This is a genomic window from Xanthomonas sp. F14, assembly GCF_014199865.1.
The window spans coordinates 1,107,088-1,163,184 of record NZ_JACHOM010000001.1; the positions used below are offsets into that span (position 1 = coordinate 1,107,088).

General features: G+C 64.9%; 53 protein-coding genes and 2 pseudogenes (2 of these 55 cut by a window edge). 5 read left to right on the forward strand and 50 right to left on the reverse strand.

Annotation, left to right across the window (positions count from 1 at the left end; all coding sequences use genetic code 11):
- The 16 genes from GGR73_RS04810 to GGR73_RS04885 form a co-directional block, all read right to left on the reverse strand.
- Positions 1–1,048 carry the 5' end (the start) of a diguanylate cyclase gene (locus GGR73_RS04810; protein WP_184455853.1) on the reverse strand. The gene continues 1,904 nt to the left of window position 1, outside the view, so only the first 1,048 of its 2,952 coding nucleotides appear in the window; the start codon lies at positions 1,046–1,048; the stop codon falls past the left edge of the window.
- Positions 1,049–1,166: 118 nt separating this feature from the next.
- On the reverse strand, positions 1,167–1,958 hold the full coding sequence (gene fliR / locus GGR73_RS04815; protein ID WP_024937668.1) for a flagellar biosynthetic protein FliR: 792 nt from the start codon (positions 1,956–1,958) through the stop codon (positions 1,167–1,169).
- Between the two features lie 13 nt (positions 1,959–1,971).
- On the reverse strand, positions 1,972–2,241 hold the full coding sequence (locus GGR73_RS04820) for a flagellar biosynthetic protein FliQ (RefSeq protein ID WP_005917968.1): 270 nt from the start codon (positions 2,239–2,241) through the stop codon (positions 1,972–1,974).
- Positions 2,242–2,598: 357 nt separating this feature from the next.
- Positions 2,599–3,444, reverse strand: a complete 846-nt coding sequence (gene fliP, locus GGR73_RS04825; RefSeq protein ID WP_046342548.1) for a flagellar type III secretion system pore protein FliP — start codon at positions 3,442–3,444, stop codon at positions 2,599–2,601.
- 1 nt (position 3,445) lies between these two features.
- Positions 3,446–3,853 (reverse strand): flagellar biosynthetic protein FliO, encoded by a 408-nt coding sequence (fliO, locus tag GGR73_RS04830; RefSeq protein ID WP_024937666.1) that lies wholly within the window; start codon positions 3,851–3,853, stop codon positions 3,446–3,448.
- Positions 3,850–4,188 carry a flagellar motor switch protein FliN gene (gene fliN / locus GGR73_RS04835; protein ID WP_016904992.1) on the reverse strand — a complete coding sequence of 113 codons (339 nt, stop codon included), beginning with the start codon at positions 4,186–4,188 and terminating at the stop codon, positions 3,850–3,852. The genes fliO and fliN overlap by 4 nt, the downstream gene beginning before the upstream one ends.
- Positions 4,185–5,198 carry a flagellar motor switch protein FliM gene (gene fliM, locus GGR73_RS04840; protein ID WP_016904991.1) on the reverse strand — a complete coding sequence of 338 codons (1,014 nt, stop codon included), beginning with the start codon at positions 5,196–5,198 and terminating at the stop codon, positions 4,185–4,187. Before fliM ends, fliN begins: the two co-directional genes overlap by 4 nt.
- A 10-nt stretch (positions 5,199–5,208) precedes the next feature.
- The gene (locus GGR73_RS04845; RefSeq protein ID WP_016904990.1) at positions 5,209–5,733 is read right to left on the reverse strand and encodes a flagellar basal body-associated FliL family protein; all 525 of its coding nucleotides are present in this window, start codon (positions 5,731–5,733) and stop codon (positions 5,209–5,211) included.
- A gap of 190 nt (positions 5,734–5,923) precedes the next feature.
- Positions 5,924–7,216, reverse strand: coding sequence for a flagellar hook-length control protein FliK (locus GGR73_RS04850; RefSeq protein WP_184455856.1), 1,293 nt, complete (start codon positions 7,214–7,216; stop codon positions 5,924–5,926).
- On the reverse strand, positions 7,213–7,668 hold the full coding sequence (gene fliJ / locus GGR73_RS04855) for a flagellar export protein FliJ (RefSeq protein ID WP_104622651.1): 456 nt from the start codon (positions 7,666–7,668) through the stop codon (positions 7,213–7,215). Before fliJ ends, GGR73_RS04850 begins: the two co-directional genes overlap by 4 nt.
- Positions 7,669–7,671: 3 nt before the next feature.
- Positions 7,672–9,048 carry a flagellar protein export ATPase FliI gene (gene fliI / locus GGR73_RS04860; protein ID WP_046342558.1) on the reverse strand — a complete coding sequence of 459 codons (1,377 nt, stop codon included), beginning with the start codon at positions 9,046–9,048 and terminating at the stop codon, positions 7,672–7,674.
- A complete protein-coding gene (locus GGR73_RS04865) occupies positions 9,045–9,665 on the reverse strand; it encodes a FliH/SctL family protein (RefSeq protein WP_024939589.1) in 621 nt (206 codons plus the stop codon). The genes fliI and GGR73_RS04865 overlap by 4 nt, the downstream gene beginning before the upstream one ends.
- A complete protein-coding gene (gene fliG / locus GGR73_RS04870) occupies positions 9,662–10,651 on the reverse strand; it encodes a flagellar motor switch protein FliG (RefSeq protein WP_024939590.1) in 990 nt (329 codons plus the stop codon). The genes GGR73_RS04865 and fliG overlap by 4 nt, the downstream gene beginning before the upstream one ends.
- A gap of 10 nt (positions 10,652–10,661) precedes the next feature.
- Positions 10,662–12,392: a flagellar basal-body MS-ring/collar protein FliF gene (gene fliF, locus GGR73_RS04875; protein ID WP_016904679.1), complete on the reverse strand. Its 1,731-nt coding sequence runs from the start codon at positions 12,390–12,392 to the stop codon at positions 10,662–10,664.
- Between the two features lie 13 nt (positions 12,393–12,405).
- Positions 12,406–12,777, reverse strand: coding sequence for a flagellar hook-basal body complex protein FliE (gene fliE / locus GGR73_RS04880; RefSeq protein ID WP_006449786.1), 372 nt, complete (start codon positions 12,775–12,777; stop codon positions 12,406–12,408).
- Between the two features lie 323 nt (positions 12,778–13,100).
- Positions 13,101–16,610, reverse strand: a complete 3,510-nt coding sequence (locus GGR73_RS04885; RefSeq protein ID WP_184456496.1) for a glycosyltransferase — start codon at positions 16,608–16,610, stop codon at positions 13,101–13,103.
- 375 nt (positions 16,611–16,985) lie between these two features.
- Between GGR73_RS04885 and GGR73_RS04890 the strand changes: the two genes are divergently transcribed.
- Positions 16,986–18,296 carry an FkbM family methyltransferase gene (locus GGR73_RS04890; protein ID WP_184455858.1) on the forward strand — a complete coding sequence of 437 codons (1,311 nt, stop codon included), beginning with the start codon at positions 16,986–16,988 and terminating at the stop codon, positions 18,294–18,296.
- Positions 18,297–18,475: 179 nt separating this feature from the next.
- Here the strand turns inward: GGR73_RS04890 and GGR73_RS20190 are convergent.
- The 32 genes and pseudogenes from GGR73_RS20190 to GGR73_RS05060 all read right to left on the reverse strand — a co-directional run bounded on the left by GGR73_RS20190 (position 18,476) and on the right by GGR73_RS05060 (position 49,149).
- Positions 18,476–20,001 (reverse strand): annotated as a pseudogene (locus tag GGR73_RS20190) (FkbM family methyltransferase).
- A pseudogene (locus tag GGR73_RS04905) lies at positions 19,998–20,207 on the reverse strand (UDP-3-O-(3-hydroxymyristoyl)glucosamine N-acyltransferase); the annotation flags it as partial. The pseudogenes GGR73_RS04905 and GGR73_RS20190, both read right to left, overlap by 4 nt.
- Positions 20,208–20,324: 117 nt before the next feature.
- Positions 20,325–21,266, reverse strand: coding sequence for a hypothetical protein (locus GGR73_RS04910; RefSeq protein ID WP_435004067.1), 942 nt, complete (start codon positions 21,264–21,266; stop codon positions 20,325–20,327).
- 31 nt (positions 21,267–21,297) lie between these two features.
- Entirely contained in the window at positions 21,298–21,921 is a 624-nt protein-coding gene (locus tag GGR73_RS04920; RefSeq protein ID WP_184455862.1) for a UDP-3-O-(3-hydroxymyristoyl)glucosamine N-acyltransferase, read from the reverse strand.
- Positions 21,911–23,056, reverse strand: coding sequence for a Rieske 2Fe-2S domain-containing protein (locus GGR73_RS04925; protein ID WP_184455864.1), 1,146 nt, complete (start codon positions 23,054–23,056; stop codon positions 21,911–21,913). The genes GGR73_RS04920 and GGR73_RS04925 overlap by 11 nt, the downstream gene beginning before the upstream one ends.
- A 3-nt stretch (positions 23,057–23,059) precedes the next feature.
- Positions 23,060–23,710 (reverse strand): acetyltransferase, encoded by a 651-nt coding sequence (locus GGR73_RS04930; RefSeq protein WP_184455866.1) that lies wholly within the window; start codon positions 23,708–23,710, stop codon positions 23,060–23,062.
- Complete coding sequence (locus tag GGR73_RS04935; RefSeq protein ID WP_039515090.1) at positions 23,710–24,462, reverse strand: SDR family NAD(P)-dependent oxidoreductase; 753 nt, start codon at positions 24,460–24,462, stop codon at positions 23,710–23,712. The genes GGR73_RS04930 and GGR73_RS04935 overlap by 1 nt, the downstream gene beginning before the upstream one ends.
- Positions 24,459–25,232, reverse strand: a complete 774-nt coding sequence (locus GGR73_RS04940) for an SDR family NAD(P)-dependent oxidoreductase (RefSeq protein WP_102254468.1) — start codon at positions 25,230–25,232, stop codon at positions 24,459–24,461. The genes GGR73_RS04935 and GGR73_RS04940 overlap by 4 nt, the downstream gene beginning before the upstream one ends.
- Positions 25,229–26,269 (reverse strand): ketoacyl-ACP synthase III, encoded by a 1,041-nt coding sequence (locus GGR73_RS04945; protein ID WP_154831966.1) that lies wholly within the window; start codon positions 26,267–26,269, stop codon positions 25,229–25,231. Before GGR73_RS04945 ends, GGR73_RS04940 begins: the two co-directional genes overlap by 4 nt.
- 1 nt (position 26,270) lies before the next feature.
- Positions 26,271–26,495 (reverse strand): acyl carrier protein, encoded by a 225-nt coding sequence (locus tag GGR73_RS04950; RefSeq protein ID WP_016904814.1) that lies wholly within the window; start codon positions 26,493–26,495, stop codon positions 26,271–26,273.
- 64 nt (positions 26,496–26,559) lie between these two features.
- The gene (locus GGR73_RS04955) at positions 26,560–27,669 is read right to left on the reverse strand and encodes a DegT/DnrJ/EryC1/StrS aminotransferase family protein (protein WP_184455868.1); all 1,110 of its coding nucleotides are present in this window, start codon (positions 27,667–27,669) and stop codon (positions 26,560–26,562) included.
- Positions 27,670–27,787: 118 nt separating this feature from the next.
- On the reverse strand, positions 27,788–29,272 hold the full coding sequence (locus GGR73_RS04960) for a sigma-54 dependent transcriptional regulator (protein ID WP_046342581.1): 1,485 nt from the start codon (positions 29,270–29,272) through the stop codon (positions 27,788–27,790).
- A complete protein-coding gene (locus tag GGR73_RS04965) occupies positions 29,265–29,648 on the reverse strand; it encodes a response regulator (protein ID WP_016904817.1) in 384 nt (127 codons plus the stop codon). Before GGR73_RS04965 ends, GGR73_RS04960 begins: the two co-directional genes overlap by 8 nt.
- A gap of 8 nt (positions 29,649–29,656) precedes the next feature.
- Positions 29,657–31,057, reverse strand: coding sequence for an RNA polymerase factor sigma-54 (gene rpoN, locus GGR73_RS04970; RefSeq protein WP_054591182.1), 1,401 nt, complete (start codon positions 31,055–31,057; stop codon positions 29,657–29,659).
- Positions 31,058–31,277: 220 nt separating this feature from the next.
- Positions 31,278–31,910 carry a response regulator transcription factor gene (locus GGR73_RS04975; protein ID WP_003482986.1) on the reverse strand — a complete coding sequence of 211 codons (633 nt, stop codon included), beginning with the start codon at positions 31,908–31,910 and terminating at the stop codon, positions 31,278–31,280.
- Between the two features lie 70 nt (positions 31,911–31,980).
- Complete coding sequence (locus GGR73_RS04980; RefSeq protein WP_039407720.1) at positions 31,981–32,547, reverse strand: PilZ domain-containing protein; 567 nt, start codon at positions 32,545–32,547, stop codon at positions 31,981–31,983.
- Positions 32,547–32,840: a hypothetical protein gene (locus tag GGR73_RS04985; protein WP_039407718.1), complete on the reverse strand. Its 294-nt coding sequence runs from the start codon at positions 32,838–32,840 to the stop codon at positions 32,547–32,549. The genes GGR73_RS04980 and GGR73_RS04985 overlap by 1 nt, the downstream gene beginning before the upstream one ends.
- Before the next feature lie 8 nt (positions 32,841–32,848).
- The gene (fliS, locus tag GGR73_RS04990; RefSeq protein ID WP_104563967.1) at positions 32,849–33,262 is read right to left on the reverse strand and encodes a flagellar export chaperone FliS; all 414 of its coding nucleotides are present in this window, start codon (positions 33,260–33,262) and stop codon (positions 32,849–32,851) included.
- Positions 33,263–33,412: 150 nt separating this feature from the next.
- Positions 33,413–34,738 carry a flagellar filament capping protein FliD gene (fliD, locus tag GGR73_RS04995; RefSeq protein WP_024939607.1) on the reverse strand — a complete coding sequence of 442 codons (1,326 nt, stop codon included), beginning with the start codon at positions 34,736–34,738 and terminating at the stop codon, positions 33,413–33,415.
- 271 nt (positions 34,739–35,009) lie between these two features.
- Positions 35,010–36,209, reverse strand: coding sequence for a flagellin (locus GGR73_RS05000; RefSeq protein WP_024939608.1), 1,200 nt, complete (start codon positions 36,207–36,209; stop codon positions 35,010–35,012).
- A gap of 317 nt (positions 36,210–36,526) precedes the next feature.
- A complete protein-coding gene (gene flgL, locus GGR73_RS05005) occupies positions 36,527–37,732 on the reverse strand; it encodes a flagellar hook-associated protein FlgL (RefSeq protein WP_024939609.1) in 1,206 nt (401 codons plus the stop codon).
- Positions 37,732–39,606 (reverse strand): flagellar hook-associated protein FlgK, encoded by a 1,875-nt coding sequence (gene flgK, locus GGR73_RS05010; protein ID WP_047128676.1) that lies wholly within the window; start codon positions 39,604–39,606, stop codon positions 37,732–37,734. The genes flgL and flgK overlap by 1 nt, the downstream gene beginning before the upstream one ends.
- 11 nt (positions 39,607–39,617) lie before the next feature.
- Positions 39,618–40,796: a flagellar assembly peptidoglycan hydrolase FlgJ gene (gene flgJ, locus GGR73_RS05015; protein ID WP_102252098.1), complete on the reverse strand. Its 1,179-nt coding sequence runs from the start codon at positions 40,794–40,796 to the stop codon at positions 39,618–39,620.
- Position 40,797: 1 nt separating this feature from the next.
- Positions 40,798–41,916: a flagellar basal body P-ring protein FlgI gene (locus tag GGR73_RS05020; RefSeq protein WP_184455870.1), complete on the reverse strand. Its 1,119-nt coding sequence runs from the start codon at positions 41,914–41,916 to the stop codon at positions 40,798–40,800.
- Between the two features lie 10 nt (positions 41,917–41,926).
- Positions 41,927–42,619, reverse strand: a complete 693-nt coding sequence (flgH, locus tag GGR73_RS05025; RefSeq protein WP_016901722.1) for a flagellar basal body L-ring protein FlgH — start codon at positions 42,617–42,619, stop codon at positions 41,927–41,929.
- 38 nt (positions 42,620–42,657) lie between these two features.
- Positions 42,658–43,443, reverse strand: coding sequence for a flagellar basal-body rod protein FlgG (flgG, locus tag GGR73_RS05030; RefSeq protein ID WP_016901723.1), 786 nt, complete (start codon positions 43,441–43,443; stop codon positions 42,658–42,660).
- Between the two features lie 741 nt (positions 43,444–44,184).
- The gene (gene flgF, locus GGR73_RS05035) at positions 44,185–44,940 is read right to left on the reverse strand and encodes a flagellar basal-body rod protein FlgF (protein ID WP_005921307.1); all 756 of its coding nucleotides are present in this window, start codon (positions 44,938–44,940) and stop codon (positions 44,185–44,187) included.
- Positions 44,941–45,078: 138 nt separating this feature from the next.
- A complete protein-coding gene (flgE, locus tag GGR73_RS05040) occupies positions 45,079–46,302 on the reverse strand; it encodes a flagellar hook protein FlgE (RefSeq protein WP_016901724.1) in 1,224 nt (407 codons plus the stop codon).
- A 31-nt stretch (positions 46,303–46,333) separates the two neighbouring features.
- Positions 46,334–47,005, reverse strand: a complete 672-nt coding sequence (locus tag GGR73_RS05045) for a flagellar hook assembly protein FlgD (protein WP_016901725.1) — start codon at positions 47,003–47,005, stop codon at positions 46,334–46,336.
- A gap of 37 nt (positions 47,006–47,042) precedes the next feature.
- Positions 47,043–47,450 carry a flagellar basal body rod protein FlgC gene (flgC, locus tag GGR73_RS05050; RefSeq protein ID WP_005914451.1) on the reverse strand — a complete coding sequence of 136 codons (408 nt, stop codon included), beginning with the start codon at positions 47,448–47,450 and terminating at the stop codon, positions 47,043–47,045.
- A gap of 3 nt (positions 47,451–47,453) precedes the next feature.
- A complete protein-coding gene (gene flgB, locus GGR73_RS05055) occupies positions 47,454–47,855 on the reverse strand; it encodes a flagellar basal body rod protein FlgB (protein WP_024939612.1) in 402 nt (133 codons plus the stop codon).
- Positions 47,856–48,204: 349 nt separating this feature from the next.
- Entirely contained in the window at positions 48,205–49,149 is a 945-nt protein-coding gene (locus GGR73_RS05060; protein ID WP_016901727.1) for a chemotaxis protein CheV, read from the reverse strand.
- A 364-nt stretch (positions 49,150–49,513) separates the two neighbouring features.
- On the opposite strand from GGR73_RS05060, the gene flgA reads away from it, so the two are divergent.
- The 4 genes from flgA to GGR73_RS05080 all read left to right on the forward strand — a co-directional run bounded on the left by flgA (position 49,514) and on the right by GGR73_RS05080 (position 52,263).
- Positions 49,514–50,158: a flagellar basal body P-ring formation chaperone FlgA gene (flgA, locus tag GGR73_RS05065; protein ID WP_024939613.1), complete on the forward strand. Its 645-nt coding sequence runs from the start codon at positions 49,514–49,516 to the stop codon at positions 50,156–50,158.
- A gap of 66 nt (positions 50,159–50,224) precedes the next feature.
- Complete coding sequence (flgM, locus tag GGR73_RS05070; RefSeq protein ID WP_016901729.1) at positions 50,225–50,536, forward strand: flagellar biosynthesis anti-sigma factor FlgM; 312 nt, start codon at positions 50,225–50,227, stop codon at positions 50,534–50,536.
- A gap of 15 nt (positions 50,537–50,551) precedes the next feature.
- Positions 50,552–50,884, forward strand: coding sequence for a hypothetical protein (locus GGR73_RS05075; RefSeq protein WP_024939614.1), 333 nt, complete (start codon positions 50,552–50,554; stop codon positions 50,882–50,884).
- Between the two features lie 152 nt (positions 50,885–51,036).
- Positions 51,037–52,263, forward strand: a complete 1,227-nt coding sequence (locus GGR73_RS05080; RefSeq protein ID WP_039527359.1) for an ATP-binding protein — start codon at positions 51,037–51,039, stop codon at positions 52,261–52,263.
- Positions 52,264–52,409: 146 nt separating this feature from the next.
- Here GGR73_RS05080 and GGR73_RS05085 read toward each other — a convergent pair whose 3' ends face one another.
- Together GGR73_RS05085 and GGR73_RS05090 are read right to left on the reverse strand one after the other, a co-directional pair.
- Positions 52,410–54,131 (reverse strand): EAL domain-containing protein, encoded by a 1,722-nt coding sequence (locus tag GGR73_RS05085; RefSeq protein WP_184455872.1) that lies wholly within the window; start codon positions 54,129–54,131, stop codon positions 52,410–52,412.
- A gap of 3 nt (positions 54,132–54,134) precedes the next feature.
- Positions 54,135–56,097 carry the 3' portion of a sensor histidine kinase gene (locus GGR73_RS05090; protein ID WP_081008513.1) on the reverse strand. The gene runs 170 nt beyond the window's last position, so 1,963 of the gene's 2,133 nt are visible here — the last part of the coding sequence; the start codon falls outside the window, past its right edge; its stop codon occupies positions 54,135–54,137.

A 56,097-nucleotide genomic window follows, 5' to 3' on the forward strand; every position in this document is an offset into this window, starting at 1 on the left:
TCTCGTCCCAGTGTTCGATGTTGCCGTAGCCCAGCCAGCGCTGCACGCCCAGGCCACGGGTACCGATCCACAGCTGGCCGGTGCGCTGCATCAGCAACGGGCCGACCATCGGGCTGATCGGCAGCCCCTGGTCGTGGCCGAAGTAGCGCCAGTGATCGCCTTCCCAGCGCACCAGGCCGCGATCGGAGCGGGTCAGCAGGCGGCCCTGTGCATCTTCGGACAGGGTGGTGGCGGCCGAGAGCGTGTCGAAGCTGGTGCCTGCCGGCGCCGCATGGTTGCGGAATACACGCTCGCCCGGCGCGCGCGACAGCACCAGGCCGCCGCCGCGCAGCCACAGGGTGTTCTGGTGGTCGCGAAAGATCGCCCGCCACTGCCGCTCCGGCACTCCGTCGGCTTCGCCGAGCAACTCGGTGCGTCCGTTCTCGTCGATCCGGCAGACGTGCGGCCCGCAGCTGCTCCAGAGTGCCGTGCCATCGGCAAGTAACGCCTTGCCGGCCGGCAGAGTGGTGCCATTGGCCAACTGCAACGGCAGCGGGTGCACCGACCAGCCGCCCGTGTGGTCCGGCGACAGGCGCAGCAAGGCGTTCTCGCTGACCACCACTATGCCGCCGGCATAGGCAGCCAGCACATTGCCGCTGTCGGCGCGGATCGGTTTGCCGTCGCGCAGCAACTGCACGAACGCACCGCCGTCGCGTACGAACACGCCGTTGGCACTGGCTACCCATAACCGTCCTGCGGCATCCAGCGCCAGGGCGCGGATATAGCGCGCATCCAGGCCACTCTCCTGGCCAACCGGGGTGAAGCTCTCGCGCTCGAAGCGGTGCAGGGCCAGCTCGGTGCCCACCCAGACCACGCCCTGGCGGTCTTCGAGCAGGCTGTTGACGGTCATGCCCTGCAGGCCATCGGCCTGGGCGTAGTCGCGGAAGCTGTAGGTCTGCGCCCGCGCGTGGCCGCACGCCAGCAGCACGGCAATCCAAAGACAGCCCCAGGCCCACCAGTGGCCGCGTCGTGACGCAATCGGAGCGAACAGCGCAGACACGTTGGGCATCGGTTCCCGCCGACTTTGGCGTGGGTGAGTGATGGCGATTGGCGGTATCAATCGTCCTGTGGCGTTGACGGCTGACCAGCGAAAAACTTGAGGCAGTTCACAGTTATGGATGTGTCCGCTAGGCAGTCAAATCCCTGGCGGCGTCGAAGGCGGTATCGAACATGCGTTGCACGGGCGGCGCGAATTCGCTGGCGAAGCTGGACAGCAGGAACAGCCCCAGCAACACCGTCAGCGGCAGGCCCAGCTGCATCGGATTCAGCGCCGGCGCGGCCTTGGCCAGCGCGCCGAAGGCCAGGTTGACCGCCAGCATCGCCACCATCATCGGCAGTGCCAGGGTGAGCCCGCCGCGCAGGATCTGCAGGAACAGGGTCGGCGCCACCTCGGCGAAGGCAGCGGCGTCGGGAAGCGCGGTGCCGATCGGCAGGGCCTTGTAGCTGTCCACCAACAATGCGATCACCGCCAGATGTCCGTTGGCCGCGAAGAACAGCAAGCCGAACCCGAGATAGAACCACTGCGCGATCACCCCCGAGGTGACCCCGCGCAGCGGGTCGGACATCTGCGCAAACGACAGGCCGGTGGACTGCGACACCAGTTCGCCGGCCATCGCGCCGGCCTCGAAGATCAGCTTGAGCATGAAGCCCATGCTGGCGCCCACCGCCAGCTCGCGGGCGACGCTGAGCACCGCCTGCGCGGTGAAACCGTCCCAGTCCGGCACCGGCGGCAGCAGCGGCGCCAGCACCATCGACAAGGTCCCGGCCAGCATCACCCGCACCCGTCCCGGCACCGCGCGGGTGCCGATCAACGGCATCGCGGTCAGCAGCGCACCGGTGCGCAGCATGGTCCACATGATCGCCCCGACCATCGCAAACGCGCGCTGGCCGTCGATCACCATCTGGGTGGCAGCATCCATCCGGCCGGGTCCGCTAACCGATCAGGTGCGGTATGCGCTGGAACAGCGCAATGGTGAACTCCACCAGATGCCCCAGCAGCATGCTGCCGGTGGCAAACAGGGTGGCCGTCAACGCCACCGCCTTGGCCACGAAGGCGATGGTCGGCTCGTTCAACTGGGTGGCGGCCTGCACCACACCGATCACGACACCGACGACCAGCACCGCCAGCAACATCGGGCCGGCAATCCACAGGACGGTGACCAGGCCACCACGCAATTCGGTCAGGGCGATTTCAGGGCTCATGGGTGTGGTGATGCAAGTGGGGTGCCAAAGGATGGGATTGGGGAATCGGGATTGGGGAATCGGGAATTGGGAATCGGGGGGGGGGGGCTGAAGCTGGTGCGACGGTGTAGGGGCTGACCAAGGTGCGGTCTGCAGAAGCTCGCCCCTCTCCAGCGGGAGAGGGGTACGAGGCGAAGCCACGCGTGTTGGGTGGCTCCGCTGGGGCACTGCGCAGCCGTGGGCTTCGGCCGCTATCGGCTGCACTGGCTGGCGCGCTTGCTGTCTGCTCTGCGTCTGTTGCTCGACTTCAGGACCCCATGCCGAAGCGGCAGGCCGGGTCGACACGCCGGCAGGGCGGCGCGCATGCCGACTTTGCGGCTACGACGCGTTGAAGCTCGCGGCCAATGTGCCCACCACCAGCACCCAGCCATCCACCAGGATGAACAGCAGGATCTTGAACGGCGCCGAGATCAACATCGGCGACAGCATCATCATGCCCATCGACATCAGCACGCTGGCGACCACCAGATCGATGATCACGAACGGGATGAAGATCAGAAAGCCGATCTCGAACGCCGTCTTCAGCTCGCTGGTCACGAACGAGGCCACCAGCACCGGGAACGGCACCGCGTCCGGGCCGGCGTACTTGCCGTCGCCGGCCATGCCGGCGAAGGTCATCAGGTCGGTCTCGCGGATCTGCGCCAGCATGAAGGCGCGCAGCGGCTGGGTGGTCAGCGTCCAGGCGGTCTGGAAATCGATCTGGTTGTTGAGGTACGGCGAGAGCCCGGCGCCCCACATCTTCTGCCACACCGGCATCATCACCAGCGCGGTCAGGAACATCGACAGCCCCAGCAGTACCTGGTTGGACGGGGTCTGGCCGGTGCCCAGCGCCTGGCGCAGCAGGCCCAGCACGATGGTGATGCGGGTGAAGGCGGTCAGCACCAGCAGCATCGACGGCAGCAGGGTGATCGCCGTCATCAGCAGCAAGGTCTGCAGCGGCAGGCTCACCGGCTGGTCGCCGATGCGGCCGACGCTGACATTGGGCAACGACGGCAACTGATTGGCGCCGGCCGGCGCGCTCGCAGGCGTGGCGGCGGGAGCGGCGGCCTGGGCCATGGCCGGCAATGCGGCGGGCGTGGCAGCGGCCAGCAGCGGGCAGCTCATCACCAGCAGGATCAGCACCAGGCGGAGGCTGCGCCCCCAGCGATTCCAACGACTCAACATGTCACGGGTCCTTGCGCAGCTTCTGTGCCAGCAGCTGGGCGAAATTGGGAAGTTGCTTGAAGTTGGGCAGGGTGGGAGCGGGCGCGGACGGCAGCGGTTCGGACAGGGTGTGCAAGGTGTTGATGCCGCCGGCGGTGACGCCGAGCAACAACTGCTGGCCGTTGACCTCCACCACCACCACGCGTTCCTTGGCACCCACCGCCAGGCTGGTCACCACCCGCAGGCCCTCGGTACTGCGGAAACCGCTGCCGGGCATGCGCTTGAGCAACCAGCCCAGGCCGACGATCAGCGCCAGCACCAGCAGCAATGCAAACACCGCGCCAAACAGGCTGGGCGAGGACGGCGCCTGCGCGCCGACCTGGGTGGCCTTGGCCGCGACCGGCGCGGCAGCGGCCAGCAGGCCGATCACCGCAGCCTCCGGATCCGTTCGCTGGGGCTGACCACGTCGGTCAGGCGGATGCCGAAGCGGTCGTTGATGACCACCACTTCGCCATGCGCGATCAAGGTGCCGTTGACGTACACGTCCAGCGGCTCGCCGGCGCCGCGCTCCAGTTCCACCACCGAACCCTGGTTGAGCTGCAGCAGGTTACGGATCGGGATGCGCGCGCGGCCCACTTCCAGCGACAGCGTCACCGGCACGTCCAGGATGACGTCCAGGTTGAGGTCGGTGGCATTCTGGTCGTGCTCGGCCTGCAGGCTGTCGAAGGTGGCAGGCGCGGCGTCGAGGATGTCGGAGTTGATCATTTGCTGGAGTCCTGGGAGGGAACGGCGCGTGGGGCTTGCACGCCGGGCGGGCGTACGGCGGTGATCTTGACGGCGTTGTTGCCATTGGAAACGCCGAATTCGCCGGTGAACAACGGAATGTCTTCCACGCACAGCGGCACCTGTGCGGGCAGATCGATCGGCAGGATGTCGCCGATCTTCAGGCCGGTGAGCTGGCGCAGGCTCATGCGCTTGCTGGCCAGCACGCTGGACAGGGTCACCTCGGCGGTATCCAGCTGCTCGCGCAGCATCACGTTCCAGGAGTCGTCGCGGTCGTTGCGGTCGCTCTGGATGCCGGCATCGAGCAGTTCGCGGATCGGCTCCAGCATCGAATACGGCAGGGTGATGTGGATCTCGCCGCCGCCGCCTTCCAGTTCGACATGGAAGCGGCACACCACCACGTACTCGCGCGGGGTGACGATGTTGGCGAAATGCGGGTTGATCTCCGAGTTGATGTACTCGAAGTCCACTTCCATCACCGGCGCCCAGGCTTCCTTGAGGTCGGCGAAGGTCTGCTTGAGCATCAACTGCACCACGCGCATCTCGGTGGCGGTGAATTCGCGACCTTCGATACGGGTGTGGTAACGGCCGTCGCCACCGAAGAAGTTGTCCACCACGGTGAACACCAGCGTGGGTTCGAACACGATCAGGCCGGTGCCGCGCAGCGGCTTGAAGCGGATCAGGTTGAGGTTGGTGGGCACATACAGCGAGTGCATGTACTCGTTGAACTTGACCAGGTCGATGCCGCGCACCGACAGGTCGGCCGAACGCCGGATCAGGTTGAACAGGCCGATGCGCCACAGCCGCGCGAAGCGCTCGTTGACCATCTCCAGGGTCGGCATGCGGCCACGGATGATGCGGTCCTGGCTGGACAGGTCGTACTGGCGCGCCTCGCCGGGCAGCGGCTCCGGCTCGGTGTTGACCGCACCCGAATCCACACCATGCAGCAGGGCATCGATTTCGTCCTGGGAAAGCAGATCGCTGACGCTCATGGGGCAGGCCTTACTGGGTGACGAAACTGGTGAACAGCAGTTCTTCGACGCACTTCTTGCCGGTCTCGCTGGTCATGACCTTCTGCGCTTCGGCCAGGGCGGCCTTCTGCAGCTTCTGCTTGCCGACCAGGTCGGCCACATCGGTGGCCTTGACCTGCGACAGCAGCATCAGCAGATGCGCGCGGATGGCCGGGGCGTTTTCGGTGATCAGCTTGAGGTCTTCCGGGTCGCGGGTGACCAGCTGGACTTCGACCTGCAGGTACTGCGGGCCGTCGCCGGGGTCGGCCAGGTTGACCACGATCGCCGGATCCATCGGGAAGTACTGCGCCGGCTTGGGCACCTCGGCCACCTTGGGCGCGGCGTGCTTGCCGTCTTTCTCCTCGCCCTTGTGGCCGAAGAAAAACCAGGCGCCGCCGCCGGCAGCGGCCAGCACCACGACCCCGACGGCGATCAGCAGAAGTTTCTTGCCGCCCTTCTTCTTGTCGCCCTTGTCGTCTTTGTCTTCGGTCTTCTTGGGTTTTTCCGCGGCTGCCACAGTCTGCTCCAGGGGGAATGCTCACCCAGTGGATGCAATTGGCATGCCAATCCGGCGACGGTTTCCTGGCGCGCGTGCAGCTTCAACGGCAAAACCCCCGCAGGCCTTGCGCTGCGAGGGGCGTGGGGTGCCGCACGAGCTTGCCGGCACCCAGGTTTCGGCCGCGCCGGGGCGCGCCCGGCGCGCACGCTCAGGCGTAGGCGTCCAGCAATCCACGCTGGCGTAACACCACCGACGGAATTCCGACGGGCGGGCTGTCGTCCAGGCTGAGGCCAGTGCCGTCGCTGCCGCCGCCGTTGCGGTTGCCGGACTGGTTCTGCTGTTGCTGGCCGACATCGGCCTGGCCGAGCTGGAAGCCGTTCTGGCCGAGCATGTCGCGCAGGCGCGGCAGGCTCTGCTCCAGCGCCTGGCGCACGTCGGCATTGGCGGAGCTGAAGCTGGCATTGACCTTGTCGCCGTCCAGATGCAGCCGCACCTCGACCGGGCCCATCTCGTTCGGGGTCACCTTGATGTGGGCATGGCCGATCTTCTGGTCGGCCAGCCAGCTCAGGCGCGCGCCGATGGCGTCGTCGAAGGTGTCGCTGCCCATCTCCGGGGTCGGCGTGGGCGAGGCGCTGAACACAGGCGCCGGGTCCTGCAGGCGGCCGAGCGCGGCCGCCGTGGTGGTCGGCAGCACGAACGCCGGGGCGTCCGGCGCGGCCGGGCCGGCGCTGTCGTCGGTGCCCGGGTCCAGCGCCTTGGTCGCCATGCTCATCAGCGCGGCCGCCTGGGCGTCGCCGCTCAAGGCGGTGACGGAGGTGGGCTTGGCGCCTGCGGCGGCAGCCGGTGCCAACGCGCCCAACGAGGGCAGGGCGGTGCCGGCGGTCGCGGGTGCGGTGGGTGTGGCCGCGTCGGTCGGCAGCGCGGTTGCGGCCGGCGTGGCGCCGGCCGCAGCGGTCACGCCGGCAGCCAGTGCCGCAGCCGCGGCCGCCAGCACATCGCCGCCGGGCAGCGCCTGCGCCAGCAGGCCCATGCCGAAGCCGCCCAGGCCCGGCGGTGGCCAGCCGGTGTCGGTGGCGGTGGCTGCGTCGGCCGGTGCGTCTTCGCCGTTGCTCGCGGTCTTGCTGCCCTTGCCGGTCTTGGCGGTGCCGGTGGCACTGCTGCCGTCGGCGGCAGCCGGTTCCTTGGCGGTGCCGGACTTGGCGGCCTTGGCATCGCCGTCCTGCGCGCGCGGGCGTGCGGTGGCATCGCCCGGCGCATCGTCGCCGTGGTCGTCGTCGCTGCGCTGCCTGTCGGACTGGTTGGGCTTGGGCGCAGCCTGCTTGGCCGGCACGCGCTCGGGCGCCTGCGGCGGGGCCTGGTTCGGCGTGTTGGCCGGGTTGAGCATGCGCGCGAACTGGTCCTGGCCAGCGTCCGGCTCGGACGAGGGATCGCTGTAGCTGGATTTCTTGCCGGTGCCGGCGAGTGCGCCGAGGCCGGCGGCAAAAGCGGACAAGGGGTTCATGCGGATTCTCCGTGGGTATCTTCGCTGCGGGCCAGGCGCGAACGACGCGCGCCGAGGTCGTCCATCTCACGCTGGTCGCGGCGTTCGATCACCTTGTTCTCCTGCGCGCGGTAGCTGGCGGCCAGTTGCTCCAATACCTGCTTCTCGCGGCTGGCCAGCAGCAGCCGGGTGCGCTCGGCTTCCACCTTGTTGCGGTTGGTTTCCACGGTCTGGGCCTGCTGCAGCACGGCGCTGTCGAGCCGGTCCAGGAAGGCGCGGCGGTTGCTCAGCGCCACGGCGCTGGTGCCGGCCATGTGGCTGTTGGCGTATTCCTCGGCGTAGCGGCGCAGTTCGTCCAGGCGTGACTGGTGGGTGTCCAGGGCGCGCTGACGCTCGGCCAGGTCGCGCGCGACCTTGTCTTCCTGTTCCTGGGCGCGGCGCAGCAGGGGGTCGATCCGTTTGGATTGCATCATGGATTAATTCTCCGGTTCCACCAGCTGCTGCAGCGCGGACAGGCTGTCGCTCAGAACCGACGCCTTGTGCACATCCTGGCCAAGGAATTCGACGATCTCCGGCCAGCGCGCCAGGGCTTCGTCGGTGGCCGGGTCGCTGCCGCGCTGGTAGGCGCCGATGGCGATCAGGTCGCGGTTGGCGGTGTAGGCGGACAGCAACCGCTTGAGCTTGCGGATACGCAGGCGCCAGGTGTCGTCGGCGATGTCCTGCACCACGCGGCTGACCGAGGATTCCAGGTCGATGGCCGGATACAGGCCGCTGTCGGCAACCCGACGCGACAGCAGGATATGGCCGTCCAGGATGGCGCGTGCGGCGTCGGCGATGGGGTCCTGCGGGTCGTCGCCCTCAGTCAGCACGGTGTAGAAGGCGGTGATCGAGCCGCGCCCCTTGGCGCCGTTGCCGGCGCGTTCCACCAGCGCCGGCAATTTGGCGAACACCGACGGCGGGTAGCCGCGGGTGGTCGGCGGCTCGCCGACCGACAGGCCGATCTCGCGCTGCGCCTGGGCGAAGCGGGTCAGCGAATCCATCAGCAACAACACGTTCAGGCCCTGGTCGCGGAACCATTCGGCGATGGCGGTGGCGCGGTAGGCGCCATGCAGACGCGCCAACGGCGGGCGGTCGGCCGGGGCGGCCACCACCACGGCGCGACGCAGGCCTTCCTCGCCCAGCGTGGTTTCGACGAAGTCGCGTACTTCGCGGCCACGTTCGCCGATCAGCCCGACCACGATGACGTCGGCCGAGGTGAAGCGGGTCATCATGCCGAGCAGCGTCGATTTGCCGACGCCGGAGCCGGCGAACAGGCCCACACGCTGGCCGCGGCCGATCGGCAGCATGGCGTTGATGGCGCGCACGCCCACGTCCAGCGAGGTGGTGATGGGCTCGCGCGCCAGCGGGTTGATCGACACGCCGGCCATGCTGACGCTGCCTTCGCCGCGGATCGGGCCCTTGCCGTCGAGCGGGGTGCCGTCGCTGTCGATGACGCGGCCGAGCAGGCCTTCGCCCACCTCCACGCCGCCACGGCGCCGCGAGGGCACCACGCGGGCATTCGGTAGCAGGCCATGCAGCTCGGCGCTGGGCATCAGGTAGGTGCGTTCGCCGGCAAAGCCGACCACTTCGGCATCGACCCAGCCGCCGTCGACTTCGACCTTGCAGGTGGCGCCCATCGGCGCCTCGCAGCCGGTGGCTTCCAGGGTCAGGCCGACCGCGCGGCGCAGGATGCCTTCGCGGATCAGGGTGCGGCCGGCGCTCGGTTCCAGCCCGAGCCCGCTCAGGCGGGTGGCCAGGCGCAGGTTGCGCGCGTCCAGCCAGTCGGCCGGGGTGGCGCCCAGCAGGGCGCTCACAGGCCCGCTCCGGATTTGCGCATGACTGTCTCCAGCGCGGCCCGCAGGCGCGCGTCCAAGGTGCCGTCCACGCGCACGCTCTCGGCATGCACGCGCAGGTCGCCGCGGCTCAGGCTCAGGTCCGGGGCCACGCGGGTGGTGCTGCTGGGCGCCAGATGCGGCAGCAGCGCGGTGATGTCGTCCGGGTGCAGGCGCACTTCCACCTCGCGGCCGGCGCCGCCGACCGCATCGATGGCCTCCTGCACCAGCTCGGCCAGCAGCTGCGGGTCGGCCTGGTAGGCACGCCCGACCAGCGAGCCGGCGATGCGCACGGCCAGCTCGCCGAGCGCGCCGACCACTTCGTTCTCCAGCCGCGCCAGTGGGCGGGTGAAGTTGTCCAGGATGCCGTCGATCTGCGCGGTCAGGCGGCGCACTTCGGACTGGCCCTGGGCAAAGCCTTCGGCATGGCCGCGGGCGAAGCCTTCCTGCTGGGCGGCGTCTTCGATCGCCTGGATCTCTTCCAGGGTCGGCGGACGCAGCACCGGCTCGAGCACGGCCGGCTCGTCGTACTCCGGCGCCGGCGGGGCCGGCTCCAGGTGCAGGTCGGGGGCCAGCCAGCGGGTGACGATGTCGTTCATACCATCGCCTCCGCACCGGCGCCGCCGAGGCTGATGGCGCCTTCGTCAGCCAGGCGGCGGACGATGGTGAGGATTTCCTTCTGCGCCGCTTCCACGTCGGCCAGGCGCACCGGGCCGCGCGCTTCCATGTCCTCGAGCAGGATCTCGGCGGCGCGCTGGGACATGTTGCGGGTGATCTTCTCGCGCACCTTGACGTCGGCACCGCGCAGGGCCAGGCCCAGGCGCTCGCCGGAGACCTCGCGCAACAGCGTCTGCAGGCCGCGGTCGTCCAGGTCCACCAGGTTGTCGAACACGAACATCAGGTCCTGGATCTTGCCGGCCAGGTCGGCGTCGATCTTGCCGATCTCGCCCAGCACGCCCTGGTCGGCGCCGGTGTCCAGGAAGTTGAGGATGTTGGCGGCCACCTTGATGCCACCCACATTGGACGACTTGAGGTTCTGGTTGCCGGAAAACTGGCGCTCCATGATGTCGTTGAGCTCGCTTAGCGCATTGGGCGGGATGCCGTCCAGGGTGGCGATGCGCAGCAGCACGTCGGCGCGGGTGCGCTCGGGCAGCAGCTTCAGGGCCTCTGCAGCCTGGTCGCTGTCCAGATGCGCCATGACGATGGCGATGATCTGCGGGTGCTCGTTGCGCACCAGGTCGGCCACCGCGCGCGGGTCCATCCACTTCAGGGTGTCCAGGCCGGTGGTGTTGCGGCCGAGCAGGATGCGGTCGATCAGGCCACCGGCCTTGTCGGCGCCCAGCGCCTGGATCAGTACGTTGCGGATGTAGTCGTCGGCGCCCACGCCCAGCGAGGTCTTGCCGGCCAGTTCGCCGTTGAAGTCGTCCATCACCTTCTCGACCTGATCGCGCGAGATGCCGGTCATGGTGGCCATGGCGATGCCGATCTTCTGCACCTCCTTGGGGTCCATGTGCTTGAGCACTTCGGCGGCGTCGCTTTCCCCAAGCGACAGCAGCAGCACGGCGGCGCGCTGTACGCCGGTCATCGGTGGTGTATCAGGCTTCACTGGCGACCCATCCCTTCACGACTTGTGCGACACGTTTTGAATCGGCTTTGACTGCTTCGCGTGCAAGACGCATGCGTTCTTCGTAGGCGTCCGGCAGCGCGATCGGGTTCTTGCGGTCCTGACCGAGCTGGGCGGTGTCCTCTTCCAGGCGCGGCATCAGGTCGTCATCGTCGACCATCCGCACGTCGGCGCTCTGCGGAGTGCCATCGTTGCCGCCCTTGGCCTGCTTTTCCTTGATTGCGGTCACGCCGGTGAGCTGGCGCAGGGTGGGGCGCACCACGCCGAACAGCAGCGCCAGCACCACCACCGCACCGACCAGCAGGCGCAGACCGTTCTGCACGCGCGGGTCTTCCCACCACTTCGGACCTTCCTCGCCGGCCACCGCTTCGCGCACGAACGGGGCGTTCATCACCGACACCGTGTCGCCACGGGCCGCGTCGAAGCCCACCGCCTGCTTGACCAGGCCCTCGATGCGGGTGAGCTCGGCGGCCGTCAGCGGCTGCTCGACCATCTTGCCCTTGGCACCGGGGCGCGGGACGTTGTCCAGCAGTACCGCCACCGACACCCGTTTGATGCGGCCGGCCGGCTGGCGGGTGTGTTGCAAGGTCCGGTCCAATTCGTAATTGCGGGTGGCGCTCTTGGAACTTTCGGTCGGCGCGGCCGGTGCGGCGGCCTGGCCGTTGGCAGCGGCCGGGGTGCCCGGTGCGCCGGCAGTGGCGTTTGCGGCTGGCGCCGGCGGCTGGCCGGGACTGTTGCTGGTGGCGCCCGGGGGGCCCTGCGGGCCGGTGGCGCTGGTGCTGGTGTCGCTGACCTGTTCGCTGCGCAGCTTGGCCGGTTCGCCGTTGTAGAGCTCGCGGGCTTCCTCGACCACCGAGAAGTCCATGTCCACGCTGACTTCCGGGTTGACCCGGCCCGGGCCGGTCATCGGCTCGAGCAGCTCGCGGATACGCTGGTTGTAGGAGCTTTCCTGGCGACGCACCTGTTCGAACTGGGCGGCATGCTGGGCAGCGTCGCTGTTGGGATCGGCGATGGAGAGCATGCGGCCGCTCTGGTCGACCACGGTGACGCGCTCGGGGGTCATGTCCGGGATGCTGGAGGCGACCAGGTTGACGATGGCATCGACCTGGTTGCGCTCCAGGCCCTGGCCGCCGCGTAGCTCCAGCACCACCGAGGCGCTGGCCACGTCACGCTGGCGGGTGAAGGCGCTGGGCTTGGGAATGGCCAGATGCACACGCGCCTCGCGCACCGGGCGCAGGGTGCCGATGGTGCGCGACAGCTCGGTTTCCAGGGCGTGCTGGTAGCGGGCGTTTTCGACGAACTGGCTGACGCCGAAGCCGGGGTCCTTTTCCATCAGCTCGAAGCCGCCGCCGGTTTCCTTGCCGGTCAGGCCGGAGCCGGCCAGCTTCAGGCGGGCGTCGTACAGACGGTCCTGCGGCACCGAGATGGCGCCGGTGTCCTGGTCGATCTTGAACGGGATCTGCGCGGTGCGCAGCAGGTCGGCCGCTTCGGCATTGCCCTTGTCGTCCAGGCCGGTGTACAGCGACTGGTAACCGGGCTTCTGCGACCAGAAGAACACCGCCAGACCGGCCGCCACCGCCACGGCGATCATCGCCATCATGGTCAGCTTGCGGGTGATCTGCAGGCTGCGGACACGGTCGAACCATTGCCCCGCCTTTTCGGCGTTCTGGTTCATGTTTTCTTTGGTGATCGCGAGAGCCATGTGTCGTCAACCCTTACAGCGGCATGTTCATGACGTCCTGGTAAGCCTGGACGAGACGGTTGCGGACTTCCACGGTGGCGCGGAAGGCCACCTGGGACTGCTGGGAGGCGACCATGACCCGTGCCAGATCGGCACTGGGGTCGCCCATTTCAAAGGCCTTGGCCAGCGCGCCGGACTTCTGCTGGGCCTCGTTGACGCCGCCGATGGCGCCGCGCAAGGTCTCGCTGAAGCTCGGTGCCTGGGTGGCCGGTGTTCCCTGCGTGCCGGCCAGCCCCTGGATCTGATTGCCGCGCGCCGCATCGCCCACCGCGCCCATCGGGCCTTGGCCCATCTGCGTCTGGTAGCTGCGGATCTGCGAGAGGATGGAGGTAACGGAGTCGCTCATGGGTGCGGTCAGCCAGGGAGGCATCCACACCAATGCAAGCGGCGTGCCGAAACTGCGCCGGGATTCCGGCGCCGGGGGCGGGGAGGGGCTTTAAGTCAGCCGCGGATGGGTCCGGCGCTGGGCGATGGCCCAGGAGTATTGGGTGCAGAGCGTCGGATCTGCGGCTTGGCTGCAGAGCCCTTGGCCCGCCCACCATCGCAGGACACGCCGCAAGTACGTCCGTGTAGGCGCTTACGCGGCATCCCTGCCGCGTAAGGTCCCGCGACGGTAGGCGGACAAGGACCAGGCGAGACGGCAGTGCATGCACCCGCGGCCTCGATCGACTAATCCGGCAACCACGCCTCACGCCAGCGATCAAGATTGCGTCCGGTGAGCATCCAGTCGCGGCGCACCACGTCACGCAACGCCGCGCCCTTTGCCGCCGAAGCGGCCGGGTCGGCCAGATGCTCGCGGATCGCGCCGATCCAGTCGCGGTAGCGGTTTTTCACCAGGGTCACCGGCAGGTTGCCCTGGTAGCAGCGCACATCGCTGGCGATCACCGGGTAGCCGCAGGCGCCGTATTCGAGCAGGCGCAGATTGCTCTTGCACTCGTTGAACAGGTTCTGTTCCACCGGCGCCAGCGCCAGATCCAGATCCAGCGCCGCCAGTGCGGCCGGGTAATGATCGATCGGCACGCCAGGCTGGAACTGATGGATGTGCTGGCGCAACGCGAACGGGTACATCCCCATGAACACCCATTCGACCTCGTCGGCCAGCTCGCGCACCACATCGGCGATCAGTTCCAGGTCGCCGGTGTGACTGACGCCGCCGGCCCAGCCGATGCGCGGCTTGCCGCCCTGGCGCTGCTTGCGTTCGCTGCCTGCGGGCAGGTGCTCCCACCAATGCGGCGGCAGGCGGTTTTCGGCCACGCGGATGTCGCCATGCAACCCGGCGAACGCCTCGGCCAGGGCCGGGGTGGACACCACGAAGCGGTCTACCATGCCCAGCCCGCGCCGCACGGTCTTGAGGATGTCCTTGGGCATGTGCTCGCGATGCGCGTTCTTCAGCGGCAGGTTGGGCAGGTAGTCGTCCAGCTCGTAGACCTTGAACGCGCGCGACAGCGCCTGCATGCGCCGCATCGCTTCCAGTCGCGGCTCGCCGACCTGGCGTTGCAGGATCACCACGTCGGGATCCTGGCGCGCCAGCTCGCTGATCTCCAGATAGCCGTTGAACAGCACGCCTTCGACCATGCCGGCTTCGCGCAGGGCGCGCAGCGGCTGGATTACCCGGTAGTGGCCGCAGCCTTCGATATCGGCGGGCAGGGCGATCATCGTCGGTAGCGGTCGCCACGACTGCAGCGGCCGCCAACTGGCGCGCGGGTCGGCCAGTTGGAAGCCGGCGCCGGGGTCCAGCGAGAAGCCGGGGTTATAGGCCGGGTCGTTGGCCATCACCGGCAGCCAGCGCGCATACATCGCTTCTTCGTCGAGTGCAGTGGCGGGCGTCGCGTCGGGCGGGTCGATCAACAGCTGCGCGCGCGCGGCGTAGACATTGAGATAACCGGCCTGCTGCAGGCGCAGACACAGGTCGACGTCGCTCCATTGCGCCAATGCCGGTTCCTGCGCAAAGCCGCCGGCGTCCAGGAACAGCTGGCGCGGCAGCATCAGGCATTCGCCACTGAGCGCGCTGTAGTTCTGATCCAGTTGCAGGCGCTGCAGATAGCCCGATTCGTCGAACGCCGCACCTGCGAAGGCGCGTGCTGCCGGTGCGCCCAGGCCCAGCAGCAGGCCGGCGTGATGCACGGTGCCGTCGCCGCGCAGCAGCTTGCCGGCCACCGCGCCGACCTCCGGGCGCAGCGCGTGGTTGAGCAGCTGCGCCAACCAATCAGCCTTGATCGCTGCGGCACCGGCCGCCAACCACAGCAACACCTCCCCACGTGCCTGTTCGGCTGCCGCATTGCAGGCTGCCTCGCGCGAGGGCGCACCGTCGAAGCGCAGCACGCGGATCTGCTGCAGGCCGAGGTTGTCGATGCCCGCCAGCCAGTCGCGCAACCCCGGCTCGGCGCTGTCGCCGCGATCCAGCAACAGCAGCTCGTAGTGCGGGTAGCCGGTGTTGGCGAGCACGCTTTCCAGGCAGCGTTGCACCTGCGCCAGGCGTCCATCCACCAGCACCAGGATGCTGACCAATGGTTGCTGTGCATGCCGGTAATCCACCGCGTGCCGGCCGGGGCCGTTGCTGCTCACCACTGCGTCCAGGTACCCGCGCGCGGCAAGATGGCGGCTGATGGCGCGCTGCTCGTCTTCGTCGCCATGCCGCGTGGTGGCCGATGCCACCAGCAAGGGTTCGGCGATGTGCTGGATGCAGGCCAGGCCGTAGCGTTCGACCAGCCCAAGCTGGTAATCCAGTTCGAAGGCGTCGCTCGTTTCGGTTGCAAAGCCGCCATCGGCCACTAGTGTCTGGTGCCGGAACAGCCAATGCCGCGACATCGTCGACGGTGAACTGAGCAACATGTCCAGATACAGCGCCGGCCGCATCGCCAGCCCCAGCTGACCGCCGTCCAGCGCGACCACTTCATCGGCGTAGATGGCCTGACACGTGTCCGGCAGCGCGAGCATCTCCAGCGCCAGCATCAGCAGGCCGCTGGCGGTGAACAGGCTGCCGGCCTGGACCAGCAGCACCCAGTCGGTGGACTGTTGCGTGGCGATGGTCCGATTGAGTGCGGGCACCAAGCCGTCCGGACCGATCAGCACGCCGTACTCGCCGTGCTCGGCGGCCTGCTGCGGCGAGCTGCTGATCACCCAGGTCTGCTGGTTCCGATAACACGCCACCGCCGCCAGGCTGGCCTGGGTTGCGGCCACCGCCGCCGCATCGCCGTCGCTGTCGACCACCATCACTGCGATCCGCGGGCCGCCCGCATGCGCCTGCAAACGTGCATCGATCAAGGCGCGCTGCACGGTGCTGGGATGACGCACCCCCAACCAGGTGGCCGGCGACACGCGCTCGGCCATTCCTGCGCTCTGCATCAAGGCGTTGACCAGATCCACCGACTTGAACACCCGCGCCTTGTGCGGGCTAAGCGGGGCGACACGCACCTGGCGGTTGTCGCCGCCCTCGCGCCGCCAGCCGAGTTGGCGGATGCCCTGGCGCAGGTCGTCGTGACCTTGATCGCCGATACCGGGCTGATCGCGGCCGGCCTGACTGAACTGCGCGCTGGACACGCGGAACTGCGTGAGCGGGCTGGACAGAAAGGCCAGGTTGCCGTGACGCAGCAACTTGACGTAGATCGCCAGATCTCCAACCCAGTGGATGGCCTTGCCGTTCAACATCATCAGCTCGCCACCCAGCGCCACCAGGTCGTCGCGCCGTGCAAGCACGCAACTCGGCTCGCCGATGAAGTTGATGGCGTGGTCAGCCAGGAACGACACCAGCTCCGGCCCGTCGATCAGCACGTCCTCGGCAAACGGGAAGCTGGTGGCCAGGATGTCCGGCAACGGCGCACCGTCATCGTCGATCCGCAGCCGGCGCGAGGACGCCAGCGCGGTGCCGGGGTTGCGCTCCATTGCGCCGACCAGCTGCGCGACGCAGTCCGGCTGCAGCACATCGTCGTCATGCAGGAACTTGACGTACTCGCCCTGTGCCAGCCCAATGCCTTTGATGGTGCTGAGCAGTTCCCCGAGCCGCGGCTGGTTGCGCACGTAGCGGATCGGAAACGGCGCATCGACCAGCCTGGGCGTCAACAAGGCCTCAATAGCGCCATCGGCGTTGTCGTCGCAGATCACTAGCTCCAACGCGGTGTAGGTCTGCGCCAGCACGCTGTCCAGGGTCTGCACGAAATAGCGCGGCTTGTAGGTCGGCATGACGATGCTGACGAGGGAAGGGGAAGCCATGCAGAGTTCACCGTGTTCAAAGTTGGTGGGTGCCTGAGCAACAGACGATACCGATTTGGCTTGAGATGCAAAATGCATGCCTCGCGCGGCTTTCTGGTGGAGATCATTCCCGCAGCAAGAATCGCTTCACGTGTGGATGAGTTCGGTGGACTAAAGTACTTGGCGAGTAAACTCTTCGGTGATAGAGGGACATTCGATGCGCCCTGAAGCTTCAGTCTGAAGAATTCCTGTTTGCACTGGCCTTGGCGCACGTTGCGTGGCGTGTAATTTACGCATGGAAAATTTTGACGTTAAAGTAAGCTTCGTGTTAAGTTCATTTTTAACATCAGCTGAGTTACGGATCACATGTATCCATTTTTTTCTCGCCAGCAGCTCGTTAGAGAAATTTTTGAATTGCGGGATTCACTCGCGAAGCCGAACGGAATTTTTCCTACTTGGTTCGATAAAGAGCCGAGAGATTTTCTCGAGAATCAAAGGTTTATCATATGCGGGTCGGGATGTAGGTCTGAAATTCGCGTTTTGGCTAGACATGCCAACGTCGTTGCGATTGTCGACGACTTATTGCATGAGCGTCAGGAGCAAATATTCGGGATACCCATCATCAGCTCTGATGCCTGGGTGGGGTTGGCTGCGGGTCGGTCGGATGTCGTTTCTTGCATCCTTACACCTGGCGCGACGGGCTTTCAGCACTTCACTAAAATCGCTGATCAATGGGGCTTGCATACACTTCTTCCTCTGCAATTTCTGCAATTGCTCGAATCGTGCAATATTGACCGGCATGGTGAAGGTGGCAGATTCTTTTGGTACGGCTACGAATTCTTCAGCGCTGCCATCAAGGACCTTGATCGTCTTGTAGACGTTTCAAATCAACTGGTTGATGAATACTCGCGCTCGACATGGTTATGCATATTGCTTTATCGATTGACTTTGAATCCATTTTATCTCGAAGCGTGTGCGGTAGGTTATGGCGGAAATGGATTCAGCCTAAATTCCTACTCCACTAATCGTCAATTTCTTAGCTTCAGTGATCAAGAGGTCTACGTGGATGGTGGCGCTTTTAACGGCGATACCATAGAGGGCTTCTTGCGCGCATGTAAAGGCCAGTTTAAGCGGATCCATTCTTTTGAGCCATCCGTTAGCAATAACAAGTTGATTCGGACACGCCTTAATCTGTTGCAGGATCAATATTTAAAGCCTTTGGCCGCTTCTGTTGTTCTTCATGAAAAAGGGTTGTGGGATTGCAATGCAACTCTCAGGTTTAATCCAGGGCAGATTAGTCCTGGCTTCGAAATTTCTGAACCTACTCATCCGCAAACCGCTCATTTATTGGATTCCAATATCATTGAGCACATGTATGGAAAATCACTTGAAGATGATGTGTCGGTAACCGTGCCTGTCACGACTATTGACGATGCTACTGAAAGAACGGCAACATTTATCAAGTTGGAGATAGAGGGTTCTGAACTCAAGGCGTTGCATGGTGCGCGAGAAACAATTGAGAAAAATCGACCAAAAATGGCAATTTCCATTTATCATAAGCCTGAAGATCTGCTGACATTGACGGATTTTGTTAACGAAACGGATAAGGGTTATAATCTTGGCTTTCGCCAGCATAATCGTCTATGTCCCGATGCAATGGTCCTATATTGTTTTTAGGAGAGATCTAAAAAATTTGCCGGACTTCGATTCCAGTCTGCTGGGGGGCGTTATGACGGCGCTATGCTTTTCAGGAAGTTCAATATTTTCCCGGGTTCAGGAACGGCCGACTTGAAAAGAACATTGTTGCGGGCGTCTGTCACTGCTCTATCTTTTCCAAGTCGTGAATTCTCCTGGGCTTACGCCACCCAGGGCGGTGGTGCGGCACCGGCGACGGGCGATGCATACAAAACGAGGTCGTAGTAGTGGGCGGGGCAGTGCTGGCGTAGGCGGAAGTGATAGCCATCCACCAATTTGTCCAGTTGTTCCACGATATCCAGTAAATCCTGGGCGTAGTGGTACACACAGATGGCCATGCGGGGGCGCTGGGTGCGGATGAGGTGAGATGCGCCTTCTAGTGCCCTGGCTTCAAACCCTTCGATGTCCAACTTCAGTAGCGTCAGCTTTTCCAATTCGTCGTCCAGACGTGTAGTAGCCACGGAGATTCCGCCATCCGGCGATACATGGCTGGAAACGGTGCCGGTTTCCTCGAAGCGCAGCGTCTTATGTTCGTTGGAGATGGCTTTTTTGATGGCCTTGAAATTGTGCGGGGGAAGGGGGAGGGCGCTGGCGATGCCCTCCAGTTTCTGGAAGTTGATGCTATCGGGTTCAAAGGCGGTGATGCTTTCGTAGCGATAGCGGGATGCTTCCAGAAACTTGTGGACGATGGGGCCTTGGAAGGCACCGCCATCGCAGAAATGTTCACGCGTGCCCAGCTGGAACGTGCTGGTATCGGCGTATTCTGAAAAGTACTCGTTGATCGGCGTCGCCCAGCAGCCCAGCAGGAGGCTGGAATCGTAGGTCAGGCGGAACAACAGGTTGCTATAAAGCGTAAAGATGCTGAATTCGTCGTCCAGTCGATCCGCAAAGCGCAGAAATTCTTCCAGGCGCAGAAGCGTCCGCTGACCGTATACCTGGGCAGGCTCGTATACGGCGAGCAGCCCACAGTGGGCAACGGCCAGGCAGGCATCTACCCTTTCAATTCCTGCTTGCTCGCAGAGCTCGCGGGCCAAGCCCGATTCCCTCGGGCTATAAGAAAAGTCGATGGCCAATGCCTGGGGATGCTGGGCCGCTTGTTCGATGAACTGGCGAGAACTCCAGCGCGGCACCCCATGAACGGTGTCGCTGTCGCTTGGCTGGTCATCAACGGCGGCTATTACATGGCTGGAGTGCTGGACGATCTTTGAGCCATAAATGTTGCCAATGCCCGAGCGCGGATGGAGCAGAAAGAGGGGGCGCTGCTCGAAGTGTGGCATCAGTGGATTCAGGGAAGGCGCAACGCTCAGTTGCTCAATGCCCCAACTGGTGCAGAGGTGATTTGCAAACGCCCGTCCGCGCGGGGCTGCAAGAGAAAATCGATAGCGATTGCATCGGCATACTGCCCCGCCTTGGCAAGAAATTCCTGACTGCTCCAGCGGGGCGCGCCGTGAATGCGGTCAAGGTGAATGCTTTGGTCATCAATTGCCGCAACAACATGGTGCAGGCCGGCAACGACCCTGGGACCATGCGCCATGCCAAGATAGGACTCGGGAGCGAAGAGGAATACAGGGCGGTTAACAATCGCGGGTAGGTACGCAATGACGTCCTTGAGTGCTGGGCTTTCCTGCTCCGCAATACGTAGAATTCGTTGGCGAAGCTGCTCATTTCTCGAGTTCACAAACGTCATCTCTCGTAGGTGAATGTGCTGTCGTAGCGGGCGTCGAAATAGATCTTGGCAGGCACGTCACCGCTGTAGACGCCTGGCCAGCGAAATTCGCAGCTTCGTCCCACCTTGATGCCCCCGCGCACGATGGTGCCGGTCCGCAGGATGCTATTGCCCTCGATCTCGACGCCCGCGCCGGCATGGATAACGGTGTTGTAGTCGATCTTGCACCCGCTTTCTTCTTGCGCGTGGGTGAATCAATAGATTTCAAGGTCGGTTCTGTCCGGGGCCATGGGTCGGAAATCTCGCCCTGAGGGCCGCGGTAATCTCTGTAAGACGGATCGCTGTTAGCGCAGGTGCCGGCGTAAGTCGTCCCAGTCCAGCAGGTCGGTGGCCACACCGCGCGCGGCCAGTAGGTCTGAGTACTGCTGTAAATCGTAGGACAACGCTGTCCGCAGCGAATCGAACTTCGGTGCGTTGAAGTCGGGGTCCTGCTCATCGAAGGGCAGGTCGCGGCTTGAAAAGCCAAACTTTACGTCATCCGTCTCGGGTACCTCGCCGATCAGCCTCGACAGGAACTTCGCGCGGTTCGCCTTCTCTTTCAGCTTATCGAGCGAGACCAGGATCAGGTCTTCCGGGCGGTACCGATCGAGGAAGCTTTTAATGCCGATGTAGTAAAAGCTCGACACCAGGACAGACATGAAGGGGAAGCTCCGGCGAGTCATCAGGAACGCTGCTTCGTAGTCCAGCCGGCCTGCGAAGTCTCCTTGTCGGAGTCTGTCGATCTCGGCATCGAAATGATGCTCGACGTAACCAGAGGAAACCCGAGGGAACATGCGTATGTGAAGGTTCTTCTGTTCCTGGTAGATAGTGGATGCGGTGATCGTTGGCGCTCGCGTTCCATCCCGGGTCGTGGTGGTTCCAGAGGCCTTCAGGTAACTGTCGGAAAGCGCCAGCGACTCGCTCTCCTGGAGGGCGTTGATCTTCTTCATGCGGTAGGAACTCCAGGTCCGCTCAAAGGGATTGCGCAGGCACAGCACGATCCGGGTGCCATGCTCGGGCAGCCGCGAGATCGCATAGGGGCTGTGGGAGTAGCCGACGCTGGCATCCAGCCACGGCAGCTGTGCCGGTGCGGGCAATTGCGGCTGCGTGCCGGGAATCAGGTAGCCATGCGGTTCTTTGATGTCCTCGACCAGATATTGTGCGATCCCGTTTCTAGTCAGCCAGCCGGCCAGGGGAGTGGTCCCGCATTTCTCCATGCCGGAGAGGAATATGTAGTTGGTTTTCATGGTGCGACAGCCGTGCGGCCCGTCTCCTCCGTTACTGTCCGTAGACCAGGATGGGTTCGTCATAGCGGCTGTCGTACACCGTGCGGCTGGGCACGTCACGGTTGTACAGTCGTGGCCAGCCCAGTTCGCAGTGGCGGCCGATCCGGACACCAGGGCTGACCACCGTTCCCATACGCAGGATGGCGTGCGCGCCGATCTCGCTGCCCTGGCCGATACTTACGCCGATGTCGCACCAAACTGAGGCGCGCAGATGTGTACCAGCTCCGATCTTGACACCGCTATGCAGTACGGTGTTGTAATCGACACGGCTGCCCGCGCCAATCACCACGCCATCGCCGATGAAGCAGTTGCGGCCGATTACTGCATCGGCAGCGACCACGGCCGAAGTGCTGACGAAAGGCTCCAGGCTAAAGCCGCGCGCCATCGCCAGCTGCATCAGCTCCATGCGCTTGAAGTTGCCGAAGCGCTCGTCGAACGCCACGAACATGGTCCCATCGCTCGGATTCAGTCCATCCAGTACGCCAAGATCGAATTCGTATTCCGCGTCTTGTGGCACATCGATCCTGATAACCGCCTCGTCCTGACGCGCCTGCTTCCAGGCGTGAAAGGCCAGGTCGAGGTATACGCTGCTGCCGATGATCCACCTAGATTTCATGTTCGGTCTCCATCAGCACCGTGTACCAGCGTTCGACCAGGCGATTCATGGATTCGTAGGCACCCTGGGTGGGTAGCGGAGCATCCGTGTGCAATGCCGCCTGCACCCGCTCCATGATGTCCACGTCTTCGCCCACCACCACCTTGCTGCCGTGCATCTGTGCCAGTAGCACTTGGCTGGAAGAACCGTAAGGCTGTTTCCTGCGTGCGCTAAACCAATAGATTTCCAGGTCGGTCCGGTCCGGTGCGACGGGGATGTGGTGTTCCAGCGTGAAGGAATAGCCGCCGTTGGGACTGGCGATATGCAAGTTCGGGAAGGCCAGCCAGTTGAAGTAGGCATCCTGCTTGCCCCAGCGTTCCACTTTCTCGTGCCAGCCGAAGTGCTGAAGCCTGGGGATGGGTGCTTCCGGTCCGCCGAAGCTGAAGCGACGCATTTCGCACCGCAAGGCTGCGGGCGATGTGTCCTGCAAGGCTCCCATGGACTCCTTGGCTTGTTCCTCGTTTACCTGGGGAACGAAGCTGACGCTCTTGGCCAGTGTCTTGGGGTGGACGAAGCGCGGGTGATTGGCGTCCCGCAGATTCTCGTAGGCCAGCTTCCAGTTGTACCGGCCATGCCATGTGGTCACCATGACCTCGGTGTCATAGGCATTGGAACTGCTTTCCAGCAAGGCGATGAAGTCTGCCGAAAACTGCTCCTCGATGGGCATTGGGTTGGGGTCGAGGTTGACGAACAGCAGGTTGCCGATGGCGCGCAGTGAGAATTCGCGCAGCTTCAGGTTGTCCCTTTCACTAGTGGCCAGGCGATAGATCGCATCGCAGTCCGGGATGTTCTTTACCCGGCCTTGTTCGTCGTAACTCCAGGCGTGGTAGGGGCAAACCAAAGGCCGGCAACCGATAGCACCGGTTTGAATTAGTGCACTGCGGTGAAGGCAGACGTTCTCGAACGCACGGATTTGGCCGTGGAAGTTCTGGATCAACAGGGGAATGCCCGCGATCTTGCGGGTGATGAAGCAGTTGTTTTCCCGCAGCAGTGTCTTGAGCCCTGCAAACAACCAAACCCGACGGAAGATCTTGCGCTGCTCGCGCTCAAAGATTTCCTGCGACAGGTAATACTTGGGGTGCATCCGGGAGCGCATCGATCAGTCTGCTGGGTTGTTTTTGTGGAAAACAATTTTGGCCGGATTGCCGAACACCGTGGCGCCGGCCGGTACGTCCTTCATGACCACCGCACCGGCTCCGATGACCGCGCCATCACCGACCTTGACGCCTGGCATCAGGGTAGCGCGTGGGTGCACGGTGACGAAGTCGCCGATCTGCACGCCACCGCCCATGAACGTCATTGCGCCAACGTGCACGTAGTCACCGATGCGTACATCGTGCCCGAGCATGCTTTGGGCATGGATGGTGACAAAGTCGCCCATGCGCACGTCCGGCCCGGAATGGACCAGCAAACCAAAGAAGCAGCCCTGGCCGAAATGCACCCGCCTGCCCAGGCGGACGTCGGTGCAGATTGGAATGAACCGCCCGCCCTTTTCGAGGATCGGCAGAGCATAGCGGTGGCGGTCGTAGGGATTGCCCATCGCACAGACGAATACATCGTCAGGCTGGGGCAGATAGCTCATCGGATCGCCGATGATCGGCGTATCGACCCCGTAGCGATCTAGGATATCGGCGCGGCTGTCCAGGAACCCGCCGATCAGCCAGTCCTTGCTATGCCCGGCATCGTTACGCATTTGCTCCAGGACTTCGCGGCCCCAGCCGCCGGCGCCGATAATGAGTGCGCGTTCCATCAGAGCACCGCCCCGCCGTCCATGACCAGGCTGGTGCCGGTGACCCAGCGGCTGGCGTCGGACAGCAGGTAGACCGCAGCGTTGGCGACATCTTGCGGTGTGCCCAGACCCAGTGGATGGCGCGCGCGTTGTTGGTTCAGCAGTTCATTGAGCCCGTTGTCCTCGCCCCAAAGGCGCGGAGTGGGCACGGCCGATGGCGAAATCCCGTTGACTCTCACGCGGTGCTTCGCCTGTTCCAAAGCTAAGCACCGGATAATGCCCAGCAGGGCGGACTTCATTGCCGAGTACGGCCCCACGCCGCGTGTACCAATATGCGCGGAGGTGGACAGCATGAACACGATGGAGCCTTGCGCGTTAATGGCATTGGCTTGCAGCAGACGCTGCGTCAGCATGACCGGTGCCAGGAAATGAACCTGGTACATGCGCGTCATCAGTTCTTCCTTCAGTTGGCGGATCGGCGACAGCATCTGCCCGCCGAAGCAGTGCACGACGCCGTCGATGCGCTGGCTGGCTTGCACCAGGCGCTCCCGGTCCTGCGAAACAGTCAGGTCGGCCTGCACCTGCACATGCCCATCGCCGGCCAGTTGCGCATGGGTTTGCTGGAGACGCTCGGGATCGCGACCGCTGATGACCAGGCGCGCGCCACGCCGTGCGCAGGTCAGCGCGATTTCCTGGCCAAGGCCGGACGATGCGCCGGTGACCAGGATGGTCTTGCCAGTAAGGGAAAAGGCTTTGCGAGTCGGATTGCTCATGCGTAGATGTCCATCGGCACGGTCAGGCCACCATCTACGACGAAGTAGTTGCGGGTGACCCAGCGACTTGCGTCGGATAGATAAAACACCGCCGCATAAGCCACGTCTTCCGGTTCACCCAGTCCCAGCGGGGTCAGTTTGGCGTGCTCGTCGATGTTTCCGCCGCTCTTGTTGAGGCCTTCAAGCATTGGCGTGCGCACGTAGCCGGGCACGATGCAGTTGGCGCGGATACCGTGCTTGGCCACTTCCAGTGCCAGAGTGCGCATTGCGCCGAGCAGGGCTGACTTGCTGGCGGAGTAGGCGGCAGTGGCCACAGGACCGATGTGCGAGCCCACCGCCGAGATGAATAGGATCGAACCTTTGGCGTTGATGCGCTTTTTCGCCAGCAGGCCGCGCGTCAGTAGCAGCGGTGCATAGACATTACTGGCGAAGGTTTCGTCCAGTTGCGCGCGGTTGATCATCCGGAATGGTGCTAGCCGGGCGATGCCGGCCGCGTGTGCGACGCCATCCAGGGCACCGACCGAAGCCACCAGATGGTCGATGTCCTCCTGCTTGTCCAGATTGGCGATTACCTGCTCATGCCCGGTGCCTTCAAGTGCGGCGAAGGTCTCGGCCAGGCGGCCTTCGTCGCGGCCGCTGATGACCAGTTGTGCGCCGATCTGCGCGCAACTCAGCGCGATCTGTCGTCCGATGCCTGACGATGCGCCGGTGACCAGGATGCGTTTGCCCTGCAACGAGAACGGGTCGTTGGGATCGAGGGCGATATTCACGACTCGATCAACGCGGGAAACACCGCGCCTTCGATATCAACCAGGCAGGTACCCCAAGACAACCCGATCCCGAAGCCCGAAAGAAGGACACGCTTGGGGCCAGATTCCAGTTCCTTGTTGATCCGTGCGGTCATGGTCAGGGGCAGCGATGCGCCGCTGGTGTTGCCGAAGTCGCGCAGGGTGGACGGTACCTTTTCGATCGCAAGGCCGAGCTTCTTGCGAATGGTCTCGTTGATCATCCGGTTGGCCTGGTGGAACACGAAATAATCGATGTCATCCTTGCTTACACCGGCATACGCGATCAATTTTTCGACTGCGGGGGGAACGCGCTGGGTCGAGAAGCTGAGCACGGCGGTGCCATCGAGCTGCAGATCGGTGGCCCGGTGCCAGCGATCCTTCTCGTTTTCACGATAGGGCAGCAGGTGCTGAATGGCGACAGGCTCGCGTTGACCACCCACCGGCAGGATGATGGCTTTGTAGCCGCTGCCATCGCTGTTGAGGTCGAAATACATCGGCGGCGCGTCGGCGCTAAATTCCAGCGCGGTGGCGGTGCCGGAATCGGAGAAGATCGGGTCTTCCAGATTGGCGCTGCGGTCGCCGACCAATAGCAGGCCTTTCTTGACGCCGCCGGCGGCGATCATCGAGCCGAGCAGGTTGATGCCGAACGGGTAGGCCGAGCAGCCCAGGTTGACGTCGAAAGCGACTGTGGCATGCGACAGCCCCAGCCGGTCCTGCAGGATGATCGCGGTGGCCGGGATCGGGTAATCCGGCGATTGGGTCACCACGATCAATGCATCGATCTCCTCACGCTTCCACTGCAGGCGCTCCAGCAGCACTTCGGTCGCATCGAAGGCCAGGTCGGAAAAGCACTGCCAATCCGACGCCATGCGGCGCGTCTCGATGCCGATGTTGCGCACCAGACGCTCGCGCTCGGAGCGGATCTGCGGGCGGCAGTCGGTGAGATTGGATACCACCCGCTTCGGCACGCAGGTCGCCATGCCGGCAAAGCGGACGTTGTGCAGCGTGGAGGTCGGCATGTTACGCCTCGGTCAGTCTGTAGAGATCGCCTACGGTGACGGCGGCGGTCAGGTCGTCGCCGGTGATGGTCTTGCCGTACTCCATGTCGAACATGACGATCACACCCAACGCGGCCAGCGAATCCCACTCCGGCAATTCCAGCAGCACGGTGTCCAGCGTGACCTCCACCGGTTCCTGGAAGTCGGTGGCGGAGAGGAAGTTCTCGATAAATGTTGCCTGGGTCATGCGAGCTCGCCTGGTTGCCTGTTGAAGAGATGGGAGTCTGAAATGCAGCTGCAGCGTGTTGCGATCATGTTGCGTGTGCGCCGGCGATCAGATCGGCAATGGTATCGACCTGGTCGCGGGTCAGGCCAGGAAAGATTGGCAGGCACAATACCTGTGCGGCCACCGAGCGCGCGACCGGCAGCCATGCCGGCGCCGAGGAGGGCAGGGCGCGATACATCGGGAAATCGCTGATCAACGGATAGAAGTACCGCCGCACCAGGATGCCGTGCTCGCGCATCACTTGGTACAGCGCATCGCGCGACAGCGGGTAGTCGTCCTGCACCAGGATCGGAAAGTACGCGTAGTTGGCACTGGCGTGATCGGGCCGTGCCACGCAGCGCACACCGCGAACATCGCTCAATCGTTGCCGGTACTGCGCATCGATGGCGCTGCGCTGGGCGATGGCGTGATCGATGTGCTTGAGCTGCAGCAGGCCGAAGGCCGCACTGATCTCGTTCATCTTGCCGTTGATGCCCGGCGCCACCACCGTGGTCTCATCGACGAAGCCGAAATTCTTCAGATGCCCGATGCGCTGATAGGTTCTTTCGTCCGGGCAGACGATGGCGCCACCTTCGAAGGTGTTGAACACCTTGGTGGCATGGAAGCTCAACACGCTCAGGTCGCCATGGCGCAGGATCGAGCCGCCGTCATCGCGCACGCCGAAGGCATGCGCTGCGTCGTAGATCACCTTGAGGTTGTAGATGTCGGCGATGCGCGTGATGGCAGCGGTATCGCAGGCGGTGCCGTAGCAGTGCACCGGCATGATGGCGGTGGTCTGCGGGGTGATGGCCGCTTCGATCTTGGATGGATCCATGTTGAGCGTCACCGGGTCGATATCCACAAACACCGGGGTGATGCTTTTCCACAGCAGCGAATGCGCAGTGGCCACGAACGAGTAGGGCGTGGTGATGACCTCCCCGGTGATGCGCAGCGCCTGCAGCGCGGTGATCAACGCGGTGGTGCCGTTGGTCAGCAAGGCCAGGTGCGGCACACCCAGGTACTCGCACAACGCGCGCTCGAACGCGTGATGCATGTCACCGCCATTGCTGAGAATGCGGCTGGACCAGATCTGCTCCAGATAGGGCAGAAATTCTTCCAGCGGCGGCAGCAGCGGACTGGTGACAGGGATGGGCATCAATGCCTCGGCAGGTGCTGGTGAATGTCGGGATTCCGCCGCAGCCGACGGCTGCGGACGGGGCAATCCTGCTGAAGCAAGCGCTATGCCAGCGAGCCGGGCCGGGATGCCGGCCCGCTCAGTTCGCCAGCTCGGTCTGCTCGCGATCGATGCCGTACTTGCGCAGCTTTTCCACCAGCGTGGTGCGGCGCAGGCCCAGCAGTTGCGCCGCATGCGCCACCACGCCCTGGGTACGTTCCAGCGCCTCGTTGATCAGCGCCAGCTCGATGTTGGCCATGTGGCCGCGCAGGTCGATGCCATCGTCGGGCAGGCTGGAGCTGGTCGCCGGCTCGGCATCGGCTGACGTGGATGGCAGGGTCACCACATTGCCCGGCAGCGCGATGTCTTCGACGGGGGCGGCAACCAGCGCCGGTTCGGGCGCAGGCTCGGCCGGCACGGCCGCGGCAAAATCACCGCGGTAGCGCGCCGGCAGGTCCTGCACGCGTACCAGTCCGCCCGGATGCAGCACCGCCAGGCGCTCGACCAGGTTGGTCAGCTCGCGCACGTTGCCCGGCCAGTCGTAGCTGCGCAGCGCCTGCAGTGCTTCGTCGGCAAAGCGCACTTCGCCGCGTCCGGTGCGTGCCAGTTGCCCGGCGATGGTCTGCACCAGCATGGCCAGGTCGTCGACACGTTCGCGCAGCGCCGGCATCTCGATCGGGAACACGTTGAGGCGATAGAACAGGTCCTCGCGGAACTGGCCGTCGCTGATGCGGGTTTCCAGGTTGCGGTGGGTCGCGGCGATCACGCGCACGTTGCAACGGATGGTTTGTCCACCACCGACACGCTCGAAGCTGCGCTCCTGCAGCACGCGCAGCAGCTTGACCTGCATCGGCAGGCTCATGTCGCCGATTTCGTCCAGCAGCAGGGTGCCGCCCTCGGCCATTTCGAAGCGGCCCTTGCGGGTGCTCAGCGCGCCTGTGAAGGCGCCTTTTTCGTGACCGAACAGCTCGCTTTCCAGCAGATCCGGCGGGATCGCGCCGCAGTTGATCGCCACGAACGGCCCGTCGCGCCGCGGCGAATGCTGGTGGATGGCACGTGCGACGACTTCCTTGCCGGTGCCCGATTCGCCCAGCACCAGCACCGTGGTGTCGAAGGCCGCCACCTGGTCGATCAAGCGACGCAAGCGGGTCACCGCCTCGCTGTTGCCGGTCGGGCCAGTGTCCTGCTGCACGCCGGCCTGGTGTTCGGCGTCCAGGCGCTTGAGGCTGGCACGGCGCAGCAAGGCTTCCAGCTGCGTGTGCCGCAGCGGCGTGTCCAGCGTCCAGACATTGGCTTCGTGCAGGCCATGGGCCTGTGCGAACGCGCTCGGGCTGCCTTCCATCAGCAGCACCGGTGGCGGCAGCTTGGCATCGGCCAGCCAGTCGAAGAACTTGTCGGCCTGTGCAGCGTCCTGCGCCGAGCCCACCATCACCGCCATCCATTCGTCGTGGCGATGGCGGCCGGGATTGATGTCGGCGCCGTCGGTGACCCAGCGGGGATTGAAGTCCATGAACTCGAGCAGCGAGACCGTGCGCTCGGCGCGCACGGCATCGCTGTCGATCAACAGAATGCGGGACTCACTCATTCCTGGCTCCTTCCGTCAGGCCCTCCAGGATTGGCATGACTTCCTGGATATAGGACAGCTTGCTAACAAAATTGTCAGCACCCGCGCGAAGAGCATGTTCACGATGCTCTGCATCGTCGAAGTGGCTCGCGATGACAATATACGGCGGATCGTCCTGCGTCTTGATCAGACGCGTTGCCTGCAGCCCGCCCATCTCCGGCATGGCCAGGTCCATCAGCACGACATTGGGGCGCAGCGACTCAGAGCGCTCGATCGCTTCCAGTCCATTGGCGGCACTGCCCACGATATCGAGCCACTCCACTTTGCGAAAATGACGCATCGCAGCGTTGATGAAGCCCTCGTGGTCGTCGACCAGCAGCACGGTGAGTTTGCTCATAGTAGTCCTTATCCTGCCCGGGCAAGCAGCGGTTTGTTGGTGCGGCGGCGCTCGCGTGCCGGGGCGATGTCGAGTTGTTCGCGGTACTTGGCCACAGTGCGACGGGCAATATTAACGCCCTGGCGCGACAACAGCCCGGCGATGGCTTCGTCGGCCAGCGGCCGCCCGGCCGGCTCGCTTTCGATCAGTCGCCGCACCATCGCCTTGACCGCCTGGCCGGAGACGCTGGCGCCTTCCAGGCGCACCGCAAAGAAGTGCTTGAGCTCGAAGGTGCCGCGCGGGGTCTGGATGTATTTGCCGGTGGTAATGCGCGAAATCGTCGACTCGTGCATGCCGATCTCATCGGCGATTTCCTTCAGCGTCAGCGGTGCCATCGCTTCTTCGCCGCGCACCAGAAAGGCGGCCTGGCGTTCGACGATGGCGCGGGTGGCGCGCAGCAGGGTCTCGTAGCGCATCGACAGGCCGCGGGTCAGCCAGCGCGCTTCCTGCAGCATGTCACGCAGCGGCTGGGCGGCATCGCCGGCCTCGGCCAGTGCGCGCTCATGCACGGGGTTGATGCTCACCCGATGCGTGGTGGCCGGGTTCAAGGCCACCCGCCAGCTGCCATCGGCATGCCAGGCGAGCACGTCCGGAATCACGTTGGCGTTGCTTTCCTGCGACAGGTCATCGCCGGGGCGTGGCTGCAACGACAGGATCAGCCGTACCGCTTCGCGCACATCGTCCAGCTCGGCATCGTGTGCGCGCGCCAGCACCGGATAGTCGTGGCTGGCCAGCAGGTCCAGGTCGCCGGCAAGGATGCGCGCGGCCAGATGGCGCGCCGGCACGCGGCCGGGCAGGGCGCCCAGCTGGGCCTGCAGGCACTCGCGCAGGTCGCAGGCGGCCAGGCCGGCCGGGTCGCCGTGCAGCAGGCGCTGACGGACCGCTTCCACTGCCTGCACGGTCATACCAAGACGGGTGGCACCGAGCTGCTGCAGCGTCGCCAGGGCCTCGCTCAGATAGCCGGCGTCGTCGGTCTGCTCCAGCCAGAACGCGGCGGCCCCCAATGCAGCCTCGTCCAGGTCCAGCGCCAGATCGCGCAGAATGCGCACGTGCGGGTCGGTGGATTCGCCGGCTGCCACGCGCTGCATGCGGTCATCGTCGTCGCCGTTCCAACTGCTGCTCTGCACGTCCCACATCGTGCTTTCCGGCAGTTCATCGAAGGCGGCGACATCGGATGCGCCATCGTCGCTGGTTGCGACAGCGTCGCTGTCGGCCAGTTCTTCCAGTTCCAGCAGCGGATTGGTTTCCAGCGCGCGACGGATTTCCAGTTCCAACTGCATGCCGTCCAATTGCAACAGACGGATCGACTGCAGCAACTGCGGGGTCAGGTGCAGTTGCTGGCCAAGCTGGGCGGAAATGGTCGTCTTCATCGAAGCGCTTCCGGAAGGCGCCGCACGTGGCAGCGATGGAACGCATCTTGCAGGACAAGGCGACGGGTTTCTAATCAGGGAATCGCGTGAGGCAATTCGTGATTTTCCTGACAGGGCGTGGGGAATTCCCTGACGTTCAATACGGACTCAAGCGTGCCCGCCGGAATCCCGTCACTGTTTTCGTCGCTGGCGGCCATTTTCGGTCGGCGCGGCGGTTTGCTCAGACCAGTTCGTTATGATGCTTGGCGGCCAGCAACACCAGGTCGTTGGCACGCCGGCAACCGAGCGATTCCATCATGCGCGCGCGATGGGTCTCCACCGTCTTGACGCTGATGCCGAGGTCGGCAGCGATTTCCTTGTTGCTCTGGCCGCGGCCGATCTCGCGCAGGATCTCGCGCTGGCGCGGCGACAAGGCGGCGATACCGACCGGTTTTTCCCGGCCCAGCATCGGCGCGATCATCTTGGACGAAATCTGCGGGCTCAGGAACACCTGCCCAGCTGCTGCTGCACGCAAGGCCAATTCCAGCTCGAGCGGCGCCGCATCCTTGACCACGAAGCCCACCGCGCCGCGATCGAGCGCATCGCGCACGTGCACCGGGTCGTCGTGCATCGACATCATCACCACATGCGTGCGCGGCGCGGCGCGCAACACATCGGTCATGGCATCCAGGCCGCTGCGGCCAGGCAGGGACAGATCCATCAACACCAGATCAGGCCGGTGCAGGGATGTCATGTCCAGGGCTTGCTGTGCGTTGCTGGCCTCACCCACGACATCGATGCCGGCGAAGGTTTGCAGCAGCCTGGACAGGCCGGCACGGACAAGGGTGTGATCGTCGACGATGATGACTCGCACGGCGCAGAAGAGACCTTTTTTCAGTAAAGGGCACCTTAGCCGACCCGGCGCCCCGCGCCAACAGGCGCTATCAGCGCTGGCGGCGGGCGTCGGCGATCTGACGGCGATGCAGACGGAACAGATGGCGTTCCAGCGCCTCCTGCAAGCCTGGGGAAAGCGGCGCAAACCGCAGCCATAGCCAGTGATCGTGGCCATCGCTTGCGCTTGCCAGGACCTCGGCAGGAAGCTGTACCAGTTCAGGAAGCCAGTCGGAGGGTTGCAGGCAAACGCTGCCCAGGGTGCCCGGCGGGTGGCTGCTTGCGCAGCTCAGGCGGATTCCGCGCACCGACCAGTGCACGTTCGCCTGGATCAGTCCGGTGTCGCCCTGTTGCACCAGGCGGCCGATCAGGGCCAGCATCAGGTCGAGCTTGGCGTCCATGCGCTGCACCAGCAGGGGCAGCTCGCCACGGTCTTCGCTGCTGTCTTCGCTGCGCAGGTCTTCCACCTGGCCCAGGCTGCGCAGCAGGGTTTCTGCGGCACTGTGCGAGCCGGCGTCGCTGCCGGCACGGAAGCCGGCCGGCAGGCGCACTTCGCAGCTGAGCGTGTCGGCGAACAGCGCGGCATCGGCCGATGGCGCGAGTGTGCCGAGCGCGGACATCAGATCCGTCCGACCCGTGCGTAGGCGCGGCTGGCCGTAGAGGACGTGCGCTGCGCGCGGATCAGATCCAGCAGCTTGCGTCGACGCTCGAGCATCATCCGCATCAGGTCCTGCTGCATCACCTGCAACGTCTGCAACGCGTCGCGGTCCTGACTCAGGTCCGCCTGCTGCGCGTACTCGCGCAGGTGCAGATCGTGGGCATCCAGCATGAACGGCATCACCTCGAATTCCTCCTGCGCCATGGCCAGGCGGATGTCGGCAATTTCGGCTTGAAGGCTCTGCGCGCTATGCATGGTATGACTCACGAAACGGCGGAAAGGCCGCGTTGGTCCAGGGGGATGGAATTCCACGCCGAATCGATTTCGCTGAGCAGATCCAGCGCTTCGGTCAACGCGGTTTCGTCGTTGTGCAGGTTGGCGGCAGTCAGCCGCTGCATCACGTAGTCGTAGAGCGCCGACAGGTTACCAGCGATCTCGCCACCGGCTTCGTGATCGAGCGATCCGTTCAAGTGACCGACGATCGCGCAGGCTTCGCCGATGGCCTTGCCCTTGCGCGCCTGGTCGCCCTGCGCCAGGCAGGCCTGGGCCAGACGGATGCGCTGGCAGGCGCCGGCGAACAGCAGCGACACCAGCTTGTGCGGGTCGGCTTCGGTCACGCTGGTGGACACGCCGACCTTGCGGTATTGCTCGGCATACTGACGATTGGAACCGTACATGGATGACTCCTCAATGGGCTGACCTTCGTTGGTCCCGGAGCGCTGCGCTCCTGCGACGACGCTCCTGCCGGAAGGCAAGGCCGAAATCACGATAGGCCCTTCTTGTATCGGCAAGACCATTGCGGGACTTGAGGATCCTCATCACGGAAATCAGCTCGTCAGCAGGCTGCTGAGCGAACTGGTGCTGCTCTGCAGCTTGCTGATCATGGTTTCCATCGCGGTGAACTGCGCGGTGTAGCGATCGCTGAGCTTGGTCATGCGCGCGTCGAGGTCATCCAGGTCATCCTCGTAGCCCTTGATCTGCTTGTTCAGGCTGTCCGAGCGCAGGGTCAGGGTGCCGTTGTTGGCGTTGACGTTGCTGTCGAGCAGCTTGGTCATGGCCGAGCCGAACTTGCTGTCCTTGCCGAGTACCTCGGCGGCGGCACCGCCGTCGGCGGCGATGGCGGTGTCGAACTTGCCGCCATCGAAGCTCATCACCCCATCCTTGTCGATGGTCAGGCCGAGCGACTTGAGTTCGGTGAGGTTGCCGCTGACCTGGCCGCGCAACTGCTGCTGCAGGCCGCGCACCAGCGAGTCGCCGGTCAACGCCGCGGCGGTCTTGGTGGTGGCGTCGTAGGCGCTGCTCTTGGCCAGCAGGGTATTGGCGGTGTTGTAGGCGGCCGCGTACGCGGTCAGATTGGCCTTGAGGCCGCTGGTGTCGGCCGCAACGCCCAACGTGACCTTGGTGCCTTCGGCGGCCTTGGTGAGGTTGAGCACCACGCCCGGCACGATGTCGGTGACGGTGTTGGAACTGGAGGTGCGTTCGAAGCCGTCCACGCGTACCAGCGCATCGGTCGCGGCCACGGACTGGGTCAGGCCGCCGCTGACGCCGGGGCCATAGGTGAGGCTGCTCAGGCTGGGGTCGCTGGCGCTGACGGTCAGCGCGCCCTTGGTACCGGTGTCGACCGCGTTGAACACCAGGTGCTGGCCGTCGTTGGCGGTCACCACGCTGGCGGTGACGCCCTTGCCACCGGCCGCCTTGTTGATGGCGGCGGCGATGTCGGTGAGCTTGTCGGTGCCGCTGATGTCCACGGTGATTTTTTTCTCGCCATACCCGATCGTCAGCGTGCCGCTGCCGACAGTGGCATCGGCGACGAACGCGCCGGAGGCGAGCTTTTGCGCGCTGGCCAGCGAGACCACTTCCACCGAATAGTTGCCCGGCGCGGCCGAGCTGGTGGTGGTGGCGGTGAAGCCGGCATCGGTCGGCACCGTCGCCTTGTAGGCGTTGGTGTCGGCGCTGCTGATGACCTTGTCCAGCGCAGACTTGAGCGTGGTCATGCTGCTCTTGATCTGGCTGATCGCCGACAGCTGCGTGGTCGCGGCAGTCCCGGCCTTGTTGATGCGCGCCTGCTCCGGGTCTTTCTGCCGGGAAACCAGGGTGGACACCACAGTTGGGATGTCCAGACCGGAGCCGGAAGTGCTGATCACCGATGCCATGTTGCATTCCTCGTCTGGGCGTCCAAGCAAGGATGGACGCATGGGATTACGAGACGGGTATCGGCCGCATCCGCCAGGACTTTAGCGGCAGCGACCCCGTTTCGCTCACGAGTTTGGGTAGTGCAAGTTCCATGCCGGCGGGATGCGTCAAAAAACCCGCGCCAGCAAACCGTGCTGCGCATTCGCCCTCAAATCTCGGGCGAAGCAATCTGCGGCCACAAAAAAAGCCCCTCCGAAGAGGGGCTCTTGACTTAGTGCGAAGTGCTGCCGATTACTGCAGCAGGCTCAGCACGTTCTGCGGAACCGACTTGGCCTGGGCCAGCATCGCGGTACCGGCCTGCTGCAGGATCTGCGTGCGGGTCAGCTCGGCGGTTTCCTTGGCGTAGTCGGTGTCGCGGATACGGCTACGCGAGGCCGACAGGTTTTCCGAGGTTGCGCTCAGGTTGGCGATGGTGGAGGTGAAGCGGTTCTGCACCGCACCCATGTCGGCGCGCGAGGAGTTGACCGCGGTCAGCGCCTTGTCGACGATTTCCAGGGCCTTCTGTGCGCCGGAGAACGTGGAGATGTCCAGGGTGCTCAGGGTCGAGGCGGTGGAGCCGGAAGCGGCCGAGGCGGTGGTGATGCCGGCGCCGACGGTGATGCCTGCGGCGCTGGAAGTACCGGCGGTCAGCGAGGTGAAGTCCTGGCCAGCCTTCAGCGATTCGATCTGCACCGTACCGTCGGTCTTGATCGAGGCGTACATGCCGGTCTGGTCGAGCTTGTCGTTGATCGCCGCAGCCACCTTCTTGTTGACGTCGGCAGCGCTCTCGCCGACGCCGATCTTGACGTCCGCGATGGTGACGCTCTTGGCTGCACCGCTGGCGTCCTTGAACGACAGGCTCATGCCGCTGATCGAGCCCGATGCGGTGGAGGTGCCGGTCACGCCAGCGCCGGAAACGGCGGCAGCGAAGTTGGCCTTGCCCAGCGAATCGACATTGGCGTCGACAATGCTATTGATGCCGATGGTCTGGCCGGCGTCGGCGCCGACCTGGAACAGCGCGCCGGAGAAGTCGCCGTTCAACAGCTTGGTGCCGTTGAAGTTGGTCTGGTTGGCGACGCGGTCGATTTCGGCGGTGAGCTGCTTGACTTCGGAGTTCAGCGCGTCACGGTCGGTCGGCGAGTTGGTGGCGTTGGACGACTGCACCGACAGCTCGCGGATACGCTGCAGGTTGCTGCCGATTTCGACCATCGCGCCTTCGGCGGTCTGGGCCAGCGAGATACCGTCGTTGGCGTTGCGCGAGGCAACGTCCAGGCCGCGGATCTGCGTGGTGAAGCGCTCGGAGATCGCCAGACCTGCGGCGTCGTCCTTGGCGCTGTTGATGCGCAGACCCGAGGACAGACGCTGGATGCTCGTCGACATGCTCGCGCTGCTGGTGTTGAGGTTCCGCTGAGCGTTCAGCGACATTACGTTGGTGTTGATTACCTGTGCCATTTTGATTTCTCCTAAGCGATTTTTCCGGCAAGGGGGACTTGCCCGGAGCCTCCGCAGGGGGGCCATCAAGTTGGCCGTTGCCGCTGCTGAGATGAATAACGGCGTTGCGTCGGGAACCTTTAGCGAAATCCAGTGTTTTTTTACTGTCTTTCTGCTGCGGGACGAAATACGGAAGCGTTGTGTATCAAGGGGTTTGGTTTATTCGGCAGCACCCCGTAGATCTTTAGCGTTGGTATAACTTTCGACGAATAAACTCCGTCGGCCTGCGCAAGTGCTCGCGCGCAGGAGTGCAGAAAACGCGGGTTTTCTGCTGCAAATCAGCGGATCAGGTTGAACAACGACGACGACTGCATCTGCTGAAAAATCGTTTGAGCGGCCTGCAACGAGGCCTTCTCCAGTTCGTACTGACCAAGCGCCGAGGCGTAGTCCAGATCGCGGATCGACGACAGCGTGGTCTTGAGGGTGACCTCGTTGGACTCGAGCAATGAGTTGGCGTTGTCGATCGCCGACAGCTGCGCGCCGCCGGAGGCGCGCGCATCGATCATCTTCGACGAGGCCTGTGCGATGTCGCGCATCGACGACTGCAGCGTGTTGATCATCGCCGCCTTCTGCGGCTGGGTCAGCGTGTCGGAGTTGAGCGCGCCGACCAGGTCGTCGATGGTGGAGAACACGTCCTTGGTGGTGGAGGCGCCGATCTGGAAACTGTCGCCCACCGCCGGTGCGCCGCTGATGCGCATGCGCACGCCGGCCGCGTTGATGTCCTCGCCATCCTTGTAGGTGCCGGTACCGACCACCGTATTGGTGCTGTCGCGCACCTCGTAGGTGTCGGCGGCGGTGAACTGCACGCTGTAGCTGCCGCCGTTCCAGCTGCCGGTGCTGGAGTCGCGGCTGAAGTCCAGCAGCAATCCGGTGCCGGTGTTGGCAGTGTTGGGGTGCGCATCCACGGTTCCGTCGCCGGTGCGGATACGCATGAAGATTTCGCTGCCGGGAAGGGTGTCGCTGACGAAGGTGTCCGGCGCCACTTCGACCTGTTTCTGGGTCTGGTCGCCGTTGTAGGTGACGCCGCCGCTGCTCTTGATGAACGGTGCGCTGCCATCGGCGGTGCCGCCGAACAGATAGCGCCCGGTGCCGTCGGTGCTGTTGGCCAGGCTGACCATGCTGTCGCGCAGGGCGGTCAGTTCCGAGGCGATCGCCTTGCGGTCGTCGGGGCTGAGCGAGGAGTTGTTGGCCTGCACCGCCAATTCGGTGACGCGCGCCATTTTGTCGCCGGCCTGCGACAGGGCGTTTTCCTGCAGGCCAAGGCGGTTCTGCACGTTGTTGGCGTTCTCGCCAAAGCGGGTGATCGCGGCCAGTGCGCGATCCAGGCCGACCGCAGTGCCGGCGGCGACCGGATCGTCCTTTGCGGTGACCAGACGCTGCCCGCTGGCGAGCTGGGACTGGATCTGGTTCAGCCGGGACTGCTTGGCCGTCATCGACGACACCGACTGGCTGTACATCATGCTGGTGGAGATACGGTCGGTCATCAGCGTACGGCACCCAGGATGGCTTGGAAGATGGTGTCGGCGGTGGAGATCATCTGTGCGGCGGCCTGGTAGGCCTGCTGCAGCTTCAGCATGTTGGCGGCTTCCTCATCGAGGTTGACGCCGGAAATCGAGTCGCGGCTGGCCTGCGCCTGGTCGTTGATGACCTTCTGCGCGTCCGAGGCATAACTGGCCGCACGCGCGGCCGAGCCGACCGAGGTGGTCAGACCCGATAGCGCGCCGTTGAGCGTGACCGTGCCGCCGCTGAGCGCCTTGGCATCGTCGAGATTGGCCAGCAACTTGGCGTTGCCGTTGTCGCTGGAGCCGGCACCGGTGGGGCCGACGCCGAAGGTGTCGCCGGCCTTGGGCGCGCCGTCCAGCGCAAAGCTCCAGCCGTTGGCGCTGATGGTCTGGCCGGCGGTGTAGGCGAACGGGCCGGTGCCGTCGATGGTGTACTGGTTGGCGTCGATGAACTCCACCGATGCCGGGGTCAGCAGCGCCGGGTTCTGCGCATTGGTGACCTTGACGTCGCTGATCTTGCCGGTGCCAAGGTTGGCGACCGTGGCGGTGGCCTTGACCGGGGTGGCTGCGGCAATCCGCGAGGGGTCGGTGATGGCCACCGACAGGGTGCCGGCCAGCCCGGCGGTGGGCTGCAGCAGGAACTTGTCGCCGTTGGCCGGGGTGCCGCCGACCACCAGGCTGACGCCGTTGAGCACCAGCGGATTGGCCGGGGTGCCGGTGCCGCTGAGCGGCACCGCCGAGCCGGTGCTGGCATTGGTGGCCTTCCACGCAGTGCCGTCGAAGCTGAGCGTGACGTTCTGCCCATCCACCGCCGCCATGTTGCTGAAGCTGGCGCTCAGCGACGCGCTGCCGGTGTTGGCGGGGTTGGCGGCGGTGGTGGGCGAGCCGATGTTGAAGAAGTTGCCGCCCATCGCGCCGTACAGGTCCATGCCTTGCGCGTGACCGGCGTTGAAGGTGCTGGCCATGCCCACTGCCAGGCGGCCGAGTTCGGCCTGGGTCGGTTCCAGCACGCTGCTGCGGAACTCCAGCAGCCCGCCGATCTGCCCGCCCAGCGAGCTGGCGCTGAGGCTGACGTTCTGGCCCTGGGTCTGCATTGCCACCTGCAGTTTGCTCGGCTGATACGGGTCGGCGACGGTGGTCAGCTTGGACGAGGTGGTTCCCACCACCAGGGCCTGGCCGCCGGAGGTGAAAACGTTCATGAAGCCGCCGTCCTGCATCACCGCGGTGCCACCGGTGTAGCCGACCAGCTTGGACACCAGCGCGTCGCGCTGGTCGAGCATGTCCGGCGAGGCGCTGTCGATGCTGTTGCCGATGGTGCCGTTGATCTTGGCGATCTGCTGGGTCAGGCGATTGACCTCGTCCACCGCGGAGGTCAGGCCGCTGTTGACCTCGTTGCTCAGGCTGTCCATCTGCCCGTTGAGCTGCTTGAAGCGCGTGGCCAGCGAGTTGCCGCTGTCGAGCATGCTCTGCCGCTCGGCGGTGGACGAGGCATTGGACGAGACCGCGCTGGTGGAGTCGAAGAAGTTCGACCACAGCCCGGCCACGTTGGTGGCGGTGTTGGAGTACAGGCTGTCGACGCGGTTGGACAGCGAGGACAGCTGCTGCAGCCGCGACAGCTCGCCGCCGCTGTCGAGCAGGCGCGAGGTGGCCAGCTGGTCGGCCACCCGGCTCACGTCGGTGATCTTGGCGCCATTGCCCACGAACGCGTAGCCCATGTCGGTGGGCGTGCGCGTTGCAAATTCCACACGTTGGCGGCTGTAGCCTTCGGTATTGATGTTGGCGACGTTATGGCTAACGGTCGACAACGCCCGTTGGAAGGCGATCAGCGCACTGGTCCCGGTGGACATGATGGACATGGGCGTTTACCTCAACGACGGATGGTGCCGAGCCCAGCAGGCTCGGCGGTGCTGGCATAGCGGTTGGACAGGTCGGCCGCCGCGTTGCCGATCGCGGCCACCGCACGGTCGATGGTCGGACCGTTGGCGATCGCCGCGATCTTGGCTGCGTAGCCCGGATCGGTGGCGTATCCGGCCTGTTGCAAGCCGCGTGCAAAACCCTTGATATCGGTGCCGGCCTGCAGCGCGGGCTGGTAACGACTGTTGTTCTTCAGCAGCCGCACGTAGTCGGCAAAACTCTCCTCGGCCGAGCCATAGGCGCGGAAATCGGCGGTTTCGGTGGTCTTGACGCCATTGACGTATTCGTGGGTGCCGGTGGTGACCTTGTCGCCGCTCCAGCCGGTGGCCTTGATGCCGAACAGGTTGTTGGAGTCGCCGCCATTGCCGATGCCGCGCCGGCCCCAGCCGGTCTCCAGCGCGGCCTGCGCCACCAGCGCACGCGGATCCACGCCCAGTTCGCGCGCGGCCTTCTGCGCATGCGTCCAGATCTTGGCGACGAAGCCTTCCGGGGTACGCTCGCCCAGGCTGGCGGCGGCGCTGCTCGCCGCGCTCGCATTGACCGCGGCGTTGGCATCGGCGGCATCGCTGGCCGCCACATCGCTCCAGCGATCGTTGGCCGAGGGCCAGCTCAGTGCGGCCGCATCGTCGCTGCCGGCATCGCTGCTGCCGGTGCGTCCGGCGATCAGATCCAGCACCTGGCTCATGCCGATGCCGCCCAGGCCGCCTGCGCCGATGCCTGCAGCGGTGCCGGTGCTTGCGCCGACGCCGGTCGCCGCGCCATCGCGGCTCGGCAGCGGCAACGAGGCGTCGCGCTTGCCGGCTACCAGCGAGTAGGCCTTGGCGGCATCGGCGGTGCTCAGCGAGGTATTCAACGCCGGCCCGCCGGTGTCGCCGCTCAACTGCTTGGAGATCATCGCCGACAGGCCCAGCCCCTTGCCATCGGTCAGCGCCTTGGCCATCTGCTGGTCGTACATCTCGCGGAACATCTGGTTTTCGCCCGGAAACATCGGGTCGCCAGAGCTCGCATCGCGCATGCTCTTGACCAGCATCTGCGCGAACTGTCCTTCGAGCTGACGTGAGACCTTGTCGATCTTGGCGGGATCGGCCTTGGTGCTCGGGTTGAGATCAATGGGCGAGGCTGCGATACGCATGTCAGATCACCTCCAGCTCCGCCGTGAGCGCACCGGCTTGCTTGAGCGCTTCCAGGATGGCCACCAGGTCGCCGGGAGCGGCGCCCACTTCGTTGACCGCACGCACGATCTGATCGAGCGTAGTGCCGCCTTCGAACTTGAACATGCGGCTGCCCTCGGAGGTGGCCGTGATCGTCGACTGCGGGGTCACCGCGGTGCGGCCGCCACTGAAGGCGCCCGGCTGGCTGACGTTGGTGTTCTCGCTGATGGTCACGGTGAGCGAGCCATGCGCGATCGCCGCCGGCATCACCCGCACCAACTGGCCGATCACTACCGTGCCGGTGCGTGCGTTGACCACCACCTTGGCCGGTGCATCGCCCGGAGACAGTTCGACATTTTCCAGCCGCGACAGCAGGCCGATACGCGCGCCGGGGTCGGTCGGCGAGCGCACTGCCACGGTCACGCCGTCCACCGCACGCGCGGTGCCGGCGCCGAAGCTGCTGTCGATCGCCGCGACCATGCGCGAGACGGTGGTGAAGTCGTTCTGGTGCAGGTTGAGGGTGATCTCGCCGTTGCCGGCAAACACGTCCGGCAATGCGCGTTCGACGGTGGCGCCGTTGGGAATGCGGCCGACGCTGGGAATGTTGACCGACACCCGCGAGCCGTCCTTGCCCTGCGCGCCGAAGCCACCGACCACCAGGTTGCCCTGCGCCATCGCATAGACCTGGCCGTCGGCGCCCTTCAGCGGTGCCATCAGCAGCGAACCGCCACGCAGCGACACCGCGTTGGCGATCGAGGACACGGTGATGTCGATCGGCTGGCCGGGCTTGGCGAACGGCGGCAGTTCGGCATGGATGGCCACGGCCGCGACGTTTTTCAGCTGCGGATTGACGTTCGCCGGAACATTGACGCCCAGCTCGCCGAGCAGGTTCTTCAGGCTCTGCACGGTGAAGGGCGCCTGGCTGGTGCGGTCGCCGCTGCCGTCCAGGCCGACCACCAGGCCGTAACCGACCAGCGCGTTGCCGCGCACGCCGCCGACCTGGGCAAGATCCTTGATGCGCTCGGCCGAGGCCGGCGCGGCGATCGCGCAGACCGCCACAGCGGCAGCCAGCAGACGGAAGGGCAGGGAAGACAGGTTCATGGTCGCAGGCTCAGTAGGGCGACAGACGGGAATTGAAGAAGCGGCTCAGCCAGCCCATCGCATTGGACTGCGCGATCGCGCCGCGGCCGCCGTAGGCGATGCGGGCGTCGGCCACCTTGCTCGAGGGCACGGTGTTGTCCGGGGCGATGTCGGCGGCGCGCACGATGCCTTGTACCTGCACCAGTTCGTCGCCCTGGGTCAGGCGCAGGTTCTTCTGCCCCTGGATCACCAGATTGCCGTTGGGCAGGCGCTGCATCACGGTGACCGTGACGCTGCCCTGCATGCGGTTGCTTTGCGCGGTGTTGCCCTTGCCGTCGAAGCTGCGATCGCCGCTCAACGAGTTCTGCAGCACGTTCAAGCCACCGACGGTGAGTGGCGCCCCCAGCAGCGTCGGCGCGGCCATGGTGGTCGCGTCCTTCTTGCTGATGCTGGTATTGGCGGTGGACGAGGCGGTGGTGCTTTCCACCAGGTTCACCGTCAGCAGATCGCCGACATCGCGGGCGCGGCGGTCGCCGTACAGGTTCAGGCTCGGGCCGGCGGCGTAGATCGCCCCGGCGGTGGGCTGCGCCACCGGCGCGACCACCGGCACGATCGGCGCCAGTTCGGCGAACGGCCGCACATCGCCGGCCGCCACGCAGCCGCCCAGCAGCGCGCTGCAGGCAATGGCGAGGCACAGGGAGGAGAGAGAAGGCAGGCGGGACATGGCGTGGATTCCTGAGAGGGCAGCGACCGGCGGGCCGATCAGACGTTGTTGTTCAAGTAACCGAGCATCGAGTCGGTGGTGGAGATCGCCTTGGCATTCATTTCGTAGGCGCGCTGCGTTTCGATCATGCTCACCAGTTCTTCCACCGTGTTGACGTTGCTGCCTTCCAGCGCGCCCTGCACGGTGTTGCCCAGGCCGTTGAGGCCGGGGGTGCCGTTCTGCGCGGGGCCGGAGGCGGTGGTTTCGACGAACAGGTTCTCGCCCTTGGACTGCAGGCCCGAGGGGTTGATGAAGTCGGTCAGCGTCAACGCGCCGATTTCCTGCGCGGCGGCCTGGCCGGCCAGCGTCACGCTGATGGTGCCGTCGTTGCCGATGGTCAGCGACTGCGCGCCTTCGGGGATCTGGATGCCCGGCTGCAGCGGGTAGCCGCTGTTGGTGACCAGCTCGCCCTGCGCATTGATCTGGAAGGTGCCGTCGCGGGTATAGGCCGAGGTGCCGTCAGGCATCTGCACTTCGAAAAAGCCGCGGCCGTTGACCATCACGTCGAGCGCGCGGCCGGTCTGCTGCTGGCTGCCCTGGTCGAAGCCCTTGAAGGTGGAGACCACCCGCACGCCGGTACCCAGCTGCAGGCCGGTCGGCAGCTGCGTCTGCGCGGAGGTGGAACCGCCCGGCGCACGCACCTGTTGGTACAACAGGTCTTCGAACGCCGCACGATCGCGCTTGAAGCCGGTGGTATTGGTATTGGCCAGGTTGTTGGAAATGACCGACATGCGCGTCTGCTGCGCATCCAGTCCGGTTTTGGCGACCCACAAAGCCTGATTCATGACCCGATTCCTCGTTAGACCCGGGGATGTGTTCCGGGTACGGGTGGGTATATGCACGTGCCGTGCCAAACCCGCGTCGGATTTTTGCCGGCTGTGCACTGGATCACGCGCAGCGGGCGCGACGGCCTGCGCTGGACGGGCTGGCGGCGGGCAGGTAGCGGCTAAGCGGAAGCGGTGGAACTCTGCGCAGCAGATCAGGCGCGGTAGATCGGTCGCCGGTCAGCGATGTGTTCGGCGAGGTGTGAACCCTTGGCGCTGCGTGCGGAAGGGTTCTTGGGGGCGCGCGGTGGCCTCACCGCTCGCGGGACACGCCGTGAACCCATCCCTGGGGGCTCGGTGGCGGCATCCATGCCGCCACACGGTCCCGCAATCGGCGAGGCCACCGCACCAGAGAGTGAATCGGTAGTCGTGTAAAAAGCTGCTTGTTGCTGGGGTTGAATCGAGAAGTTGATCGGAAGCGATGCGATCCGAGCAACGTACCGCATGCTCTGCTCGCAATCCTGCACGCCGACCATCTCGACAGGCCCTTGCCCGCCCACCGTCGCGGGACCTTACGCGGCATGGATGCCGCGTAAGAGCCTACACGGACGTACTTGCGGCGTGTCCCGCGAGGGTGGGCGGGCAAGGGCCCTGCAGCCAAGTCACAAACCAGCCGCTCTGCAGCAAACGGGGTGGCCGCCATCCAGGTGCTCGGCAGCGCGGCAAGCCAACCAGCGGTGCGTCAATGGGCGCCAGTGGCGCTTAGCCGCTGACCCGCAGCAGCGAATTGGCCGACTGCGCGTTGTCGTCGCCATTCTTGATGATCTTGACCTGCATTTCGAACTGCCGCTGCAGCTGGATCATCTCCACCAGCGCGCCGGCGGCGTCCACGTTGCTGCCCTCCAGCATGCCGCTGTTGATGGTCTTTCCGGTGGCCACCGCAAACGCCTGCGCCGGGTCGGTGCTGGTGTTACGCATCAGCCCGTCCGGGCGCCGCGTCAAACGGTCGGCGGGGGCATCGACCACCTTCATCTTGCCGACGATGGCCATGGTCTGCGGGCCTTCGCCCTGCGGAATGATCGAGATGCTGCCGTCACTGCCGATCTCCATCGCCTGGTGCGGCGGGATCGTCATCGGATTGCCGCCCTCATCCAGCACCGCATGCCCATTGGCGGTGACCAGCTGGCCGTTGGCAGTAAGCGCCAGCTCGCCGTTGCGGGTGTAGGCCTCGCTGCCGTCGGGCGACTGCACCGCCAGCCAGCGGTCCTGCTGCAGCGACACGTCCAGCGGGTTGCCGGTGACCTTCTGGTGGCCCTGGCTGCGGTCGAAACCCTGGTCCACATGCAGCGCATCGATCCGCGACGGATAGCCCTTGCCCTGGATCTTGAACGCCTCGGTATTGGCCAACGCAGCCTTGAACCCCACCGTATCGACGTTGGCGAGATTGTGCGACACGGTGCCCTGCGCCTGCAGGGAGGCGCGGGCGCCGGTCATCGCAACGTAGAGAGCTTTGTCCATTAGACACCGGGATTGGGGATTCGGGATTCGTAAAACGCGGGCTATTGCGACCTGGCAGAAGAGGGGGCAGGGCCGGTATCCGCTTGACGGAGTACCGGCTCTTGCCAATCCCTAATCCCCAATCACTCATCCCAGCCGTTAACGAATATTGATGATCGTCTGCGTGACCTGATCCTGGGTCGAGATCATCTGCGAGTTGGCCTGGAAGTTGCGCTGGGCCACGATCATGTTCACCAGCTGCTCGGTCAGGTCCACCGTGGAGGATTCCAGCGAGCCGGATTCGATCTGGCCCAGGTCCGAGGTGTCCGGCGCGCCGGTGCGGGCGGCACCGGAGGTGTAGCTCTCGGCCCACATGTTGTTGCCCTGCGACTGCAGGCCCTGCGGGTTGACGAAGGTACTCAGCGCGACCTGGCCCAGCGGCTTGTCGGCGCCGTTGGAGTAGCGCGCGAACACCACGCCGCTGGTATCGATGCTGATCTCGTTGAGCTTGCCGCTGGCATAACCGTCCTGGCGGGTGTCACGCAGCGCGAAGGCTTCGCCGTACTGGGTCGAGCCGCTGACGTTGAGCTGCATGTTCAGCACGCCGGCGCCGGTGCTTGGGGTGAACGGGTCCATCGTGATGATGCCGTTGGCCGGGGTGGTCAACGCGCCGGTATCGGAGAACTGCAGCGTGGTGGGCGCGCCGACCGCGGCACCGTCCACGTAGTTGTGCACCTGCCACTCGTTCGGGTTGGCGGTCTTGACGAAGTAGGAGGTCTGCACATGGCTGACGCCCAGCGAATCGTAGACGTTGATGCCGCCGGTGGAGTGGCTATAGGTCTTGTCGTCGGCCGGGCTGAACGGGGTCACCGACGGGGCGGTGGCATTGCCGGGCAGGGTGAAGGCCAGGTTGACCGTGGAGGTCGACTTGGGCGGGCTGTCGGTGGTCAGCAGCTGCAGGTCCGACAGGCGGCCGACGTCGAAGCCGTTGCCGCTCGGGTTGGGAGCGAAGACCTGCAGGCGCGCGCCCTGCGGATTGATCACGTAGCCGTTGGCATCGGTCTGGAAGTTGCCGGCGCGGGTGTACATCTTGGCGCCGTTGGAGGTCACGGTGAAGAAGCCTTCGCCGGAGACGGCCAGGTCCAGGCTGCGCCCGGTCGGATCGATATTGCCCTGCGAGAACTGCTGCGCCACATTGCTGACGCGCACGCCCGAACCCACCGCATTGCGTGACAGGCCGTAGCTGGTGCTCTGGAACATGTCGGCAAACTCGGCACGCGATTCCTTGAAACCGGTCGTGTTGACGTTGGCGATGTTGTTGGAGGTGACGTTCAGATCGGCATTGGCTGCGTTGATGCCGGACAACGAGGTATTGAAAGCCATGGATGAGGTCCTTTGAGTGTCGGTTGCCGGCTCAGCTGACGCGGAGCACGTTGGCGAGCGGGGAAGTGCCTAGCCCGGTCAGGTTGAGATACAGGCCGTCCGAGCCGATCGTGACGCTGTCCACCGGCGCGTCGACATAGGTGGACAACTTGCTTTTGGAACCGGCGGTGTCGGTCTGGGTGGCGGTCACGCCGTACTTGCCGGCGGCCATGCGATTGCCGTTGGCATCGGTGCCGTCCCAGGCAAACGACACTTCACCGGCGGCGCTGGCCGGCACGCTGAGCTGTTTGACGAAGGCGCCGTTGGCATCGGTGATTTCGAAATTGACGGTGCCGGCCGAGGTCGCGGCGACCACGCCCTTGGCCGAATTGGTGGCATCGATGGCGAGCTGTGCGGAGGGCACCAGCACGTTGTGCCCGACCAGCGAGGCGCCCTTGAGCACCTGATCGCTGCTCTGCGCCGCCGAGAAGCTGCTGACCTTGGTATTGAGGTCGCCGATGCCCTGCACGGTGGAGAACTGCGCCAACTGGCCCAGAAACGCGCTGTTTTCCATCGGCTTGAGCGGGTCCTGGTGCTGCAGCTGCTCGGTCATCAACTTGAGGAAGTCGGCCTGGCCGAGCGATTCCTCCTTCTTCTTGGTCGCTGTGGCGCTGCTGGAGGTCAGCCCGAGGCTGGTGTAGAGGTCACTACCGATCGTGCTCATGTGAAAGGGTCCGTAAGGGAAGGGTCAGCTAGGAGGGTCAGCGACCCATGGTCAGGGTGGCGAGCGCCAGTTCCTTGGCGGTGTTGAGCATTTCCACGCCGGCCTGGTAGTTGCGCGAGGCCGAGATCATGTTGACCATCTGCGAGACCGGGTCCACGTCCGGCGAGAACACGTAGCCATCGGCATCGGCCAGCGGATGGCCGGGCTCGTAGCGACGGATCGGCGGCGCGTTGGTGGTGGTGATCTCCTTGACGTTCACCGAGGTCAGGCTGGGGTCCTGGCGACTTTGCTGGGCCTGGAAGATCGGCTCGATCGGCTTGTAGGTCGCCTCGGCCGAGCCAGCGACGGAGTCGGCATTGGCCAGGTTGGAGGCGATGGTGCTCAGGCGGACCGACTGCGCGTGCAGCGCCGAGCCGGCCACATCGAAGATGGGTAGATTGCTCATGACTTATTGGCCGGTGATCGCGGTGAGCATCGAGCGCACCTTGGATTCGAGGAAGCTCAGCGAGGCGCGGTATTCCAGCGCAGCGCGGCCGTAGGCAGCACGTTCGGCATCGGGATCGACGGTATTGCCGTCCAGGCTGGGCTGGTCGGATTCGCGGGTGATCTGGAAGGGGTTGAGTCCGGCACTGCTGCCGATCTCGTAATGCTTGGCGTCGGTGGTCTGCAGCAGGGTGCCGTCGCGCACGCCTTCGGCCGATTTGAGCGCCGCCTCGAAATTCAGATCCTTTGCCTTGTAGCCAGGGGTATCCACATTGCTCAGATTGCTGGCAATGAGCTTCATGCGCTGCTCGCGTAGCGGCAGAGCATCGCCGTGGATGCCTAGAAAGGACGAGATGGAATTGGACACGGTGCTCTCCCGCGAAGTGTTACCAGGGAGAAAGCAATGTTTGTGCCAATCGGGGTGGTGCGGGCCGCGGAACGCGGAGAGTGATCGGAGCTGCCGACGAACGGCGGCTTGGCCGTCCGGGAGAAGCGGTGAACCTGCGTCCGTTGCGGAGCTGGTTCACTCAGGTGCGCCAGGCCGGAAGGTTCGGCATTAACCGAGGCGCGGTCCGGCAACGTCCGGCGTCAGCGGATGTCACTTTAAAGCGGGTCGACGCACACCGCCCCGACTTCAATGCTGCCGGGCTCCTGGGAGCCCGGCGCGGAGGCCTTGTCGCTGTCATCGGCTCCGACCCGGCAGCCGCCTGGCCTGCTCAGGCCGCTTCGGCGACCACTTTCAGGCGTGCCAGCACGTAGTCGGCCAGCTCGTGGGCACTGTACTTGGCCACGAAGGCGTTGGCGCCCACCTGCTCGACCATGGCGTTGTTGAACACGCCCGACAGCGAGGTGTGCAGCAGCACGTACAGGCCTTGCAGGCCCGGCGTGCGCCGGATTTCCGTTGTCAGCGTGTAGCCGTCCATGGCCGGCATTTCGATGTCGGAGATGACCATCGCATAGCGGTCGGCCGGATTCTCGCCTGATGCAGCAACCTGCAAGAGGTGGTCCAGCGCCTGGCGGCCGTCGGACAACAAGGTCGCCGAGACGCCGAGCTGGTCGAGCACGCTGCGGATCTGCTGGCGCGCCACGCGCGAGTCGTCCACCACCAGCACCTGGAACTGCCGGTCGTAGGCGACCAGCTGCAGCGAGGGATCCAGCTGCACGTCCTTGCTGACCTTGGCGATGTCGGCGAGCACGCTTTCCACGTCGATGACCTGGATCAACTCGCCCTGGAAGCGCGTCACCGCCGTCAAATAAGTGGCTTCGGCGCCCAGTTCCGGCGGCGGGTGGATATCTTCCACCGCAATATTGACGATGCGCTCCACGCCGCTGACCAGAAAGCCCTGGACCGAGCGGTTGAATTCGGCCACCACCAGATAGCCGGGGCCGTTTTCCGAGTGCGCGTCGCGTTCCGGGTGGCCGATCGCCAGGCCCAGGTCCAGCACCGGCACCGAGCGCCCGCGCACGTCGGCCACGCCGGCGAACTCGGTCGGCAGGCCGGGCACCTGGAACAGCTCCGGGCGGCGCAGCACCTCCTGCACCTTGAACACGTTGACGCCAAAAAGCTGGCGCCCGCCCAGCCGGAACAGCAGCAGGGCCAGTCGGTTGTGGCCAGCCAGACGCGTGCGCTGGTCGATGCGGTTGAGCAGATCGTGGGTCATGGGGCAGATATCGACAGCGCCCTCGGAAAACTTGAGTGGTTTTAAGTTTGGTGTGGGGCGCTGTCGGGATTGGGGAGTCGGGATTCGGGATTGGCTCAAGCGCCGGGATCTGGTGATTTGGGATTGGGGATTGGCTCAAAGGCGTGAATGAGCGCGTTGGTCAAGCCGTTGCTGCTTCTGCAGCCCTGAAGACTTCGGAGACAGTTGGTCGGATAGACGCGCTGGCTCAAAGGGCCTTGGCACCGGCCAAATGAATCACCCGCCAAGCCGCTTTTACAAATCCCCAATCCCAACTCCCCAATCCCGGCAAAAAACAGGCACGCCTCTTGCACTGCCTGTTTCGTCTCCCTCCGGATCTGGTCCCATGCGCCTGCTCCTGCTTGTCATCTTGTTGGCTGCCGCTCCGGCCTGGGCCCAGAGCTATCAGTCTGTCGATTCCATCCGTGCTGCGGCGCTGGCCACCGTTGGCCCGGATGCCGAGGCCGAGGCCACGCTCGATCCGGGCTTGCGCATGCCGGCCTGCCCGATCGCGCTGCAGGCGCAGCCGACCGGCACCAATACGGTGGAAGTGGCCTGCCCGCAGCCGGCCGGCTGGCGCCTGTTCGTGCCGCTGAAGGTGCGCCGCAACCAGGATGTGCTGGTGCTGCGCCGGGGCATCAGTGCTGGAGAAACCATCTCGCTGGCCGATATCAGTATCGAGAAGCGTGACGCCGCCCGCATCGTCGGTGCGGTGCTGGCCGATCCGGTGGCGGCGGTGGGCAAGACCGCCCGGCGCATCCTGCCGGCCGGCTCGCTGCTGTCGGCCAACGATCTGGTCACCCAGCGGCTGGTCCGGCGCGGCGATACCGTGCCGCTGGTGGCGCGCAATGGCGGGCTGGAGGTGCGCATGAGCGGTCGCGCGCTGTCCGATGCCGGCGAGAACGAGCGGGTTTCGGTGGAAAATTCCTCTTCGCGCCGGGTGGTGCAGGGGATCGTCGAAGCGAGCGGGACCGTTGTGGTGTCCAGATAGAAAATCGCTATAAAGTTTTTTTTTGGCATGCCGTTATCCCCTACGACCTGTAGAGGAGTTCCCGACATGAGCCAGAAAATCGAAGGCAATCTACCGACCGCTGCAACCCTTCGCACCGCGGCCACGAGCAGCAAGATCGCCTCGGCCGGTGAAGATCGCGCGTCCCCGATCGCCGCATTGCCGCCGACCGACAGCGTCAAGCTGACCGGTGAGGCGACCAACCTGCAGAACCTGCAGCGCACGCTGTCGCAGTCCTCGGCGATCGACACCGGTCGCGTCCAGGCAGTGAAGGATGCGTTGCAGAACGGCAGCTACTCCATCAACCCGGATGCCATCGCCAGCCGCATGATGGATCTGAATCAGCAACTGGCGGGCTAATCCCCGACCCAAAGGATGAACGTGAACGAGTTCCTGCAACGTCTCAGCGATGCGCTGGCCGGCGAACGCCAGGCATTACTCGAGAACGACATCGATGGGTTGATGCGCCATACGCAGGACAAGCTGTCGGCACTGCGCGCGCTGGAAGCGGCAATGCCCCAGGGCGAGGAAGAGCGGCTGCGCGAACTGGCCGAAGCCAATCGCGCCAATGGCGCGCTGCTGGCACGCCGGCGTCGCGAGGTGAACTGGGCACTGCGTCATCTGGGCCGCACCGAGAGTGCGCCGTCCTACGACGCCAAGGGCCAATCGAGCGTGCTGCGCGGCGGTCGTTCGCTGGCAGTGGCCTGAAGCACCGCAGCGTGCCCGAGCGCACGCGCAGGCTGGGCCAGGTGTTTGCGGCGCAGCTTTGAGCTGCCCGGCGTGCAAGAGCGTGGCCCCGCGCAATACGAGGCCTGGGCGGTTCGGCGTATATTGAAGCGTCCTCTACGCCGCCCTGTCCCGTGACTGCCAAGTTTTTTCTCAATCAAACCCTGTTACCGTCCTCGACCATGCTGCGCGCCTTCGGCGACCAGATGCTCGAGGGCGTGCTGCTGTTCCGCGCCGACGGACAGCTGATCCTGGCCAACGCCATCGCCCGCCAGAGCCTGTGCAAGGAAGATCCTGCCGACGACCGCAATCTCGGCGAGCGGATCTCGCAGGTGCTGCCGTCGGATGCGCTGAATCAGGCGCGCAGCAAGGGCAGCTGGACCGGCAGCCTGCCGGTGGCCGATCGCGTGGTCATCGCGCATCTGTACTACAACGAGGAGCAGGGCGTCGGGCACTTCCTGGCGCTGTTCCACAACATCGAAGGCCAGCAGGACTACGAGCGCGAGCTGCAGCAGCGCCACGCCGAACTGCGCCAGGCCTATCTGCGTTTGAACGGCGCGCAGGACAAGCTGCTGCAGTCGGAGAAGATGGCCTCCATCGGCCAGCTGGCCGCCGGCGTGGCGCATGAAATCAACAATCCGATCGGTTACGTGCACTCCAATCTCGGCAGCCTGCAGGAATACCTGCGCAGCCTGTTCACGCTGATCGAAGCCTATGAGCGCGCACTGCAGGCGCCGGATCCGAAGGCGCTGATTCCGGAGATCGACGAGATCCGCAACCGTGCCGACATCGACTTCATCAGCCGCGACCTGCCGCAGTTGATGGCCGAATCGCGCGAGGGCATCGAGCGGGTCACCCGCATCGTGCGCGACCTCAAGGACTTCTCGTATTCGGACCGGTCCGAGTCGTGGAAGATGGTCGACCTGCATGCCGGTCTCGAATCCACGATCAACATCATCTGGAACGAGCTCAAGTACAAGGTCACGCTGGAGCGCAATTACGCCGAACTGCCGTTGGTGGAATGCCTGCCGTCCGAGCTCAACCAGGTCTATATGAACATGCTGCTCAACGCCGGCCAGGCGATCGTCGAGCGCGGCACGATTACCGTCACCACCGGCCGCGACGAGACCGAGAATGTCTGGATCCAGTTCCAGGACAGCGGCGCGGGCATCGCCCCGGACCTGCTGCAACGCATCTTCGACCCGTTCTTCACCACCAAGCCGGTCGGCAGCGGCACCGGCCTGGGCCTGTCGATCTCCTACGGCATCATCAACAAGCACCACGGCCGCATCGACGTCGAAAGCGTCCCGGGGCAGGGCGCCAGTTTCCGCATCGTGCTACCGGTGCGGCAGCCGCGGTAGCGCTCGGCGCTGGGATTGGGGAGTCGGGATTAGGGATTGGCAAGAGCGGTTTTGCTGCGCTCTTGCCGTCTGCCTTGCTCAGCGAATCTCCGATTGCGGCTCAGGAATATCGCTGTTGGCTTTTACCAATCCCCAATCCCCAATCCCTATTCCCTGCCGTTACGCAGCTCATCATGCGTGCGAAATGCCTGACGAATATGCTCGCGCAGCTCGTCGTCGTTCCAGGGCTTGGTCAGGAAGCGGTAGATCGCGCCGCGGTTGATCGCTTCGGTGACCGTGGCAAGGTCGGTGTAGCCGGACAGCACCAGCCGCACGGTGTCGGGGTAGAGCATCTTGACCCGGCCCAGGAACTCGGTGCCGCTCATATCGCTCATGCGCTGGTCCGACAGGATCACCTGCACGTCGTTGGTGGCGAGCAGGTCGAAGGCGTCGCGCACGTTGCCGGCGGCCAGGATGCGGTAGCCATCGCGGCGGAACAGGCGCACCAGCGAGCGCAGCACGTTTTCTTCGTCGTCCAGCAGCAGCAGCGTGCGGTCGGGGCGGCTTTCGGCGAACGATTCCGGACGCAGGTAGCGGCGGCGTAGCGCCATGCCGGCCGACTCGGCCGACATCGGTTCGCCGAACAGGTAGCCCTGGAAGATGTCGCAATCGTTGCGCCGCAAAAAGCCCAGTTGCGCTTGCGATTCCACGCCGTTGGCGATCACCGTCATGCCGAGCTGGTGGCCCATCGCGATGATCGCGCGCGCAATCGCCGCCTCGCGGCTGCCGGCCGGCGCGCTCTTGATGAAGCTGCGATCGATCTTCAGCCGGTCCACCGGATAGCGCACCAGCGCGCTCAGGCTGGAATCGCCGGTACCGAAGTTGTCCAGGCTCAGGCTGATGCCTTCGTTGCGCAGGTTGGCCATCGTCTCGTGGACGAAGTTGACGTTGTTGGTCAACGCGCTTTCGTTGATCTCCAGCGTGACGAACTGCGCCGGCACGCCGGCGGTCTGCAGCATCGCCATCACTTCATTGAAGAAGCCCGGGCGCAACAGCTGCAGCGTGGACACGTTGACCGCGATGCTGAAATCGTCAAAGCCCTGGTCGCGCCACAGCCGCGCCTGGCGCACCGCGTTCTGCAGCACCCATTCGCCGATCTGCACGATCACCCCCAGGCGCTCGGCGGTGCGCATGAAGCGCTCCGGCACCAGCATGCCCAGCGTGGGCGACTGCCAGCGCAGCAGCGCTTCCATGCCGACGATGCGGCCGTCGCGTGCGCTCACCAGCGGCTGGTAGCGTAGCCGCAGTTCGCCATGCGGGATCGCATCGACGATCTGCCGCGCAATGATGCTTTCGCTATGCGCATTGGTGGTCGAGTTGCGCGTGTACAGCCGCACCGTATTGCCGCCTTCGCGTGCGGCCTGGTAGCTGGCTTCTTCGGCGTAGTCGAGCAGGATCGACAGCGAGGTCGAGTGTTCCGGGCACAGGCTGATGCCGACCTTTCCGGTCATGAACAAGGTGTACGGCAGCACCGACAGCGGCAGTTCCAGCTGCTGGCGGATATCTTCGGCAAAATCCTCCGGCAGCGGGGTGTCTTCGCGACGCACCGCCACCACCACCATTTCATCGCTGCCATGACGCCACAACTTGCCGCGCGTGCCGAGAAAGTCCTGCAGCCGGCGCGCCACCAGCGTCAGCGCCTGATCACCGACTTCGGCACTCATGTTCTCGTTGATCGAGGCGAAGTGATCGATATCGATGTGGAACACCATCAACGGCGGGCCGCCGGATGCGGCAGCGTCCACCAGATGCAGCAGTTCGGGGTTGCCCGCGCCCAGGCGGGTGGGTTTGACGATTTCCAGTCCGGGCGGGATTACGGGGCTCCACATGACTTAACGTCCACCATCGTCGTGGACGGACTCGCCGACCGGGTGATAGGGCAGGCGCAACGTCACGCGCGTGCCTGCTCCGGGTGCTGATTCTATCGCGAGCGCACCGCCGACGGTTTGCGCACGCTCACGCATCACGATCAGCCCGAGCCCACGCGGGCCTTCCGGTTCGAAGCCATCGCCGTCGTCGCTGACTTCCAGGCGGAAGCTCTCGCTGTCGATCGAGTACAGCCGCATGTGCACTTCGCCGGCGCAGGCGTGGCGCAGCGCGTTGGTCAGGCTTTCCTGCGCAATCCGGAAGCACGCCTGCTCGATCTCGTTGCCCGGGCGCACGTCCAGTGCCTGGATATCCAGCTCCAGCCGCACCGGCGATGCGCGAAACAGCATCGAGGCCTGCCAGCGCAGGGCCGCTTCCAGGCCCAGCGCATCCAGCTGCGGCGGACGCAACAGCATCGACAGGTTACGCAGCTTGGTCACGGTGCTGTCGGCCAGCGACACCACTTCCAGCAGGTCTTCGCGGCGCGCGTCAGGATCCGGCTCATCCAGCGCCGCATGCGCGGACAGCTTCATCGCGGTGATCGCCTGGCCGATGTCGTCGTGCAGATCGCGCGAGATCGCGCGGCGTTCGTCTTCCTGCAGCGAGAACAGGCGCTTGGCCATCGCCTGCAACTCGGCATTGCTCTCGGCCAGCGCATCGCGCATGCGCTCGGGTTCGCTCAGGTCGCGTACCACCAGCAATTTGCAGCTGCGTCCGCCATAGCGGATATCGCCGGCCGACAGGCCGGCATAGAACGTGCTGCCGTCGCGACGACGCATCGCCCGTGCGCTGGACACCGGCTCGTTGCGATCGCTGCCCGCGCGCAGGTACTCGCGCACCACCGGCAGGTCGCTGTCGCCGACCAGCGTCTGCAGCGGCTCGCCCAGGATGGTTTCGCCCTGGAAACCGAACTGCACAGAACCGGCGGCATTGGCATACATCACGTGCTCGTCGGCCAGGATCAGCACGCCATCGGGCAGCACCCTGACCAGCTCGCGGAACTGCTCCTCGCGCTCGCGCAGCAAGCGGCGCGACTGCTCGCGCTCGCTCACGTCCTGCAGCGTGCCATGGATATGCCGGGCGCCGTTCGGGTTGGTGACGCTTTCGGCGCGCAGATGCACGGTGCGCGGCTGCGAATCGCCGCCGGTCAGCGGCAGCAGCACATCGATCTGCACGTCGCCACCGGTGCACATGTCCTCGATCATGCGTTCGATCCGCGCCTGGGTGGCGGTGTCCGAGGCGGTCAACAGTTCTTCCAGCCGATGCTCGCGCCGATGCATCGGCACGCTGCGGCCGAGCAGGCGGTACACCGCCGGCGAGTAGCGCCCCAGTCCGGTTGCGCGATCCAGCTGCCAGGAACCCAGCCGCGCGATACTCTGCGCTTCTTCCAGCCGCTGCAGCGCCTCGTCGCGCAGATGCTGTGCCTGGCGTTCCTCGCTGCGGTCCACGGTGACCACCAGACGGGCAGGGCCGCTGGCCAGATGCAACTGGTTGCTGCGGATCTCGACATGGCGGGGGCCGCTGCGGGTCAGCAGATCCTCGTGCAGGGTGCAGGTGGCGTCGCCCTTGGCGCGGATCTGGGCGATGATTTCCTCCAGGCGCGCGCCGTCGGCGTTGGGCCAGATCGCCTGCAGCGTCTGCTGCAGGAATTCGTCGCGCTCCCAGCCGAAGAATTCCAGCGCTGCCGGGTTGGCATCCAGGATGCGCAGCGTGGCCAGGTCGTAGATCAGCGCCGGGCTGGGCAGGGCCAGGAACTTGGCCTGCAGCACCGCTTCCGATTGCGCCAGTTGCGCGTGCTCTTCCACGATCAGCGCCACGAAACGGCGCAGCACCAGGTGGATCACCACGCTCGACACCAGCAGGAAGCTGGCGTCCGACCAGCGTTCCGGCATGGCGGCGCCGGCCAGGTGCAGCAGCCGGTTGCCCAGC

What these genes read in the sequence shown, in the direction of transcription:
- fliR (WP_024937668.1), bottom strand. Translation starts at nt 1,958, where the DNA reads ATGGATGCTGCCACCCAGATGGTGATCGACGGCCAGCGCGCGTTTGCG.
- GGR73_RS04820 (WP_005917968.1), bottom strand. Translation starts at nt 2,241, where the DNA reads ATGAGCCCTGAAATCGCCCTGACCGAATTGCGTGGTGGCCTGGTCACC.
- fliP (WP_046342548.1), bottom strand. Translation starts at nt 3,444, where the DNA reads ATGTTGAGTCGTTGGAATCGCTGGGGGCGCAGCCTCCGCCTGGTGCTG.
- fliN (WP_016904992.1), bottom strand. Translation starts at nt 4,188, where the DNA reads ATGATCAACTCCGACATCCTCGACGCCGCGCCTGCCACCTTCGACAGC.
- fliM (WP_016904991.1), bottom strand. Translation starts at nt 5,198, where the DNA reads ATGAGCGTCAGCGATCTGCTTTCCCAGGACGAAATCGATGCCCTGCTG.
- GGR73_RS04850 (WP_184455856.1), bottom strand. Translation starts at nt 7,216, where the DNA reads ATGAACCCCTTGTCCGCTTTTGCCGCCGGCCTCGGCGCACTCGCCGGC.
- fliJ (WP_104622651.1), bottom strand. Translation starts at nt 7,668, where the DNA reads ATGATGCAATCCAAACGGATCGACCCCCTGCTGCGCCGCGCCCAGGAA.
- GGR73_RS04865 (WP_024939589.1), bottom strand. Translation starts at nt 9,665, where the DNA reads ATGAACGACATCGTCACCCGCTGGCTGGCCCCCGACCTGCACCTGGAG.
- fliG (WP_024939590.1), bottom strand. Translation starts at nt 10,651, where the DNA reads ATGACCGGCGTACAGCGCGCCGCCGTGCTGCTGCTGTCGCTTGGGGAA.
- fliF (WP_016904679.1), bottom strand. Translation starts at nt 12,392, where the DNA reads ATGGCTCTCGCGATCACCAAAGAAAACATGAACCAGAACGCCGAAAAG.
- fliE (WP_006449786.1), bottom strand. Translation starts at nt 12,777, where the DNA reads ATGAGCGACTCCGTTACCTCCATCCTCTCGCAGATCCGCAGCTACCAG.
- GGR73_RS04885 (WP_184456496.1), bottom strand. Translation starts at nt 16,610, where the DNA reads ATGCCGACCTACAAGCCGCGCTATTTCGTGCAGACCCTGGACAGCGTG.
- GGR73_RS04890 (WP_184455858.1), top strand. Translation starts at nt 16,986, where the DNA reads ATGTATCCATTTTTTTCTCGCCAGCAGCTCGTTAGAGAAATTTTTGAA.
- GGR73_RS04910 (WP_435004067.1), bottom strand. Translation starts at nt 21,266, where the DNA reads ATGAAAACCAACTACATATTCCTCTCCGGCATGGAGAAATGCGGGACC.
- GGR73_RS04920 (WP_184455862.1), bottom strand. Translation starts at nt 21,921, where the DNA reads ATGAAATCTAGGTGGATCATCGGCAGCAGCGTATACCTCGACCTGGCC.
- GGR73_RS04925 (WP_184455864.1), bottom strand. Translation starts at nt 23,056, where the DNA reads ATGCGCTCCCGGATGCACCCCAAGTATTACCTGTCGCAGGAAATCTTT.
- GGR73_RS04930 (WP_184455866.1), bottom strand. Translation starts at nt 23,710, where the DNA reads ATGGAACGCGCACTCATTATCGGCGCCGGCGGCTGGGGCCGCGAAGTC.
- GGR73_RS04935 (WP_039515090.1), bottom strand. Translation starts at nt 24,462, where the DNA reads ATGAGCAATCCGACTCGCAAAGCCTTTTCCCTTACTGGCAAGACCATC.
- GGR73_RS04945 (WP_154831966.1), bottom strand. Translation starts at nt 26,269, where the DNA reads ATGCCGACCTCCACGCTGCACAACGTCCGCTTTGCCGGCATGGCGACC.
- GGR73_RS04950 (WP_016904814.1), bottom strand. Translation starts at nt 26,495, where the DNA reads ATGACCCAGGCAACATTTATCGAGAACTTCCTCTCCGCCACCGACTTC.
- GGR73_RS04955 (WP_184455868.1), bottom strand. Translation starts at nt 27,669, where the DNA reads ATGCCCATCCCTGTCACCAGTCCGCTGCTGCCGCCGCTGGAAGAATTT.
- GGR73_RS04960 (WP_046342581.1), bottom strand. Translation starts at nt 29,272, where the DNA reads ATGAGTGAGTCCCGCATTCTGTTGATCGACAGCGATGCCGTGCGCGCC.
- GGR73_RS04965 (WP_016904817.1), bottom strand. Translation starts at nt 29,648, where the DNA reads ATGAGCAAACTCACCGTGCTGCTGGTCGACGACCACGAGGGCTTCATC.
- rpoN (WP_054591182.1), bottom strand. Translation starts at nt 31,057, where the DNA reads ATGAAGACGACCATTTCCGCCCAGCTTGGCCAGCAACTGCACCTGACC.
- GGR73_RS04980 (WP_039407720.1), bottom strand. Translation starts at nt 32,547, where the DNA reads ATGTCCGCGCTCGGCACACTCGCGCCATCGGCCGATGCCGCGCTGTTC.
- GGR73_RS04985 (WP_039407718.1), bottom strand. Translation starts at nt 32,840, where the DNA reads ATGCATAGCGCGCAGAGCCTTCAAGCCGAAATTGCCGACATCCGCCTG.
- fliS (WP_104563967.1), bottom strand. Translation starts at nt 33,262, where the DNA reads ATGTACGGTTCCAATCGTCAGTATGCCGAGCAATACCGCAAGGTCGGC.
- fliD (WP_024939607.1), bottom strand. Translation starts at nt 34,738, where the DNA reads ATGGCATCGGTGATCAGCACTTCCGGCTCCGGTCTGGACATCCCAACT.
- GGR73_RS05000 (WP_024939608.1), bottom strand. Translation starts at nt 36,209, where the DNA reads ATGGCACAGGTAATCAACACCAACGTAATGTCGCTGAACGCTCAGCGG.
- flgL (WP_024939609.1), bottom strand. Translation starts at nt 37,732, where the DNA reads ATGACCGACCGTATCTCCACCAGCATGATGTACAGCCAGTCGGTGTCG.
- flgK (WP_047128676.1), bottom strand. Translation starts at nt 39,606, where the DNA reads ATGTCCATCATGTCCACCGGGACCAGTGCGCTGATCGCCTTCCAACGG.
- flgJ (WP_102252098.1), bottom strand. Translation starts at nt 40,796, where the DNA reads ATGCGTATCGCAGCCTCGCCCATTGATCTCAACCCGAGCACCAAGGCC.
- GGR73_RS05020 (WP_184455870.1), bottom strand. Translation starts at nt 41,916, where the DNA reads ATGAACCTGTCTTCCCTGCCCTTCCGTCTGCTGGCTGCCGCTGTGGCG.
- flgH (WP_016901722.1), bottom strand. Translation starts at nt 42,619, where the DNA reads ATGTCCCGCCTGCCTTCTCTCTCCTCCCTGTGCCTCGCCATTGCCTGC.
- flgG (WP_016901723.1), bottom strand. Translation starts at nt 43,443, where the DNA reads ATGAATCAGGCTTTGTGGGTCGCCAAAACCGGACTGGATGCGCAGCAG.
- flgF (WP_005921307.1), bottom strand. Translation starts at nt 44,940, where the DNA reads ATGGACAAAGCTCTCTACGTTGCGATGACCGGCGCCCGCGCCTCCCTG.
- flgE (WP_016901724.1), bottom strand. Translation starts at nt 46,302, where the DNA reads ATGGCTTTCAATACCTCGTTGTCCGGCATCAACGCAGCCAATGCCGAT.
- GGR73_RS05045 (WP_016901725.1), bottom strand. Translation starts at nt 47,005, where the DNA reads ATGAGCACGATCGGTAGTGACCTCTACACCAGCCTCGGGCTGACCTCC.
- flgC (WP_005914451.1), bottom strand. Translation starts at nt 47,450, where the DNA reads ATGAGCAATCTACCCATCTTCGATGTGGCCGGCTCGGCGCTGCACGCG.
- GGR73_RS05060 (WP_016901727.1), bottom strand. Translation starts at nt 49,149, where the DNA reads ATGACCCACGATCTGCTCAACCGCATCGACCAGCGCACGCGTCTGGCT.
- flgA (WP_024939613.1), top strand. Translation starts at nt 49,514, where the DNA reads ATGCGCCTGCTCCTGCTTGTCATCTTGTTGGCTGCCGCTCCGGCCTGG.
- flgM (WP_016901729.1), top strand. Translation starts at nt 50,225, where the DNA reads ATGAGCCAGAAAATCGAAGGCAATCTACCGACCGCTGCAACCCTTCGC.
- GGR73_RS05075 (WP_024939614.1), top strand. Translation starts at nt 50,552, where the DNA reads ATGAACGTGAACGAGTTCCTGCAACGTCTCAGCGATGCGCTGGCCGGC.
- GGR73_RS05085 (WP_184455872.1), bottom strand. Translation starts at nt 54,131, where the DNA reads ATGTGGAGCCCCGTAATCCCGCCCGGACTGGAAATCGTCAAACCCACC.